Consider the following 54,746-nt stretch of genomic DNA (forward strand, 5'->3'; position numbering starts at 1 on the left):
CGCACGACGGCGGAGCTCAAGCGGGTAACGGGAAGGTCGTGCCATGACTCGATCCTTTCACGAAATCGAGTCTCCATTCGAGCCGGGGCGATTCAGTTCGACGTGGGCCTTCATGGCTTGGGCGATTGCATCGGTGAACCGGGCGATGACGTCGAGTTCGTGAGCATCGAACTGATCGAGGATCGCGGTGGTGGACTCGCCCAAGGGGCCGAAGAAGGACAGGGCGGTCCGCATGCCTTCCTCTTTGTAGCGCAGCCGTACCTTGCGGTGGTCGTCGGCGTCTTCGCGGCTTCGGCGTACATGACCGGAGGCTTCGAGACGGTCGATGAGGTAGCTCGTCCCTGCAGATGACAAGTGCAGGTGACCTTGCAGCTCGCCTGGCGTCAAGGGAGTGCCGGCACCCTCAGCCGACATGATCGCCACTAGCGCGAACAGGTCTACTGGGCGCAGCTGGTGCTGGGAAGCGAAGGCGTGCGTCAGGCGGGTTGAGTCCGTCCCATAGCGGCGCAGCGCGTCGATGATCCGCCATTGGCGCTGGTCGAGGGGGTCGTCAGTGGGATAGAAGCCGTCGGTTGTCACGGGCACAGGATAGGCGGCGTTATGCTCACAACATGAACCTCTCAGAAACTGAGCGATCTGGGTGGGTGGTGGCCCTCACCCGCTGGTCGATCGCCCACCGGTGGACGGTGATCGTGACCTGGCTGGCGCTGGCGCTCGCGGGGGCCGCCGCCGCGCAGGCGGGCAATCGGCTGTCGTTCGCCTTCGACCTGCCCGGGCAGCCTGCATACGAGACCAATCAGCGCATCACGGGCTCGTTCGGTTCGGGCGGCAGCAACCCGCCTCTGATAGTCGTCGCGCGCCTTCCCGACGGCGGCCTGTCCTCGCTGCGGGCGCAGGGCGAGTTGCGGGTCCTCGACGAGCGGGTGCGGCGTGCGGTGCCGGGGGCCAGGACGGCTTCGGCTCTCAGCGACCCCGCCAGCGCAGCGTCATACGTGTCCAAGGATGGCCGCACCACTTTTGCCATGGTCTATCCGGTCCCTGATTTCACCAGCGCCGACCCCTACACGAAGGCTCTTCCCGCCCTCGACGACGCGCTCTCGGCAACCCGGGTGGGCGGCGAACCGGTGCGCATCACCGGCGCCTCCGTGCTCGCGGCCGGCGGATCCAGCAGCGGCACCAGTGTGCTGGTGGAGACCATTGTGGCCGGGGTGGCAGCCCTCGTGGTCCTGGCGATCGTCTTCGGTTCCCTGCTCGCGTTGCTGCCGTTGCTCATCGCGGCAGTCGCCATCCCGACGACCTTCGTCGGCATCTACGCCCTGACCTACGCCACCACCATGTCCACTCTGGTGCAGAACATCGTGGCCCTGGTCGGCCTCGGCGTCGCGATCGACTACGCCCTGCTGGTGGTCACTCGCTGGCGCGAGGAACGCGCCGCCGGCCGCTCGAACCGCGACGCGGTCCTGACATCCGCGTCGACCGCGGGCAGCAGCGTCGTCTTCTCCGGGATCACCGTTACCGTCAGCCTCGCCGCCCTGGCTCTGACCAGTGTGCCGTTCCTGCGCAGCATCGGCCTGGCCGGCATGCTCATCCCTCTCATCAGCGTCGCCGTCTCCATCACCTTGCTCCCCGTCATCCTTGATGCGGCAGGCTCCCGCCTGGAATGGCCCCGCAAACGCCCTCCGGCCACGGTCAGCCGCATGTGGACCACCATCGCCGCCTGGGTGGTACGCCATCGCATCGCCGCCACCGCCGGGGCAACGGCCCTCATAGCAGCGTTGATCATTCCGGTGTTCTCCCTCCAGCTGGGCCAGCCGCAGGCCGCAGCCCAAGCCACTACAGCCTCCGCCGAGGCCCGAGCCGGCCTGCAGGCCCTCACCGACTCCGGCATCGGGGCGGGCGTACTGCGCCCCACCGAAGTCGTTCTGCCGGCGGGTCGGTCCTTCACCGCGCCCGACGGCATCACACTCGTCCAACCCGCGGCCTGGAACAGCGACGACATTCATGTCGCCGCAGCCTGGAGCAGCGCCGACGCGTCCACGGATGCGGGTGAGGACGCTCTGACCCAGCTGCAAGCCGCTGCCGACGTCACACCCGGCGCACAGATCGGCGGCTCCCCGGCACAGGACCGCGATTTCATCAACGCGCTCTACGGCAGCAATCTGTGGATCATCATCACCGTCATCGCGGTGGTGACCTTCCTGCTGCTCAGCCGCGTCCTGCACTCCATCTGGCTGCCCGTCAAGGCCCTGCTGCTGAACGCCATCTCGCTGGCCGCTGCATTCGGCGTCCTCACCTTGGTCTGGCAAGAGGGACACAGCTCGACACTGTTCTCCAACCCCGCCACCGGAGCGATCACCCTGTGGGTGCCGCTGGCCGTGTTCGCCCTGCTGTTCGGGCTGTCCATGGACTATGAAGTGTTCATCCTGACGCGCATCAACGAGGAATACGCCGCGGGCCATCCGACCGACACGGCAGTCGTCCGAGGCATCGGCCACACCGGACGCCTGGTGAGCTCCGGAGCCCTCATCCTCGTTTTCGCCTTCGTCGCCCTTGGCGGAGTTCCCCAGACCGACGTCAAGATCCTGTCCACCGGCCTTGCCGCGGGCATCATCCTCGACGCAACCATCGTCCGCGGTGTCCTCGCGCCGGCCCTCGTCTCCCTCTTCGGCCACCTCAACTGGTGGCTCCCCGAGCCTGTGCAGCGACTCCTGCGGATCGCCCCTATCCGCCCGCAGAACCCACATTCCTCCTCACCGTCCAAAGGGCAGCACACCCGCAAAAGCACTTCGCCCATCCAATGACCGTGAAGGGTGCCTCCTCTCCGGCGGAGGCACCCGCAGTGGGCCGAGGCGGGCACGCGTCGACGCCGTCGGCGAGGGCCTGCCGACCTGGTCGCGGGCTGCCGGAGCGGAACCCGCGTGGATAAGTCTCCGGGTGTGTGACGCGCTCGATCGCGCCGTGCGGCCGATGAGCTTTCCTGAGCTCCGCTCCGGATGGGTGGATCAGCGCAGTCCGGCGAAGAGATCGTTCTCGGGTACGGCCGCGCCGGTGGCGTCCTGGACACGTACGAAGGTCTCCATGCCCATCAACTCGCCGAACCTCTCCTTGCCCATCTTGAGGAAGAAGATGTTCTCGCCCTGACTGGCGTGCGCGGCCAGCGCGTCGAACTTCTGACCGCTGAACGCGGTGGTGTCCACCCACGTGGTGATCTCATCGTCGAGGAGGCCGATCTCGGCCATCGCGGCGGCCTCGGCAGGATCCGGCTCCGGCATGTCCGGATGAAACTCGCGCATGATCTCCCCGAACCGCTGCATCCCTGAGCGGGGCATCGTCGTCCAGTACACCTTCGGCGTCAGCTCGGTCATCTCCAGCGCCGCCATCGTGATGCGGTGGGCCTGGATGTGATCGGGGTGGCCGTAGAAGCCGTTCTCGTCGTAGGTGACGACCACATCAGGTCGGTAGTGCCGCATGAGTTCCGCGAGTCGGGCCGCGCCTTCCTGTACGGGGGTCTGCCAGAAGGACCCGGGGGCGTCGTTGCTCGGCCAGCCCATCATCCCGGAGTCGGCATAGTCCAGCATCTCCAGATCGCTGACCTTCAGGACGTCACGGCTCGCCTCGAGTTCTTGACGGCGCATCAGGGCGACCGCCGCCGGATCGTGCCCGGGATCGCCCGGCTTGACACCCCCCGGTCCGTCACCGCAACCGCCGTCGGTACACGTCACGAGAACCGTGCGGATGCCTTCCGCCGCGTACCGCGCGAGGACCCCTCCGGTTCCGGTGGCCTCGTCGTCGGGGTGGGCGTGTACTGCCATGAGCGTCAAGGGCCGGTCAGTCATGAAACAGTCCTCCTGCAGAAATACGTCTTGGTCCGGCTGCGCGGCGGGCGTACCGCTCCTGGGGCCCGGATCCTGGTGGGGCGGACGACCCTGTGGTCTCCGTGTTCCCCGCCCGTGCGGCGCCGGTCCCTCGGTTGATGCAACCGTGCCGGCCGGACCGGCTGTTCCCGGCGCGGCCGCTTGGCCTTCCAGGCGTCGGCGTTTCAACGCGAACGAGGTACAGGCGCGACCATTGTCCTGTCCCACTGCGTCTGGCGTGTGGTGGGCTGCTGACCTGCGCGGTTGCCAGGTTGTTTGAGAGCGCCAGTGGCCAGCGCTCTCAAACGACCTGGACTTCGCGGAAGTCTCGTTCGTGATAGATGGAGGGAGCGCCGTCAAAATCGCCAACGGTATCCGTCGCAGATCGCCGTCTCCGTGGTGCTGCGATGTGGAAAGCCCCGAACCCGCCCTCGCCGCCTCGGATCTGCACGTGGTGATGTGCTGTGCGATGTGCACCGTTACCTGTACGCGGTACTGAGCTGCACTGTTAAATTGGGGAGTCGAACCCCCGCGTTGCTCTTCACGCGCCAGGAGTGGGCTGGAAAACCGCCAGCCCTCGGTGTGTGCACGCCTCCGAAGCTGCTACCTGCTCCACATCATCCCAGCTTGCTGGACTACTCAGTCCAGCAAATCGACCTCCCAGTTCGTACGCTGGATCCGCACATCGACCTCGCGGATCTCCCGCGCGAGGGCATCCGCCTGACCGCGCAGTTCCGCGACCGGAAGCGCAGAAAGCATCATCAGCTCGGACCGGAGCTGCCGGCCGTATCCCCGCTCGCCCTTACCCGCCGCCGCGTCCGCCGCCGCGGTGACCACAGAGTGACGCAACCGCAGGACATCCCGGCGCGCGAGGGCATCGGTGAGCGTGCCGTCCGGACCCATCTCCACGGTGGCATTGGTCCGATTGATCCGCCGGATCAACGTTTCTAGAGCGTCCAGCACCTCACCGGCCTCAGCCAACAGCTGAGCTGCATCCTCGGCGGGCGTCTCCCCTTCCTGGTACCGCGCACTGCTGACGACACGCGCTCGCAGCTGTTCTACACGGCGCGTCGCCTCCGCACGTTCTGCCAGTGCCTCAGCAAGCTTCACTGTCTCCACCTCCCCCCATCAGCCCGCACGAGTATACGAGTGCGAACCGGCTCATACGGACCTGCATTTTGATCCGCCGCAGCCCTGACCAGCCACTGGAGTGAGAGCGGACAGCCACTCACAGCGCCACGAAAGGGAATCCGACAGCACGAACGAGAACGACTGGGAATCCCCAGTTTCAGCGCGACGGGACATGCATGTCTCAGCGCCACGTCGCGCTGCATACGCCGAGGCTGTGACCTGCGACTTCTCGCGGTGTCTCACGCTGCTTCATCTGCGGTTGTCTCGGCTCGCGGTGCATCCCCGCCAGGTTTGCTGAGGCCGCTCCGGACGGGCAGATCGCTGACCTGCGGTGTCTCACGGCCCGCTATCACCCGGGACGGCTGTGCGGTCGGCTGTGTGGGGGTGCCGTACGGCGGGAAATGCGGAGGTCGTTCTGCCGCCGGATGTTCGACCGCAACATCACGCTGCGCGGGGGCATCGCCCCGGTCCGCCACTGCATTCCCCAACTCCTGCCGGATGCGCTCTCCGGGGCCCTCGATCCGGGGCCCGTCTTCGACGGTGCCGTCCCCCTGGCCGAGGTGCCGGACGGTTATCGGGCGATGGACGACCGGTCGGCGCTGAAAGCGCGCATCACCGTCAGAGTGCGGGGGCCGGCGGCGCGGGTGTGGTTCCTCCCGTGCCGCGTGGCGCCCTCGTGATGTCAGGCGGCCCGCTTCACGTGGCGGACCAGCCACATCAGCAGGGCGTCCAGGTCGGCGGCGGCCGAGAGGACCCGGTCGACCGCCTCAGGGGTGTGCAGCCACTGCTCGCAGCCGAGGGGACGGGTGGCGATCAGCGAACGGTGGCGCAGCAGGTTCGTACGGGAATGGTCCGTCGGATAGCCGCGCGGGGGGCGTTTCATCACGTCCCCGGAGATGTCGTAGCCCTTCTTCCGCACGTCCTCGACGATGGCGGACAGTTCGCGGCCGCTCCCCTCGGAGGCCACGGCTTTGCGGAACATGTCCACCTGGCCGGGATCGGGGTACCACCAGGCGCCCTGGATCTGCAGGCCGTCCAGGGAGAACCGGAGACCGATCTCGATCTTGCGGCCGAGCCGGATCACCGCGCCCTGGTGCTGCCACCACCAGGAGTCGGTGCGGTAGTGCCAGACGGAGAAGTCCTCGTACCGGGGGTCGGTGTCCGCGACCTCGTTGAGCAGGGCGATCATCGGCTGCCGGACCAGGCGTTCGCGGTCCGCGCGGTAGCGCTCGCGGGTCGCGTGGGTCGGTTCGCCCTGGAGCTGCCACAACACGTCCATGGCCTGCTCCGGCCAGCCGGTGAACTGTCCGCGCATGCGCGCAGGTTAGCTCACCCACGATCCGCGCGCCCCGAGAGTGAGACGGGCAGGGAGGCCTAACCCCAGACAAGGTGGGAGGTGCTGCGGCGGGGCTCGCCGGCCAGTTCGATGTGCCGTGCGAGGTGGGCGAGTTCGTCGAGAAGCACGGAGAGTGCAGTCGATATGAAGCGGGCGGTGAGATTGTGCAGCCGAACTTGAGATCCCACAATAGCCTGGAGTCCGAGGGGGCAGGAGGTGTGTCATGCCCCGCCCTGTGTGGTCCGGAGCGATCAGCTTTGGCCTGGTCACTTCTCTGAACTATCGATTGGTACCCGCCGAATGAGCTGTCGAGCTCAGCCATGCCGGTCGGCACGGGCCTCACGACCTCAGCACATCTTCCCGATCTTCAATGCTCGCGCCCGCTCTCCAGCGTTCTCCGGTCGGATTCGCTCGGCCAGGCAGTGCCGGTGGGAGATGATGGTGTGGCTTCCTGGACCGTCGCTGCTGCGCGAATCCAGGACGAGAGCGTCTCCACCTGGGCTCAACGTGATCCGTTCACCACAGAAGTCGCAGCGCCAGGCCAGCGACTCCAGGTCTGCAGGTCGGATGGTGAGCCGCACTGATACCGGCGGATGCCAGCGGTGGATTTGCTCGATCACTGCATCGATCTGTGAACCGATGGGCGGAAAGAGCGCGAGTAGTTCGTCATGGCTGCTCGTGGTCCGGGAGAACTGCTGGATCATGTCGATAGAGGCCGACAGACCGGCGTTCTCGTAACCAACGATCTCAACGACCACACCCCATGGGTGATGGCTGAGGACCCTGGCCTGCACCTTCTGGCCAGGCATAAGCGCCAGACTCTCTGTCTCGAACCTTTCCATGAACCGCTTCCCCATCCTTTAGCCCAGCAGGGCGCGCCTGGTAGCGCTCATGCGCGCGTGTCGTCGATGTCGGAGATGATCACCGCGCTCAGGGCCCGCAAGGCGTCATCGTATTGGTGACGGTCGAACTGGAACGGACCGAATGCCACATAGTCGCGGGTCTTGCGGTGCGGTTGCTCGAAGGCGTCCCAGGTCACCCGGTCGGCTGTCACGGTGATGCGGGCCATGAGCGGCCAGCATCCCCACTCGCCACATTCACAACCGAGAACGGGTGTCTTCGGCCCCATGGCGTTGGTAGATCGTCCGAGGAAGTGGTCCTGCATCGGGCCGAATCGGAAGAACTGCGGGATAAGACCGCCGTAGGCGTCGCCTGCGGGCTGCATCCCGGCCGCGATCTCGAACCCGTCGATCAGCTCGGTGAGTGGTGCTCCGTCGATGCGGGGGGCAATCACGAGTGCGCCGTCGTCGCCACGGTGCTGGCAGTCGAACCGGATCTCATTGCTGGTCATCCGGTGATTGTCTCAGCGAAGCCGTTCTCTCCTCCCGGATAGGTTGAGCTGCGGCCATGCGTGGCATGCCGAGGTTGATCGCCGTGCCACCGGGAGTTCGTCGGTCCATTTGAGCGAGCTTGTCTTCGGCGCCAGCCAGGCTGACCCGGAGTCCTTCGACCTCGCCGAGCCAGCCTTCGCGCTCGGCCTCGGCGATGCGGGCAATGAGGTTGTCACGGATCTCCTCCAACCGGCCGCGCTGGGCCGGGTCCGGCCGGAGGAGCGAGCAACGAACACAAGCGTGTTCGTGGATGCAGGCGGTGCCATAGGCGCGGGCGCAAGTACCGACGGAGAGTTTGCGGCGTTCGAAGTGGCCGAGGAAGTCTTCCCATTCGGCGTCGGTGGGGGTGCGGTACTCCTCGGCGGGGCGCAGGGCTCGCCGGCGGGAAATGAACGCGCGGTGGGCCTCGATGGTCTCGGCGGGGTAGATGGCGTGGTAGCCCATGGTGGTGTTGATGTTGCCGTGGCCAGCGATGGCCTGGGCGATATGAGGTGGCAGGCCGGATCGGATGGCATCGGTAATGAACAGGCGGCGGAAGTCGTGCGGGGTGAAGTCCAGGGGGTGGCCGGTGGAGTCGGTGAGGCCGATGAATGCGAGGACCTCGACCAGCGCTTTGCGAATGAGCTCGCTGCTCAAGCGGGAGTTCTCACCGCCGCGGTCATACTGGAACAACAGAGGTGCCGGCGGGTTCCAGATGCGTTCCTCGTAGTCGTAGGCAGCCAGGAGAGGGATGGCGCCGGTTCGAGGGTCGCGGACGCGGCGGATGATCGCGGCCAGGACATCGGCCAGTTCGGGGCTGACGAGAAGGACGCGTTCCTGGTCCGTCTTGGACGGAGCGATCTGCAGCAGGGGGACAAGTTCGCCGGTGGTGGGCAGCCGATACTGGATCATGGCGTGGTGGTTGATCTCCAGCATCTCCTCGATGCGGGCGCCCGTATGGCGGAGGAACTCCACCGCCGCCCAGGCCCAGAATGCTCGGTGCTCGGCCAGGTCGAAGTAGAGAAGGACCCCGTCCTCACCGCGCGCGGCGGCGCCGGCCGCGTTCATGGTGCGGACGAACACCGCGTCATGAACGATGAAGGTGTCACCCGGCGGCACGGCGAGGAGAGCCTCCAGGCGGGCCAAGTGGTAGCGGTGGTGGTCGGCTGCGGCTTTGGCGAACGACTCCAGGGCCGGGAGCCGTTCTCGGGTCCGCTGATCCATGCGGGCTTTGACCCGCTTGACGCGCTTGCGGTCCGTGGTCTCGGCTTCCTTGATCGGGCACGGCGCCGCCCACGGCCCCCATCGGGCCGGCTCTTCCACCGCCCAGCGTGCAATGTCCAGGTAGAAGGCGCGCACGGCGATGAGCAGCAGGGCCCGGTCGGCGCGCTCGACGACCGTCTCCTCGACGGTGCCGTCCGGGCGTCTACGCCGCTGGACGCGGGTGCGAAAGCGCTCCTTCCAGGCGGTGGCGACCCCGGGCGCCAGGTCGAGGGAGTTGATGCCGGGGTGGTGGCGCTCCAGGTCCGACCAGAAGTTGCGGGTCAGGTTGCGGGCGAGGTTGTCCAGCGTGCTGTAGTCCAGACGGGGCCGGCGTTCCTCCAGGTAGTCGATCAGCAGCTCGCGGATCGGCTCGCAGGCCACGCCGTGGCGGTCGACGAGCTGCTCGCAGCTGAGCTGGCCGGTGACCCGGTGCAGAAATCGAAGCGTCACCGGAGCGTCGGACGGCAAGTTCCCCAGCTCCCGCAGCCACGAGTAGAAGAGCGTGCCACTGCCTCTGTCGAGGCCGGCCTTCCGCAACTCCGCCGCGTACTCGAAGGCATCTCCGGGAGTGATGTCCGCGAGACCTCCGCCCTTGGCGATCATGATCCGGGTCAGGGCCAGGCGGGCCCGGCCGCCTCCCACGGACGCCCAGCGCTTCGGATCAACGATCTCCTCAAGGCGTGAGAGACCCTCAGGATCACGTGTCCGTTCGACGAGCAGGCGCAGATGCACGGTGCGGTATCTGAACTGCCACGTCAGCGGCAGACGGAGCACATCGGCACCGGCCAGCATCAGCAGCCCCGACTGGGTGCTGTTCCACCGCACGTCCGCCACGGTGCTGATCCAGGTATGCCCCTCCTCGGCCCAACGCTCAGGGCCGACGGCCGCCGGGGACGCCTCCCATCTCTCCTGCCAGCTCTCACCGGGAAAGCCCGACAACCAGGTCAGGACCGCACGTGCCCCGCTCTTGCGCTGCCACCGGGTGTGCACCTTCTCCGCCCGGAACGGCGGGCGATCCAGGACGGCGAGTATCTCCTCGATGGGCAAGCACGTCGTTACCCAACGTGTCCCGGCGGATCGAGCCGGGAACTGGGCCTGGGCTTTTCGCATCACGCCGCCCGCGGCCTGCGGAGCGCGCGGCTGATCAGCCGGCCGGATGTGCGCGGCACCGGTCATGTCGTGAACGCGGGCCTTCACCGGGCGACTCCGAACAGGTCGTTGAGCGAATCGGCCCGGTACCCGGCCGCCGGCACTGCAGGGGCCTGGGCCAGCCGGGCCTGGCGCTCGTGGTGGGCACGGACCGCTTCGACGATCTCGTCCCGGCCGGCCGGGAGGTAGATCTGAGTGGTGCTCAGGTGTGCGTGGCCCAGGACCCACTGCACGTCGGTCAAGGCCAGGCCAGGATCACGAGCCATCCGATAGGCGGCCGTGTGCCGCAGGTCGTGCAGCGTCCAGTTCGCCCCGAGCAGCTCATTGGCCCGGTTCAGCATCGCCCGGGCCGCGTGGTAATTCAGCGGCCGAAATGGCCGCCGCAGTGTCCACCACAACGCCTCGTGCCCGCCCCGGGGTACCCCCGCCCGCCACGCCTCGTCCTGATACAGGAGCAGCCACACGAACGCATCCGGCGACGAGGGCAGTTGCTGGAACGCCGCGGTTCCTTTGCGGATTACCCCGAGCAGCTGCTCGCCGGGCAGCGGGTCGCGCTGCCGACTGGTCAGCAACTCGCTTGCCCTTGCCCCGTTCGAGACCCAGAAGGCCAGCAGAGCCCGGTCCCGGTTGTGGCGTAGCGCGGCGAACAGTTCGTTGAAGTTGCCGTCGGGAATCCGCCGCGGCAGGCGGTGGGGGACCGACGGCCGGTAGCGGCCTCCGGCCGACTGCCGGGCCGACCGGCCAGCTGCCGCTGGCAGCCGCCGGCGCTCCCGTGCTGCGGGGAACGGGTTGATGATCGGGCCGGTGCCCTCTTCCAGGTGGAAGGCGTAGAAGGACCGCAGCACGGTCTCGCAATGCGCCCGTGTCGACGTCGAGTACAACCGCCCAGGGCCGGCCCGTCCGGTCACCGCGTTAGGCACGCCCGCCGCTCCCCGAGTCGTCGGCGTGGGCGTCATCTCACCTGAAGCCCGGTGGCGCCAGTGGACCCGGGCGGGTTTCGGCGCGATCTGCATCCACCGAGCGAAGTCCCTCGCGTCCAGCCGCGTCGCCCGGTTCCAATCCACCCCCCACCCCGCCAGGAACCTCCACCACCGCAGCAGGTCCATCCCATACGAACGGATCGTCGTCCTCGGACGCGCGCACGCCTGGAGCTCCGCGAAGAACGCCGTCACGGGGGTGACGACTGCCCCCTCCGAGTCCAGCAGCATGTAAGGCCGCGCCGGGTCCGTCGTCTCCACCAGCGCACCGGTTTGCGGGGGAATGAAGCCCACCAGGTCTCGGGCAGAATCGCCTGTCTCAAGCATGGCCGGGAAGCTAGCAGACACCGCCCCTGACCTGCGAATATTCTCCTCTTAGTTCAGTCAACGGCACGATCCCGATCAAGGTGCTGCCTGCGACCGAGGACCGGTCGGTGCGGTTCCGGCAGGTGCATCTGGAGGACATGGGGGCGATCCGCTACAAGAAGGTGTGCGAGCTCGACGGCAAGGAGCTCAGCCAGGCCGAGATCGGCAAGGGCTACGAGCTGGCCGGCGGCGACACGATCGAGATCACCGATGAGGAGCTGGAGAGCATTCCGCTGCCGACGGCGAAGGCGATCGAGATCGAGGGGTTCGTGCCGGTGGAGTCGATCGATCCGATCCGGATCGCGGACGGGTACTACCTGGCCGCGGACGGCCCGGTCGCGGCGAAGCCGTACACCCTCTTGAGGAAGGCCCTGGAGCGGTCCGGCAAGGTCGCGGTGGCGAAGCTCGCCTTCCACGGCCGCGAGCGCCTCGGCCTGCTCCGCGTCGTCGACGACGCGATCCTGCTCCACACCATGAAGTGGCCGGACGAAATCCGTGACCCGTCCGAGCTCACCCCCAACGCCACCGACTTGGACGACCAGGAGATCGACGGGGCGCTGGCGCTCATGGACACGATGAGCACCGACGCCATGCCCGACCTGCACGACGAGTACCGCGAGAAGCTGGAGCAGGTCATCGCCGCCAAGGTGGAGGGCAAGGAGCCCGCGGCGCCGGAGGCGGAGGAGCAGCCGGCCGGGACGGTGGTCGACCTGATGGCCGCGCTGAACGCCAGCGTGCAGGAGGCGAAGGAGCGCCGCGGCGAGCCCGCGACCGTCCACGAGATGCCGAAGAAGAAGGCCACGGCAAAGAAGACGACGAAGCAGGCCGCGGCCAAGAAGGCGCCCGCGAAGAAGACGTCAGGCCGCAAGCCCCGCAGCGCATAAGTGCAGGATCCCCAGTTCCGAGTCCGGGCGGCAGAAGCGGCAGGCCTCGACTCCCTCGGCCAGTGCCCTGGCCGCCTGCTCCCGGGTGATCTGCCGGGTGCGGACCTGGCTGCCGCCCATGCGGCAGTCGCCGGCGTGCACGCCGATCGGGCTCTGGCCGTTGATGCTGATCTCCAGCGTCCACTCCGGCGGGGGCTGCTGCCGCTCCGCCCTGCTGCGGATCGCCTCCTGCTGTTCGAGGTGGGTGATCCGCTCGCGGACCCGGGCCAGCGTGAGAACGAGGAACGTCTCCAGCACGTGAAGCCGCGGCAGGTCGGGCGGCAGATCAGAAGGCTCGGACATGACGCTGGCCGGCTCAGCTACTCATGCGGCAGGAGCGCCAGCGGCGGCCGCCGCGTGAGATCGCCCCGTACTGCTCCAGCCGCCGCAGGTGATACGCCACGGACGACGGGCTGGACAGGCCAACGGCGCGGCCGATCTCCCGGATCGTCGGGGCCTCTCCGTGCTCGCTGATCCACTCCCGGATGCAGGCCAGGATCTGCTCCTGCCGCTGGCTCAGGTGATCCATCACGACGACGCCCTCACCCTGCTGTCAGCGCAGGCTCTGCGGTCGCCGGCACGGCGTCGGGGTGGTGCTTGAGGGCCATCCGGGCCTCGACCCGCGCCGGGCCCTCGATGGTGGCCCAGTACGGATGGGTCGACACCTCGATGGACAGCTCCCGCACCAGCTCGCGCCGACGGGCGTAGTCCACCTTCTGCTCGTCGGTGTAGCCGGGACTGTCCGCCCGCCCACCGGTCACGACCCCGGTATGCGGGTGCACCTCGCCGGGCCAGCCCTTGGCCGGCACGACCGACCAGGGCAAGGTGCGGCAGAACGCTTCGTACTCGGCCCGGGCCCGATGCAGGCGGAACTGGGCGTCGAGGAGATCCGGAGGAAAGGTATCGGCCACGACCAGAATGATACGCCTGTTCGAATTTATGGAAGAAGCGCGCCCGGTCGAAAGTCACCCGTGTGGGTGTCCTGTGACAGCGCACCTTGAGCGCGTGCCAACGAAGTCTGAGCGGCTCTGTTCGAACGCCTGCACGCTGGCTCTCTCCAGTTGCCGTTGGGGTGTGCTCAGCGCCTTCTGGAAGAGCGGGGAACGGCCCGCTATTCCAGGAGGAGCGCACCATGGCGCAACCGGTAAGCCGGCCAACGATCAGCGCTGAGCAGTTCAGCCGAGTGTGTGACGAGATTAGGAGGACGGCGGGACCCGGGAAGGACGCTCAGTCCATCCGGGACTGTGCTCTGGGCATCGTGCAGACCCTGGGCCTGGCGCTATCCACGGATGACCTGAGCAGGCTCCTCACCGAACTCATGGCCCCTAAGGTGGTCCCACCCCCAGGGAGCCCTCGGTACCTCACCCGCGAGGACATCCCGGACATGCCTGACGAACAGCCAGGAGAAGATGAAGGCCAGGTCAGGTAGACCGGGCCGTCACGCCTGATTACGTCCTCAGCGCCTCGGCGGGCGCCTGGTTCCCAACGCTCATTCTTCGATGGCAAGTGGTCAAGGTTCCCTACGTTGTCTGCGGGAGCGGGCGAGCGTGGTGGGGCCGCCGTTGCGCATGACCTCGCGCGTGATGGTCGAGGTCGGGCGGTCGAGGCGTCTGGCGATCTCCGCGTAGGCGAGGCCGTCGGCCAGTCCCAGCGCGATCTGCTGGCGTTCCTGCTGGGTGAGCCTGCCTTGCGGCATCGCGATCTTTTTCGTGCTTCCTTGGTGCCTCCAGGGTAGCGTTCATCCTCAATCTGTTGCAACGAGTGAAGATCCTTTGTTGCATTAAGCTCCATGGTCTTCGCAACGATTCTATGGCTCTGGCCTGCGTCAACTATGTTCTTTCGCAACAGACTTGTTGCCGGATCTGTGAATGCAACGTAGCTTTTCCAGCATCCGAAACAACGAGTCACAGGAGAGCATGATGCAGAAGTTCGACACCCCCGCCCCGGTCTCGGCCGTCCTCGACATCCCCGCGGGACGCGTGCAGTTCATCGCCGCCGACCGGGCCGACACCACGGTCGAGGTCCTGCCCGCGGACGCCTCGAAGAGCCGCGATGTGAAGGCGGCGGAGCAGACCACGGTCGAATACGGCGACGGAGTCCTGCGGATCGAGGCCTCGACCCCCAGCAACCAGCTTTTCGGCCCCTCCGGATCCGTGGAGGTGACCGTCCGGCTGCCCGCCGGCTCCCGCGTCGAGGCGAAGGCGGCCGGCGCCGAGCTCCGGGGCGTCGGACGGCTCGGCGACGTCGTCTTCGAAGGCGCGTACCGCCGGATCAAGATCGACGAGGCGGCGAGCGTCCGCCTCACTGCGATCGACGGCGATGTCGAGGTCGGCCGGCTGGGCGGCCCCGCGGAGATCAGCACCGCAAGGGGCGACATCCGGATCGCCGAGGCCGTGCGCGGCACGGTCGTGCTCCGCACCCAGTCCGGCGACATTTCCATCGCCGCCGCCGCCGGTGTCTCGGCCGCTCTGGACGCGGGCACCGACTACGGCCGCGTCAGCAACGCTCTCAAGAACGATGGCACCGCCGAACTCGACGTCCGCGCCACCACCTCCCACGGCGACATCGCCGCCCGCAGCCTGTGACCCGCAGCTTCCAAAGGAGCACCAGCATGACGAACCCGGCCATCGCGGCGAACGGGCTGCGCAAGTCCTACGGCGACAAGGTCGTGCTCGACGGCGTCGACGTGGCCGTCCCGGAAGGAACGGTCTTCTCCCTGCTCGGTCCGAACGGCGCCGGCAAGACCACCGCCGTGAAGATCCTCTCCACTCTCATCTCCCCAGACCCCGCCTCCGGCGGGATCCGTATCGGCGGACACGACCTGGCCACCGACCCCCAGGCGGTGCGCGCCGCGATCGGCGTCACCGGACAGTTCTCCGCCGTCGACAACCTGATCACCGGCGAGGAGAACATGCTCCTCATGGCGGACCTGCACCACCTCTCCCGCAGCGAGGGCCACCGCACCGCCGCCGAACTGCTGGAGCGGTTCGACCTCGTGGAGGCCGCATCGAGGCCCGCCTCCACCTACTCCGGCGGCATGAAGCGCCGCCTCGACATCGCCATGACCCTGGTCGGCAACCCGCGGATCATCTTCCTCGACGAGCCGACCACCGGCCTCGACCCGCGCTCCCGCCACAACATGTGGCAGATCATCCGCGAGCTCGTCACGGGCGGCGTCACCGTCTTCCTCACCACCCAGTACCTGGAGGAGGCCGACCAACTCGCGGACCGTATCGCCGTGCTCCACGACGGCAAGATCGCCGCCGAGGGCACCGCCGAGGAGCTCAAGCGGCTCATCCCCGGCGGACACGTCCGGCTCCGCTTCTCCGACCCGGCCGCGTACCAGTCCGCCGCCGTCGCCCTGCACGAGGCCATGCGGGACGACGAATCCCTCGCCCTGCAGATCCCCTCGGGCGGCAGCCAGCGCGAGCTGCGCTCCATCCTCGACCGGCTGGACTCGGCCGGCATCGAGGCCGACGAACTGACCGTGCACACCCCCGACCTCGACGACGTCTTCTTCGCCCTGACCAGCTCCAGCGTGCCCAACCAGCCCAACCAGTCCCAGGAGGCTGTCCGATGAGCGCCCTCTTTCTCGCCGTCCGCGACTCGAACACGATGCTGCGACGCAACCTCCTCCACGCGCGCCGCTACCCGTCCCTCACCCTGAACCTGCTGCTCACCCCGATCATGCTGCTGCTGCTCTTCGTCTACATCTTCGGCGACGTGATGAGCGCGGGCATCGCCGGCGGCGGCGCGGATCGCTCCGAGTACATCGCCTATATCGTCCCGGGCATCCTGATGATGACCATCGGCAGCACCGTGATCGGGGCCGCGGTGTCCGTCTCCACCGATATGGCCGAAGGCCTCATCGCCCGCTTCCGCACGATGGCGATCTACCGCGGCTCTGTGATCATCGGGCACGTCATCGGCAGCGTGATGCAGGTGCTCGCCAGCCTGATCCTCGTCGGCGCCGTCGCCGTGGCCATCGGCTTCCGCTCCACCAACGCCACCGCCCTGGAGTGGCTGGCGGCGTTCGGACTGCTCGCGCTGTTCGCCCTGGCCCTCACCTGGATCGCGGTCGGTATGGGCATGGCCAGCCCGAACGCCGAGGCGGCCAGCAACATGGCAATGCCCCTGATCCTCCTCCCGCTCATCTCCAGCGCCTTCATCCCGGCCGACACGATGCCAGGCTGGTTCCAGCCGATCGCCCAGTACCAGCCGTTCACGCCCGCAATCGAGACCCTGCGCGGCCTGCTGCTCGGCACCGAGATCGGCAACAACTGGTGGATCGCGATCGTCTGGTGCGTCGGCCTGTCCGCGCTCGGCTACCGCTGGTCGATGGCGTTGTTCAACCGCGACCCGAAGTAACCGCCATGACAACGCGGGCTGCCTCCCGCAACTCGTCCCACCCGAGGGCGGCGTACCCCGACACCGCGTCGGCGTACGCCGCCCCGTCCGCGTCATCGGCCGCCCGCCGGGCCCGGGCCGCAGACATCGACAGCCGGACCCCCAGCACCCGAGCCGTTCGACCAGCACGAGAACCGCACTGCGCAATGGTCGCCGCCGGCAAGGCCCACCACGGCGAGCCGTGCAGGCCGGCGCCGTACGCCGAGAGCGGGCCGGAAGGGGCGCCCGGCCGAGCCAACAGTGCCCGCACCCGACGCCGCACCTTTCCGAACCAGAACAACTGCGACCCTCGGGCCCCGGCAAAACCCTCAGACACCAGCCAAGGCCACGCCCCCACACCGCAGAGCTACTGGGATGGCAAACAGGCACTGAACTCGACTCTTTCGGGGATCTTGTACCTGTCGATGTCAGCCGCTGACGGCCCGCCAGGACTTCAGCCGGGGGATGACGCGCCCGCGGCAGAGCCCCGTACCGAACCACGCCGATCGCCGCGCCGGGGGACGCGCTTGGCGGCGCCGGCGAAGGCGAACCCCTGGTCACTGTGACCGTGGGTGGCGTCAGGTGTTTGAGCGATGCCACAGCAATCTGTCCGGATCGCCCTGTACCTGTCGTACTGCACCGAGAACGCGGTCGACTGGACCGTCCCAGCCTGGCCCAGCTCATGGCGATGATGCGGTGGTTGGTCGATGAGCCGCTGCCGCTGAAGGGTCGCCGCCCGGCTGTTGAGCCGCGCTTTCGCGACAAGGGCACGGCGAACAAGATCATGGACACGGTCGGTGAGTTCCTGACGTGGTGTGCGCTTCAGGGGTGGGTGCCGCCGAGTGTGGTGAGCCAGCTCGTGCAGCCGAAGTTCCTGCACTACCGCCCGGATTCGATCCGGGCGAGGACGGCCAGCACCGCAGGATCCAGGCGAAGCGGATCAAGTACCGGGTCGCGGTGCCGGGTTACGAGTGGCTGTCCGACGACCAGATCGACCAGGTCCCGACTGCACGACGCCCGCCCGTGACCGGTTCCAGGCGTCCCCGCTGGCGGTCACCGGCATGCGCATCGGCGAGGGCCTGGGGCTGCGGCGGGGTGCACATGTGGGCGGTGTGCTGGTACTGCCGGGCCGTCTTGGGGTTCAGGCTTGATGGGGAAGCGGCGGAGTTCAGGGGCAGGCCCACGCTTCGGTGTCGAGGCTGTGGGCGCCATCCCGGCCGCGCGCGATCCCGCAGGGGACTGCGCCGGTGGTGAGTGGTTTGCCGCAGGCGAAGCCTGTTGCCTGACATCAGTAGCTGACATCAACGGACGCGTACAACCGCGTACGGTGGCACGCTCGTACTCGGTGGACGAGCCAACAGATCCCAGCAAACATGGGGTTGGTGCTGCACGCGGCTACGGATCAGACGGCACGCGGCCACGGCGAGGAGATCGCCCTGAGTGGCGCGCTGCGGGCGGTGGCCCGTGTGCGCCGGCAGTCATCGGTCGACACAGGCGTGCCTCGACCGCCAAGGCGCGCTGCGTCGTGCGCCGTGACGGTCGGGGTTACGCTGCGCCCACGTTCCGACTCTGCCGCACTCCGGGGGCCGTGAGGAGCAGCGCCCGGAGGTCACTTGGAGAGGTGGACGGTCAGCTTGTTGTGCCCCTCGGCGACATTGGTGCCGTCCATATAGCCGCGGGCCTCGCGGTAGGCGCCGGTACCGCCGGTGATCGCGAGCGTGAACTTGGTGGGGTTGATGTGCGCGAAGCCCTGCAGGGTGATGTCACCCCTGGTCAGCCGGAGGGTGGACTCGCACTGCTGCAGTTGCTTCTTGAGGCTGACGACGGTGCAGACGAAGCCGCCGGTGCCCACCGATTGACCGTTCTGGGAGAGCTTCGAAAAGCCCACGGTCTCGTCGCCGCGACTGAGTCCTGGGGCACCCACGTCGATGGAGGAGAATTCCTTTACGAAGTCATCCAGTTTGATGACCTTCTCGGCGCCACCCCGCGGGCTGGGGTCGCGGTCCGGGGAGGCAGCCTGCGCGAGCGGTGCGCATGCGAGGACTGCGGCGAGCGCGGTGACCGCGACCGGCCCCATTGCCTTGAAACGACGCATCGTGCGTCTCCTTCGAGCTCGATGGACTGACAAGCGGCAATTCCGCGCCACTTATCAATCCATTCATGGCTCAATCGGAAGCCCGCTACATCAGGCGCGCATTGGCTGTGCAGAAAGACGACCCGATCGGACGCGCGGCCGATCCGCATCGGATCCCGACATCAGACGTGTGGCGTTCGGGACGAAGAGGTCGTGGACCAACAGTCGCGCGAACTGTCGTCGAGCTGCAGTCCCCGGCTGTCTGAGCGGCTGGCGTGGTCATTGGGGCTCCGGGCGGTGGTTGGGCCACTGGGTGAACCCGATGTGGAAGTAGTGCGGGCCGTCGTGGCCCGGGGCGGAGCGTGCAGCGCATCTGGGTGCCGGGCTTCTTGATCCAGCAGTAGCAGGGGATCACTGCCCGGCCGGGCGTGGTGTACGGCGTTCGCGGGCTCACGACACGGCCTTGCCAGCATGCTCGGCTGCCGCGATGAGCCCGCGCGGGTCACGGCAGGGTGTGCACGCGAACAGTGGGTACGGCGCACCGAAAGCGCGTTCGATCGTCGCAATCGTCTGAGCCGACGCAGAGGGACCGTCGTGCCAGTGGCACCAGCCCTGAGTTCGAGTTGGTCTCTGCGCAGGTGAGGATCACCCAGCCCTCTGAGATCGGATTGTATCTCAAAGCCTTCGAAGAACTGCGGAGTATCGCGGTGTATGGGGCTCAGGCCCGCGCACTCATCACGAGAGCCCTCGAGGCGTTGCACTGACCTGCGCAGACGGACGATCAAACCGGGTACGAGTCCTGATGGCCGGCAATCGGGCCAGGCACCGCAGGTACGTCGGAACGGAACCGCCGTCCCAAGCGGTCAACCCACGTGTACCCGCGTCTGGTTGGCCGAGGCCGGAGGAGGCCCGTGACCGGCTTCGCCGCGGCGGCCCGGGCCGGCCGGCGCTGGCTCGCCGCGCAGCATCCACCCCTACGTGGTGAGCGAGGTCGGGTAGATCCGTGCGGCGGACTCGCGATGCCCGCGCCGGTGAGGTACCGCTCGACCGCCGCTTTGTACGGCGGCGGGGCGGACTGCGTCGCCGACACCGCCTGCGCCCTGGCATCTCACGCGGCCCTCATCGATCACGACGCGGACGCTCCTGAGCTTCGCGGTTCGGAGTGATTACGGCGGCGCGGGCACGAGGCCGCCATGTATGGGTTCGCCTCTGCCGCCTCGCTGGAGTGGCCTGGCAGTAGGTCCGCTACTGCCAACGCCAACTCGCCTCAGATCGGCCCACGCATCAAGCAGAAGAGTCAGAATAGACCCATGGCCAACTCAACTCCGCCTGAAAAAAGTCTAGTTGGACTGACGGGAGATGCCTGGATCACCTTCACCGCACCCTTTTACGCGGAAGGGAACCCGCTGGAGCCGAGGGAAGCCTGCGCCCTTCCGCCTGGTGACGACCTCGACGGAACCGGTCTTCTCCTGCGAAGACCGGTGTCGTTGAGCCCATTGCTCCAGGGCTCGCTCACCTACGGGGAGCCGACGGTGGACCTGCTCACCACTTTCGTCGGCAGCGACGAGTGGCACGGCGAACTCCAGCGCCGCCTCAAAGACCTCCTGGCCGCCCGAACCGGCCAGTCGCTGCTGGACATGGTCGATGTCATCGGCATGGTCTTCCCCGACGGCTACAGCTCGATCGCCGTCACGCTGCGCCTGCCCGAGGGCTGGGATGCGCGCTACCGGGAGTCGACACACGCCGGTCTCGGCCGGGCCGGACGCGAGCTCCTGGCAGCCGAGTTGAGGTCCTTGCTGCTGCCTCCCGTGGGGCGGCTGCTGCGCCGCTGCGGCGCCGGCGAGACGGCGGCCATCCCGTACTTCAACCTCACCTACGTGGGCAGCACCGACCACCCGGATCCCGGCAGGGCCTGCCTCAGCGACGACCTGCGGCCGCTGGTCTACCCCGACTCGCCGATGCCGCTCGCCTCCAAATCGCCCTGGCGCGACGAGTTCCTCTTCGCGGGCTACGCGTACAACCTGCTGGCGACGCCGGATCCGAAGGCCGCCGCCGAGAAGTTCAGGCTACTGCTCCTCATCCTCGACGTGTCCTACATCCGGCTGGCCCGCACTGCCGCCGCGGCTGACGACGCGCTGCGCCGTGGACAACGCGCCGACGCGCGTTGGCTCTCGGAGCTGGAGCACCGGCTGCGATCCGAGTACCAGGCGCTGGTCACACCGACATTCAGCTACGACCACCATGCGCTGAGGACGCGCGACGCGGTCCTGCAAGCCTGGGCGGCGGGCAACCTGCAGAGCCGGGCCGCGGACCTTCTCTCGACGGTCCGGCAGACGGTTGACTTACGGTTGGCCGAGGACCAGGCGCGCCGGATCCGCAAGGTGAACCTTGTGGTGGCGATCCTGACTGTCCTTTCAGGGGTGGCGACCGCCGAAGCAGCGATCTCGCTCTACGACCACTTCTTTGGATGAGTCGGATGACAATGAAGGAGCAGTGATGACAGAGACCGATGCGGTGGTCTGGGTAGCCGACGGCCTGGCCGCCGAGGGACTTGACTACGGCGAGCGGCTCGTGGAGCGGCTGACCGGGCAGGGCCTGCGCGTCGAGCGGCGCGACCTGACCACCGCCACCGCTGATGACATACCCGGCGGGCGCCTGCACGTCCTGTCCGGCGGTTCGACCTCAGTGAACGACGCCTCCGGATGGATGCCCCGGGGGATGGCGGTCACCCGTCTCCTCGTCGAGGCCGCTCAGCGCGGGGAACACGCGGTGATCGGCGTATGCCTCGGATCCCAGATGATCGCCGAAGCGCTCTGGCCCGGGCAGGGGTCCGTGCGCGCCGCCGGCAGGATCGAGGTGGGCCTCACCGAGGTCCGCTGGCGGGAGGACGAGCGGACCGACGACGGCGAACAGTTCGTCGTCCCGGTCTTCCACTACGAGGAACTCGACCCCGGGCCGCTCCTGGAAGGCAACGCCCACGTGGTCGCGGACAACGGCCACTCACCTGTCCAGGGCTACCGTTACGGCCCCCGGATCTGGGGAGTCCAGTTCCATCCCGAGTTCGGACCCGCCGATGTCCGCCGGATCGTCCTGCACCACCGCCGCACCATCGAGACCTACCATGGCGACGTCCGGGACGCCCTGAACTCCGTGGACCGCTACGCGTCCTCGTGGAACCTCGCCCCGTTCACCCGTCTCGTGCAACACGCCCTCCAGCAAGCCTGACAGCGGGGCCGACAGGCCTCAGCGCGTCGGCGCGTAGTCGACGCGCAGGGCGGCGGCACGTCCTCAGCGCGGCTCCGGCGGTCGCTGCCTCGGCACCGTTCGGCCGGGTCGGCCCCGGACTCCTACCTCGGACACCCGGGCGCAACTAACCGGCGAGTAGGACCGTTGGAGCCCACCATTTGCCGACGTTGAACCTCTACACGGGTTACCGACGATGCCGACCTGCGCGAACGCGCGGGCGTGGCTGAGTGTCGACAGACTCTCATCTCTTTCCGGCACCTGCCCCTTGTGGCTCGTGACAGCGTTCCTTACCTCGCAGGCGACCACGCTTCTGACCAGCGGGGACACGGCCACTTTGCGCCAGGTGTCCGAGCTGGAGTCGCCATGGCCGCACATCCCTATCGACCGAGACGGCCGAGTGAGCGGTCCCTGGACGTCCTGGACCCCGGATAACCTCACGCGTCCAGCCTGTACAACGTGCCGATGCCGTACAGCCAGTTCTTCGACGGCGGCCAGGCCTTCCACTCGGTGGGCATCAGCGTGTTGGCGCCGTCCGGGTCGCACGGGTGCGTGAACATGACCAAGGGCGCCGCCTCCACGTGCTGGAACCTGCTGCGCACGGAGACGACGTCTTCGTCTGCGGCCGCAAGCCGGGCACCTGAGACGCCTGGAGCGTCACGCGCCTCACACCGTGATGACGACCTTGCCGCGTGCGTTGCCCTCCTGGAGATACCGGATCGCCTCGGGGGCCTCGCTCAGCGGGTACGTCGCGCCGATGACCGGCGCCACCTTGCCGGCCTCGATGAGTTCCCGCAGGGTCTGAAGGTCCTCGTGGCGCTCCACCGAGACCAGCCCGCGCAGCGTGTGGCGCACGAACGGTGACAGCATCACCGCCCGCAGGACGCGGTCCGTGCCGCCGAACCACCGTCCGCCGCCCTCACCTCCGACGATGACCAGGGTTCCCCGCGGGGCGAGGGCACGCCGGAGCCGGGACAGCGGGCGGTTGCCTGCGGTGTCGACGACGAGGTCGTAGTGGCGTGTCCCGTCGGTGACGTCCTCGCGGGTGTAGTCGATGACGTCGTCCGCGCCGATCGAGCGGACCAGGTCCGTCTTCGTCGTGCTGCAGACGCCGGTGACCTCCGCTCCGAACGCTTTGGCCAGTTGCACCGCGAAGGTGCCCACCCCGCCTGCCGCGCCGATGATCAGGACCTTCTGTCCCGGCTGCAGCCGTCCCGCGTCGCGCAGGGCCTGGAGCGCGGTGAGCGCGGACATCGGAACGGCCGCCGCCTGTTCGAGGGTGAGGTTCGCGGGCTTCGGTACGAACCTGTCCTCCGGGGCGCTCGCGTACTCGGCGAAGGAGCCCTCGCAGATGCCGAACACCTCGTCGCCCGGCCGGAACTGGGTGACCCCGGCGCCGACGGCCTCGACGCGCCCGGCGACCTCCCTGCCCCGGACGCGGACCTTGGGGGCGCGCAGCCCGTAGCCCATGAGGCGGAGGAGATAGGGCAGGCCGGTCATCAGGTGCCAGACTCCCGCGTCGACGGCGGCCGCGTGCACCCGTACGAGCACGTCGCCCTCGCCGGGCGACGGCTTGTCGATGTCCCTGAGCTCCAGCACGTCGGACGAGCCGTAGGTGTCGTGCACGATGGCCTTCATGGTGCCTCTCCTTCGCTGCGTCCGTTTCCTTCGGCTTCTTCGGCTCCTTGGGCCTTTTCGGTCCCCTCGGCCCCTTGGCGTCCTTCGCCGTCCGGGTACTGGAACACCTCCTCGAGCGGGACTTTGAACACGTGGGCGATCTGGAAGGCCATTTCGAGCGAGGGGGAGTAGCGGCCCTTCTCGATGGCGATGACGGTTTGGCGGGTCACGCCGATCCGGTCCGCCAGCTCCGCCTGGGTCATCTCTCCGTGCGTGAAGCGGAGGGACCGGATCGTGTTCGTGACGCGGGTCGGCTTTACCACGGCTGGAAGCCCCACCTGTAGGCGGCGATCTTCGCCACCGAACCGAGGACCGCGGACAGGACGAACGCCAGATAGATCGCGTTGGCGATCCAGAAGTGGTCCAGCTCGGCCATCGACATGACGAGGGCCGCCACACCCCCGACGACGACGAACGACTGGCCCGTGTACTCGCCGAACCGGGTGATCTCCCTGTCGCGCTGGTCCTTCCTCCTGTCGTCCTTGGGCGAGGCGATCGCGATCACGACCTCGAGCGCGATCGCCGCCGCGACCGCGGCGCCGACGGTCCACAGCAGCGTCGGTACGTACGACACGTCGGCGAGCGGGGTGTGCTCCGCCCGGCCGAGAACGATGGCGAGGTAGGCCGTGTACGCGAGGACCGCGACCACACCCATGACCCATGCACGTTTCTCTTCGAAGGTCACGTCAACTCTCCCCCCTGTAAAACAAACTTGACACCGAGAAGGTAAAGCTAGGCATACATGAAGTCAAGAATTCTGTACATCGCCGGGTCATGACAGCGGCCTCTGCGATAACCGCTGTACCCACGCCGTCCGTTCGCTCCAGGGCTGCCTGTACGAAGCAATCGAGCTCGCCCTCGCCGAGGACTCGTCCTTCGATGACCTGGCCGCCGAATCCCACCTGTCGCCGGAGTACCTGAAGGAAGCACACGAACGGTTCGCCCCGGCACGGTGGCCCGGCCCGGACCCGACAAGAACGGGCGCGAACCCTGGCGCGTCCTCGACTGACCACCGGCCGCAAGGTGGATGCGCGCCCTGCTGCTTCCGGCCGTACCGTCACCCGTGGCGCGCCCGCTTCGACAGGGCCGGCGGCCCCGCGTTCCAGTCGCACGCACACGGGGCCGCCCCACCACCCCGCACAGGGTGACGTTGGCCTCGGTAAGGAGTACGTCCCGGTGGCATGGGCGCTGTCTGGGATCTGCTGAACTTTGTCGGAGCCTGCGCGGTCAGGACTCCGTGCGGTGCTGGTCTCCGCCCCGGGATCGGAAGGTGGCCCCGGCGTCTTCGAGCAGGCGGTGCACGCCGCCGTAGGAACGGCCCGTCTCCTGCGCCAGCGCCCTGATGGACTTCCCGGCGTCGTACTTCGACTTCAGTTCGGCGGCGAGCTTGTCGCGGTCCGGGCCGGGCGCGAGCCGGCGGGCCGGAATCTTCCTGGTCATGTGCTGATTCCTCCCCTGAAAGACGGCGGTTGCTGCCATGATCGCGTGAGGTGGTGGCGGCGGCCACCGGCTCGGCGGAAGGATCGGACGAGAAGATGGGGCGGCTGGTGACGATCACGGATCCGGCCCAGTGGGAGGACCTGTTCACCCGCACCGTCGACGAGCGGCCGGTGCAGTTCGTACGGCCCGCGGACACCGACCGGCCGACCTGGGCGACGTACGAGGGCAGCCGGTATCTGGGGACGCTGAGCGCGGAGCTGGACGGCGGCCGGCTCCGGTGGCGGGTGCAGAGCAGTCATGAAGCCCACCACGAACTCGACGACGCCGTGCGTGCTCTGCGCCGCCCGGTGTCGTGGCCGCGCGAGCGCACGCAGGTCGGCCACTGGGCCCGCCGCATGCTCGCCGACGAGAGCCTGACCGCCGTCGACGTGGAAACGACGGGACTGGAGAACGCGTTCGCGGTGCAGATCGCCGCGGTGAGGCGCGACGGCAGCGTGGTGTTCAACGAGTACGTGCAGCCGCTCGCCGACATCGAGCCGGCCGCCGTCGCCGTGCACGGCATCGCCCCCGAGCGGGTCGCGTCGGCCGCCACCTTCAGTCAGCTGCTGCCTGCCCTGACCGACGTTCTGCACGGCCGGACCGTAGTCGCGTACAACATGGACTTCGACCGCGGCGTTTTCGAACGCGAGCTCGTCCGCCACCACGGCGACGACACGGTGGCCAAGCAATGGTTGAGCCACTGCCAGTGGCAGGACACGATGGTGCCGTACGCGGTGTGGCGGGGACTGTGGTCGGTCAAGCGCGGCGCCTACCGCAACCAGCCGCTCGGCGGCCCGCACGACGCCGTCGCCGATTGCCGACTTCTCCTTGCGAAACTCGAACAGATGGCCCAAGCCATACCCGCTGACCAGGCTCCGGTGTCCCATCTCTGAGCCAGTCCCCGTATCCCTGCGGTGACGCCTTGTGGGCGTGACAACTGGCGGGGTGGCGACCAGGCGCCGCTCCGGCTCTCAAGGCCTGAGCGACACCCCGGGCAGAACACGCTGCATCAAGCAGGACAGGGGTAATGTCGCCCGAGGCGTGCCCCGTCGCATGATGCTTGTCAGCGCCCGCGGCGAGGACACCCTGGCTGGACCGAACTCCCGCGGTGACAGCCGGAGCAGTGGGATATGGGGTAATTGGCAGCCCGACGGTTTCTGGTTCCGTTAGTTCAGGTTCGAGTCCTGGTATCCCAGCCAAGCACGGAATGCCAAGGGCCCAGGGTTCAGCACGGGTGAGGTTTCACGACCTGGATCCGGATGACGGTGCGGCGCCGACCCTGCCGGCCATCTGCACGTCGGCGTCATCGTGGCGCCATGCGCTGAGCACTCACGCTCAGCCCGGCGGCCTCGCGCCGCCGGGCCGGGACGCGACCTGACCATCCACCACCGGCGTCATGGGGCCGGCAAACCCCGTGGGCTACTTCCCCGACGCCCCAGGTGCTTGATCTTGATCCAGTCGGAGGTGCGGCGGTCGGGCAGGTAGGGGCTGGTGAGGCGTTTGGCGACGACGCCGTCGAAGCCCTCGCTGGCGATCTGTTCCATGGCCTGGGCGGCGAGTGCGGGCCAGGCCGCGGGCACCGTGATGCCAGGACCAGTCAGGACGAGGTCGTCGAGGAGGTCGCGGCGGGCGGTGTAAGGAAGCTGCACGGTCGGTTCGCCGAGGCAGAGGATGTCGTAGAGCATCAGCCGGACGGGCAGGTCTTCGAGGGCGCGGGCCGCCTCGGGGTGGTGCAGGCTCATCCGTTGCTGCAACCGCTCCACCGACGGCCGCCCCACGCCGTCGAGGGTGATGATCTCCCCGTCGAGGACCGCCTGTGGTCCGGGCAGCAGGCCGGACAGCGCCTTGAGTTCGGGGTACTGGGCGGTGACGTCCATCCCGGCCTGGGACAGAAGCCGCAGGCTTCCGTCCTCGGGAGGGGGCGTGACCCAGATACGCGTCAAAGGGGCAATGGGTTCGACGCCGGATACGACGCCCCGCGCATGGCCCATCTCCTTGACGGCCTGCCCGTAGAGGTCCTCGGCCGGCTCCGCTCGGACCGGGTGATGCGCAAGCCCGTCCCGGTGCCGTGGATCTCTCCGCCGCAGGGCGGCCGGCCCCCGAAGCACGGCAAGGAGTTCCGCTTCGCCAAGCCCGAGTCCTGGGGCGAGCCGGACGCGACAACCACGCAGGTCACTGACCGCTACGGCACGCGCAGACGATGGCCTGGGACCGCATCCACCCCCGACTCACCACCCGCTCTGCCTGGATCGACCACGACGGCGAACTCCCCGTCATCGAGGGCACTCTGATGTACTCCTCGAGGTCGCGGCGCTCACCGGGAAGGCGCTCGCCGATGCCCACAAAGCGCAGCTCAGAGGGCTAGGCCTGCGTTGAGTCCGGCTCGCGGGCGGCCAGGAGCACCATGCCAGGGCTCAGGTCCTCGGGAGAGCACCGCGCGTAGTGAGCCTCGGCCCCGGTCGCAGAGAAAACGATCCGCTCATGCCCAGAGAGACTGAAGCTTCCCCGTGACCGTTCACTCGGCCCAGGGATCAAGCCCCGTGTCGAGAACGGCACGCAGTCGCGAACGGAGTTCGGCAGCTTCGGTGGCTCCGAAGTTCTCTTCGAACCGGGCCTGCGCGGACTTCCACAGAGGCAGGGCCTTCGCCAGTCGTGCACGGCCGCTCTCGGTGATCTCAATGTTCCGCGTACGGCGGTCGCCTGCTGATGTGGCCACAGTCACCAAGCCTTCACGTTCCAGCGGCTTGAGGTTGCTGGCCAGTGTTGTGCGGTCCATGCCGATCTTGGTGGCCAGTTTCGTGATGCTCGTCTGACCGTTGACTGCCAGCTTCTGGAGGATGGTGAACTGGGTGGCTCGCAGGTTGGCCGGAGCGAGGATTTTGTCGTAGCTCGCGGTGAGATACCGGGCAGCTTTGCGTATAGCGGTACAGTTGCACATGCCTTCGAGGCTGGCGAGGGTGTCCATCAATCCTCCGGAAAGTGTGTGCCCTCGACAATAGGCGCAGCTGCGCGCTATAGCGAGGGCGGCAGGCGCTGGATGGGGCTAACCCGAGTGCGTGGTTCCTTCCGGCAGCAGGCGTACTTCTGCGGCCGCCGGGAGGACCATGATGGGGCCGTGAGTCGGGCGGTCGTTGTCAAGCAAGGCTTGGCTCGACACCGAATACCCTTGGCGCCCAGGACCGATTTCGGCCGGCCGACGCTTTTGCCCGCCGCCTCGTACAGCGATGCTTCCAGGGCTCAGGGCTCAGGGCTCAGGGCTCAGGGCTCAGGGCTCAGGGCGTTAGAACAAATACGTGCGGAACCAGTTGAGTGCCGCGGTGCTCGCTGTGTCGAACCTGGACGTGTAGGGATCGAAATGTCCTCCGGGAATGAGTATGAGCTTCTTGGGTTCCAGTGCGCGCTCGTAGGCGGCCAGGGCGAGATCGGTGACGGTGGTCGTGTCGTTCGCCGCGACCAGCATCAGTAGGGGTGTCGGTGAGATGCGGGTAACCCATGCCCCGGGTTCGTACATGCGGGCGGCACGGGTCGAGCGGATGGTGACGGTGTTCTCCCAGACGCCGATGGGGAGGGGCTGGGTGTAGAACTCCAGGGCGTCCTGCGTCCGGTAGGAGGCTGGCACTGCCGGGTCGTCACTGACGATTGCCTGCGTGCGGGGAGGGGCACCGCGGAACTGGGCGCGCTCGTCCTTGATGAAGGAATCCTCGAGCTGCGCCACGGCCTCGGGCGGAATGCGGCGCAGCCCCTGCTCGTATCCGCTGATCGTGGGTACCTGTGCGACGATGCAGCGCAGACGTCTGTCGGTGGCACCGAGCACCAGGGCGTGTCCGCCCGCGTAGCTGGTTCCCCACAGGCCGATACGCTCGGGGTCGACTTCGGGGCGCTGCTCCAGGTAGGAGATGGCGCGGCGCCAGTCGGCGATCTGCCGCCAGGGGTCGATGTCCTGGCGTGGAGTGCCGTCGCTGGCTCCGAAGGTGCGATGGTCATGCACGAGCACGACGAAGCCGTTGTCGGCGAATACGCGGGCGAAGCGCTCGAGTCGGTGTTCTTTGACCGCGGCGTATCCGTGGGCCATGGTGATCGCCGGGTGCGGCCCTGGCCCGTCCGGGGTGAACAGCCATCCGCGCAGCCAGATCCCTCCCTCTGCGGGGAACTTGATTTCCTCACGCGTTGTCATGTGAATGTCTCCTGTGGGGTGGGGGCTATCAGCCGCGGTCGGTTGGAAGTCGACAGGGAGCGGCCGGCGTTCACCGCAGATCGCACGGTGTGCTCGTATGGACGCGCGCGGAGGATGTATCCGTTTCCTCGGCGGGGGAGTCTCCGGTGGTTCGGCAATCGGCCGGCGTCGCCGACTGCCGAACACAACGGATGCGCAGTTAACGGTCCGGGGTGACGCTCTCCGGGCGGTTGAGTATGTGCGCGACGACCAGGGCTGCAGTACGGGCAGGCGCCTCGACCGGAGGGAAATGGCCTGCGGCTGCCACCACGGCTTGGCGGACGTCGATGAACTGGGGAGCGATCTGCTCGGCCGCAAGGCCGGCGCTCAGTACGGGGTCGAACTCGCCGCTGAGAATCAGGACGGGGTTGACGTAACCGTCGATCTCGGCGGATACGTCCTCTGCCGACCACGCTCGCAGGTACGCCTCGAGGGTAGCCGCCGAGGCAGTGTCCGTACCGATCGCAGCAAGGTGTCTTCCGAACTGCGGGCCGAGGCGGCCGGCGGTCAACGTGGTCACCACGTCTGCCATCACGTCTGGCTCGTGCGCCGCGGAGGTGAAGTGCTTCTCGCTGGCGGCGTCGAGGGGGAACCCCCGGCTGGGCACCGCGCTGATGAGGGAGAGGGTGCGAATCCTGGCGCGGGCCTGGTGGCTTCCCGACAGCAGTTGCGCCGCCTTTCCGCCCATGGAGTGTCCCACCAGGTGGAAGCTGTCCCACTGCAGTTCGTCGGCAACGGCGAGCAGATCCTGGGCCATCTCCTGGGTGGTGAGCCGTCCCGAGATTGCTGCGGAGGATCCGTAGCCCCGGAAATCCGGGAATACCCATGTCATCTCTTCCTCGTCGAGGTAGGGATGCATGGGGGCGAACGTCGCGCCGGACGCCGGCCACGCGTGCGCGCAGAGCACATGGACCGGTCCATGACCAACGGTCTGATAAGAAAGCGTCATTCAAGTTCCTCGGGCTAGTGGACTCGAGCGGTTGGTAACGCTCGACTTGCAGCGGCGCACATGGGCAACGGGCGCGATGGTGCAGCAATGATGGGCGTTACAGTTCAGCCGGTTCAGGCAGCTGACGGGTGGGTGATGAGTCGCCGATGGCTGCTCGCACACCAGGAAGTGGCCTCAACTGCCCGGCGCGCACGCGGCAGCATGATGGTGACCCGCCGTCTCACCAGCGGGGCGCGCCCTCGGCGAGCTGAAGCTCGCCCCTGCCGAAGGAGAAGTTCTCGTTCGGTACTGGAATGAGCGCGACGAAGATGTCGTCCGGCGACACGCCCAGCGCCTCGACCACCAGCTCGTTGATGGCTGTGGTCACCTTGCGCCGGTCCTCGAGCGGCCGGTGCGCTCCGATCAGTACGGTGATGATCATGGCGTCAGCGCTGCGCTGCATATCCATGAAGGTCGGATGCAAGAAGAGTTCATCGGCGCCGTGTTCGCTGATCATGATGAAGCGGTCGCCCTCGGGGATGCCGAGCCCCTGGACCAGTGACTGGTTGAGTGCGTCGGCGAGAGCGCGCTTCTGATCCCGCGAAAAGCGGTTGGCGGGGATGTGTGCATTGAAGACAGGCATGGCATTCCTCTCGTCGCAGCGGCAAGGCAAGGCGCGCTGGTCCGCCGCAAGGATGGAAACGAGTAGATGCTCGGATCGTCGAACGAGTATATGCTCGCATCATCCCGGCCATCAACCCCTGCCGATGACGGCGGACCGGCGTCGCCCCGGAGTGAGCCGACGCCATGCCAAACGCCGCCCGCGCGAGGTCGGCAGATCTTCCCCTGGGGCGGACGCGCCCACCCGGTTCCCGCATGCGGCGCCGACGCCATCCCGGACAGGCCGGCCGGCCGGGGGCGAGGCCGCCCTCCCGGCGACCGGGAACGCGACGCGGCAGCAACGGCACTCGGCAACCGCATCCTGCGGGGCGAACGCGGCCCCATCCTCCACGCCCAGTTCCAGTCCGGGGCACACCCAAATCCCTACCGCTGCAGCTTCTGCCAGGGTGTCTTGCGGGCGGCGGACGCCACCCTTCGCCCGACATGCATGGGCGCCCTCGCGTGACGGGCAATGCCTGCGCGGCTGCGATGCGGGCGCGGCCAGGCTCCGGAGTCGGCCGGACTGGGACCCCTTGACAGTCGCGAGCATATGCTCCTAACTAATGGCACCCTTGTCCCCGACTCCCGGAGCCACTGATGCACAACGACTCGATCGTCGCGGCAGTCACCACCGCCTTCACCGGATACGAACACAACGACCGTGGGCCGCTCATCGCGTTGCTCTCGGACGACTTCACCTTTGAGATGTCCGACTCGCTGCCCTACGGCGGAAAGTACGTGGGCGCAGCCGAGTTCGTCGCCTACTGGAAGGAAGTCGGCAAGGAGTGGGAGTACTTCCGGTACGACGCCCACCAGGTCATCGACGCCGGCGACACCATCGTCGTCCCGGTGAGGACCGACGCTCTCTCCACGCGCGGCATCCGGATGCAGAACGAGCATCTCTTCCTGTTCAAGGTGTCGCACGGGAAGATCGTGTCCGGACGTCTCTACGCGGACACCGCCCGGGGGCGTGACGTGATCGAGGGCCGCGAACCGCGTCGCTACCCGCGTCCCACCCTGTCCTGATCGACCGACAACCCGCTCGATCCACCGCCACACCTGACGGGACATCCGGCAAGCCGGGCGCGCACGCCTCTGACCTCCGCAGCGGATCGGATGCCGCAAGCTGGTGCAGCAGATGCCAGGCCCCTCGTGGACACCGCAGCAGGGGGACCGGCGTTCCTCAACAGCGCGGTGCCTACGCGGCCGCGGGGGCCAGTGCTGCCCGGCCGGTCACCGCGGTTGGCACCGTCGCTGTTCTCGATGGGCTCTGGTCAAGTCCGGCGGTCAGCGGTTTCGGTGCGCACCCCCTCTGCAGAGCTGATGCGGGTAGCCGCGGAGGAGACCTGCCCGTCCTGCACTGCGTGCCGCATGCAAACGGCGCCCATGCTCGAGACTCAGCCCTCGGACGCACCCCGGCTGGTCGACCTGCGGCCACACGGCACTGCGTTGTGCTCTCTCGGCAATCGCTCGCAGCGGCCGACGAGCCCAACACCAGGCACATATGACACACCCTCAGGCATGCACTGACGCCGTCGCGTCGACAGACGACACGGCGCCGGCAGCCGAGCGCTTCCGACCGGTCCACCAGCAGCAACGGACCACATCGCCGCCGACGAGCCCCGTCCATCTCGCCAAGTGGCGCCGTTTCGCCCGGACGCGGACCGGAACGACCAAAACCACCCACAGCCCAGAACGAGCCAGAGGAACGCAATGAATGACACCGACCGCTCTGCGAAACGGCCCGCCTCGCTCACCAAGATCATTGTGGTGAGCAGTGCCGGATCAGCCATCGAGTGGTACGACTTCTTCATCTACGGCACTGCTGCGGCGCTCATCTTCAACAAGCTCTTCTTCCCGCAGGCCGACCCGCTGGTGGGAACGCTGCTGGCCTTCACGACGTTTGCCGTCGGCTTCGTCGCCCGGCCCCTGGGCGGCGCTGTGTTCGGCCACCTCGGGGACAAGGTCGGCCGCAAGCCGGCCCTGGTCGCCGCGTTGCTCCTGATGGGCGGCTCGACGACCCTGATCGGCCTGTTGCCGACGTACGGCTCCATAGGCGTCACGGCGCCGATCCTGCTAGTGGTCCTACGTTTCCTCCAAGGCATCGCCGTCGGCGGCCAGTGGGGCGGAGCCGTGCTGATCGCCACAGAGAACGCACCGGAGCACAGGCGCGGACTCTACGGCAGCTTCGCTCAACTGGGCGTGCCGATAGGCCTCATGCTCTCCAGTCTGGTGTTCCTCACGAGCACCTCATGGCTCGGTGAAGAAGCATTTGCTGCGTGGGGCTGGCGGGTGCCGTTCCTGGGCAGCATCCTGCTGGTCCTGATCGCCTTCTACGCGCACTTCCAACTCGAGGACACGGCCAGCAGCAAGGAGGCCGGACACGAGGGTGGTGCCTCCCGCTCACCCGTGTTCGAGGTGCTGCGCAACCACGCCAAAGTCGTCGCGCTCACCGCCGGCGCCGTGTTCAGCGCCGGTGCCGGCTTCTACCTGTTCGCCACCTACATGCTGTCGTACGGGACCACGGTCCTGGGACTGCCCAAGAGCACCATGCTGACCGCAGTCCTCCTGGGCGCTGCCGTCCAGGTTCCGGCGCTGATGGGCTTCGGCGCACTGTCCGACCGGATCGGCCGTCGAAAGGTGTTCCTCTCCGGCGCAATCGGCATGGGCCTGTGGGTATTTCCGGCCTTCCTGCTGGTCGACACGGCGCAGCCGGTCTTCGTCACCATCGCTCTGGTCGTCGGCCAGTTGTTGTTCGCGACCATGTACGGGCCACAGGCGGCCTTCCTGGCAGAGCTGTTCTCGGCACACGTGCGCTACTCGGGCGCCTCTCTCGGATACCAGCTCGGCCTCATGCTCGGCGGCGCCCTCACGCCCATCATGGCAACGTGGCTCTACGCGGAGTACCAGTCCTTCGTACCGGTTGCCGCACTCCTGGTGGCAGCGGCCCTGATCTCCTGCAGCTGCGTCCTCGTGCTCAGCGAGACCCACCACGGCAACCGTAACCGCACGCCTGCCCAGCCGACCAGGCAGAACAGCGGCCTCTCCGTTTCCTGACTCCGCCTCATACGCTGCTGTGCTGCCCAGGACCTGATCGATTCTGGGCAGCATGCCCCCAATGAGGCAAACACTCACCCTGGAGGCCACACGCCGCGCAGAATCCGACCGCCAAGCGTCAGCGGCAGCCGCCGATGCGGAGTGAACTTCCCCCAAGGCCGGGTAGTTAGCGTTTTCGCAGGTCACGCAAGGAGCGTTGACAGGGCCTCTGCGCGACGCAACGGAGCTCGTTGGTACAGGCAGTCGTCCAAGACAGCTTGTCCCGGAGGAGCTCCGTTGCCCGGTCATTGTGTCCTGCCGCCGTCACTGGCGAACATCACCCGTTCGGTGACTGTGGCCGCAGGGCGGTTCGCGCCCGGCCATCTGGGAGAACTGACACCGATCATGCCGTTCGAGTTGGTCGATGCGGTCTTGTCGGAGACTCGGACCGTCCAGCGCAGGCTGCGCGATCTGCCCTCACGGGTCGGCGTCTACTTCCTGTTGGCAATGTGTCTGTTCCCCGAGATCGGCTACCGGCTGGTGTGGGACAAACTGGCGGTCGGCCTGTCGGGGATGCCGGTTGTCGCCCGAGCACGAAGGCGCTGCGTGATCTGCGCCGCAGACTCGGCAGCGCGCCGGTACGGGTGTTGTTCGAGGTGCTGGCCGGGTTGTTGGCCCGCCCGACCACGCCGGGGGTGCGGTTCGGCCCGTATCGGACGGTGTCGTTCGACGGCTGCAGCTCGATCAAGGTGCCTGACAGCCAGCGCAACCGGGGCTGGCTGGGGCGGTGCCCGCACGGCGGGTATCCCCAAATCGAGCTGATGACGCTGGTCGAGACCGGCACCCGGTCCGTGATCGCGGCGGTCTTCGGCCCCACCCGGGAGGGCGAGACCTCCTACCCCACCAGGCTGTTGCACCATCTGGGCCCCGGGATGCTGGTGCTGTGGGACCGGGGTTTCGACAGCAACGGCTTCCTCACCGCCGTGCACGCTACCGGCGCACAGGTCCTGGGCCGCATCCGCCAGCGCCGCCGCCCACCGGTCCTCAAGCCGCTTGCCGACTCCTCCTACCTCTCGGTCATCGGCGGCGTCCCGGTGCGCATCATCGAGGCCCAGGTGAGCATCACCTGCACCGATGGTGCCACCTTCGAGGGCTCCTACCGCCTGGTGACCACGCTCCTGGACGCCCGCCGCTACCCCGCCGACCGCCTCGTGCACCTGTATCACGAGCGCTGGGAGCACGAGAGCGCCTACTACGCCTTGCGCCACACCATCCTGCACGGACGCGTCCTGCGCTCGCACGACCCGGTCGGCGTCGAGCAGGAGATGTGGGCCCTGCTCACCCTCTACCAGCTCCTGCGCCGCACCATGGTCCAGGCGGCGGAGTCCCAGCCGGGCACCGATCCCGACCGCTGCGGCTTCACCATTGCCCTCCAAGCTGCCCGCGACCTGCTGGTATGCGCGGAGGGAGTCTTCGAGCAGGGCATCGGAGAGATCGGCCGGCGCGCCCTGTCGGCGCTGTCGCCCGCACGGCGGGCCCGCGTCAGCACCCGCAAGGTGAAGTCCCCCACCTCCCGTTACGCGGAACGGAAAATGGACGGCCGCCCTGACAGCAGCAAGGCCGTGACCTCGACGACGATCACTCTCCTACCGCCGCCGGTGCCGGAGCCCGCACTGCCCACGACCACGGTCCCCCAGTACGTCGGCCCCGGCCAGACCAGCAACCGCATGACACGCGTCCTGACCATCCTGCAGGCAGAACCCGAACGGCTCTGGCGCTCACGGGAGATCGCCGAACTCCTCGGCGACGTCACCCTCGTTGCCACCTACCGACAACTCGCGCGCTGGACCGAGAAAGGAATGATCAAGAGGGTCCGCACGGGACGCTACGCGGCAATCACACAGGAAACGGCACCCCTTGCGTGACCTGCGAAAACGCCAACTACCCGGCCTTGGGGGAACTTCAACTACGTACAGCAGGTTGCGGTCGGTGACGGCCGCCGACCCCGCGGCAAGAGTATGGAACAGGCGCAAGATGAGGCTGGAGTGCCGCCCGGCGTGTGGATAGGCCGGGCGCTGCCCGCGGTCGGCCTAACTGCGGGCACCAGGGTGACAGAACAGCAGATGCGGCATCTGTTCGGGGAAGGCCGGCACCCGGACGCGAACCGCATCGTCGCCGCCCGGCTGGCCGCTGGGGACCGTCCCGCCGAGGCCCAGCGCGCGGCCAAGCTCGGGTACAGAATCCAGCGCTGGTCGGGCGGCGACCTCGTCTTCCGCCCGCCGGGCAGCGTGCAGGCCCTGTGGGCCCTGGCCGCCAGCCCCGTCCGACAGGCCATCGAGGCCGCGCACAGCCGCGTCATCGGCGAGGTCCTGGCCGTAGCCGAGACGGAGCACCTGTGGGTCCGCGTCGGACGCGACAGCACCGTCCAGCCCGCCCGCCCGGGCGTGATCGCGGCCCGCTTCCGCCACTACCAGGACCGCGACGGCGGGCCACTCCTCCACGACCACGTGGTGCTCTCCGTCAAAGTCATTCGCGCCGATGGCCAGTGGGGAACGCTCCACACCCGCCCATTCCTCGAGTACGCCGTCGCGCTGTCCGAGCTCTATAACCAGCGGCTCATGGAAGAGCTCTGCACCGCGCTCGATCTCGCAACGGTGCCGCACTACCCGACCGCCGGCCAGCGGCCGGTGATGGAACTCGCCGGAATCCCCGAGCAGCTCATCGACTTGTTCGCCACCCGCAATGCCGCCACGATGCGGCAGCTGGCCGCCGACGAGGACACCTACCGGAGCCGCACGGGCCGCCGGCCCACGGTGAAGGTCCGCCATCGCATGATGGCCCGCGCCTCCCACACCACCCGCCCAGCAAAACCGGCCACCAAGCCCCTGCCCGTGCTGCGCGCCCGCTGGCGCGACCTGGCGGTCGCCCGCTACGGCCAGGCGCTCATCGACGGCCTCCTCGACGCGGCCCGGGCAGCCGCCCGCGTCATCCGGCAGGCAGTCCGCACGACCGTCGACATCGCCGCGGCCGCCCTGGAAATCACCGCGATCGTCGCCGTCCATCACGGCGGAACCTTCCGCCACCGCCACCTGCTCGCCGAAGCCCGCCGCTACCTCGCCCGCACCCTGCGCGGCCACCCCGCCCCACCACTCACCGACACGACCATCACCTCGACCGCCATCCGCAACCACTGCCTCCCCACCAACGACCAGCCCGACCCCGACCAGCCCCTCGCCCTCGCACACCGCGCCTTCACCCCGGCTTGGCTCCCCGACCCGACCAGCCGCCCAACCACGCCCACCGCACACCGACTCCATGACCGCGCCCGAGCCGAAGCCTTTCTGCGCACCGTCCGCGCCCGCACCGCCACCCATCTCCCACAGACCGCGCCGCCTGCTCAGCTGTCAAGGTCGCGACGGCCCGACATGCGCGCGAGTGAGCAGCAAGTAGCCGCCAGCCATAGGAAGCAGGACCCCGGTCACATGCGGTGAAACAGGTTCGTTGCGGCGGAAATGCTGCTGAGTAGCAGTTCGCGCCCGTCCGGTGCGAGGGCGTGTCACGTGACAGCAAGGTGTTTAGATGACGTCGATGCCTGGTCCCAGGGCGGTCCGACCGCTGGCGACGCTGGCGATGGTACTGCTGGCGAGGCCGCCGACAGACAGGTTGACGTGCGAGTCGGTCCTGTCGGGTGCTCGAAGTCATGGCTCATCAAGTCGCCCTCAATGAGCAGCACTTGACACCGAGTCACAGTGTCATTCAAGATCACCTGCTGGCAGTCGGGTGGGAACCGCACCACCGAGGCGCCGCATGACGCTCCCTCAAAAGGTGGAGCGATAGGGAGGGGAAGCTTTGATGCGTTCTCGCATGAAATCTGCACTTGCTACTGCCACGCTGGCAGCTGCGTTGGTCGGCGTGACCGCTCCGAGCGCCGCCGCATGGGATACCGTCAAGCAGTTTTCCTTCACGGATGAAGGCGTCGGGGCCACGACCGGCTTCTGGAACGCGAAGCAGGGAAACCAGCAGGCCACGCAGGATGCATGCGCCACGAGCAACGGCGCACAGGGCCGTGTTGGCTATGACTTCAACATCCAGGTGACGTTGGAGCCGGACAAGTGGATTGCCTGGCGCGACTGGTCCTGCGATAACTCGACGTACTGGAAGCAGTTCGCCTACAGCAACACCCCGGGCGGCCGTTACTACATGGAGATCGAGTCCGCGCCCGCCTTCATCCACTCTGCGGGCCGTATCAACTACGACGGCTGACCCAGAAGCATGAATGTCCTTTCCTGTCACGAAGTGACCAAACGATACCGAAGGCACTCCGTGCTGGAGGGGATCAATCTGACCGTGGAGGCCGGCGAGACCGTCGGCCTCCTCGGTCTCAATGGCGCGGGAAAGACCACCCTCATGCGTCTCATGACGGGCCTGGTCTCCGCAGATTCGGGAGATATCCGGCTGTTCGGCGAACCGTTGCCGATGCGGCCTCGACAACTGGCACGCGTAGGCGCGGCCCTGGACGCCCCGGCCTTCTATCGCTGGACGACCGGCCGGGCCATGCTGCGGATCCTGCTCGACACCTCCGGGCTTCAGGATCGCGGCCGGATCGCGAGGTGCCTCGATCGCGTGGGGCTTTCGGGGGCGGCCGATCGCAGGATCGGTGCGTACTCTCAGGGCATGCGGCAGCGTCTTGCGATCGCCGCCGCTCTGCTCAAGCAGCCGGATCTGCTGATCCTCGACGAGCCGACCAACGGTCTGGACCCGGAAGGGCTTCGGATGGTCCGCAGGGTTGTCGCCGAAGAGGCATCTCGGGGTGCGGCCGTTCTCGTCTCCAGTCACCAGCTCGACGAAATCCAGCGCGTCTGCGATCGCGTCATCATGCTTTCCCGCGGACGAGTCGCAGCTGCGGGAACGCTCGCGTCACTCGGCTACAACCCGCAGGACGGACCGGAAGCATTCGAGAACTGGTTCTTCCGGCTGGTCGGAGAGGGCGCCGATCGGTGATGTCACTCATACGAGCCGAGTTGCGGCGCCTGCTCCGTCATCCGCTCGCTCTTGTCCTTGCCGTGCTTTTCGCCATGGGCTCGCTCTATTGCGCCTGGGTCAGCCAGGACTCGGCGTCGTGGAATATTGAACAGGTCGAGCTCAATCTCGGGCACATCGACGAGATCTGCACCTCCAACAACACGGCGGAGCAGAAGGCCCGATGTGAGGCGGATCTGCCCCATCAGGTGGCCGGACTGGAACGCCGCAAGGAGGAGTTCCTGGAGAATGGTGCCCGCGCGGCCTTCGCCCAGCACCCCGTGGGCGCCCTCCTGTGGACTGCCAAACTCCTTACCTCGATCCCTGGCCTCACTCTGCTCGTGCTTCTCGCTGCGTTCTCGGTCGCTGGCGAGTGGAGCCGCGGCAGCATCGTGCAGCTCCTTCTCCAGGAAGGCCGCCTCGTCCGCCTACTGGCGGCCAAGGTCTGCGCCTTGTGGGCGTGGATGATGCTGCTCCTCGCGCTCTCGGCGGGAGCGACGGCCGGGTTCGGCATCCTCTACAGCTCGGACGCCTATCCCCTGCCCTCTCCGGGCTCAGCTGGTTCCGTCCTGGCAGACACAGCCACCGGCGTGGCTGGAGCGTCTCTTGTCCTGGCGGGTGGGGCCGCTTTCGCAGTAGCGCTCGCGTCCATGGTCCGACTCCCACTCCGTACGTTCCTCAGCGGGCTCCTCGTCCTCGCCATCGTCGTGCGTACCTCCTCCGTGACCGGCATCGGGGCGTGGCTCCCCGGTGCCGCACTAGCTGACCTGGTCGGCTTCGGCGGCATGGACAGCGTGTGGGACCACTTCTGGGTCTCCACAGCCCCGTCCCCGGCACCCGCTCTGCTGCGCGCCCTGCCGACCGTCGCCGGGATCGGCCTGATGTGGTGGTGGCTGCACCGTCGGTCCCTCACTCGGGACCGCATCTGATGCGCGCCGACCGTCGTCGTAGACGGCAGATGGGCAAAGCCTGGGCGGGTGAGCTGCGTGCCCTCTGGAACGCCCCTGTGTGGGCAGTGGTGTCCGGGGTCGGCCTCGTCTCGTTCCTCACCGTGTCCCGGATCTGGCTCGCCGGTGCGGAGTACGGCGTCGTGGACAGCTCTGTGGCTTCGCTGACACAGCCGGCCGCAGCGCTGCGCGCCTCGGCGTGGCAGATCTCGACCCTTCTCGGGCTGCTCCTCACCGGAGTGCTGGTGGCGACGACACTTGGCCAGGCCCTGGAGGGTGGCACATGGAGCATGCTCCGGCTGCATGAGCACCGAGTGAGCAGGCTTCTGTTCCGGAAAGCCGGTGCCGTGCTCCTGGCACTGCTGACCGCACAACTGATGACAGCGGTCCTCCTGTGCATGGGCGTAATCCTGCTTTCCCGGATATTCCCCATCCAGTCACGCGTGGGAGCGCACGGGAACCGCGTGCCGTCTCCCACATCAGCGGATGTAGTCACCTGGGGAGAAGCAGCAGCAGCCGTCGCCTCAACGATGCTGGTGCAGATCCTTTTCGTAGCGATGACGGCCTGCGCTGCGGCTTTGCTGCGCAGTGTGATCGGGACGCTGGCCCTCGGCCTGGGTCCGATTTTGGTGACGTCTCCGTTGGTGCTGCTGCCCGTAGCGCCGTTGCTCCCTCAGCGGTGGGTCGCCGACCTGCTGGGCCTCCCCTCGGAAGCCCAGTTCCAGCTCTACTTCTGGAACCAGGCGCCGCCCGACCCCGACCCTGCCATTGGCGGCCTGGCTCTGGCGGCGTCCGCTGTCCTGCTGATGGCAGCGGCGTGGCACCTGCTGCGTTCCGAACGCTCCCTCAAACCCGTCGATTAGGGTCGAACACGACGGCTTGCGTTGGCGGGGTGGGGTGGGTGGTGGAGGCGGCCGGGGTACTGCGCGGGGAGCTGGTGCGGCCGGGCGGTTTTCATTGCTGTCGTGGCTTCGTTCACTTCAACCGACAGCGTTTGTTCATGGGTTCCGGCGGCGTTCAGTGATCACCGGCACTCTGGATGTTCACGGGAAATAGCGGCAGCGTCTTGGTCGTGCCGCTCGTCGACCTGCTTCGCAGATCGACGTGATCATTCAGCGAAAAAGGAGCCGTGCTGTCTGCGGCAGAGGTGGCAACATGCGGTGTCATGGCAGATGACAGCACCAGTGCGTTTCAGGCGGGCCAGACGGGGCTTATCGTCCGGATCCCGGAGGCAGAGCCGTCCGTCCGCGGGTGGCGTGAACGGCTCGACCCCTCGGCCCAGGCCGGGGTTCCAGCCCACGTCACCGTGCTCTTCCCGTTCCTCGATGAGAGCCGAATAGATGCGCTCGTCTACTCCGCTCTCGCGGACGTTCTGGGCGGCCACCAGGCCTTTGACTTGCGGTTCGAGCGGTGTGGACGTCTCCCGGAAGTGCTGTATCTCGTCCCCGAGCCTGACACGCAGTTGCGGCAGCTCACCGCGGCGATCGCTGATCGTTGGCCTGAGGCTCCGCCGTATGGCGGCCGGTTTGCCGAGATCGTGCCGCACCTGACCACCGCTCAAGGTCAGGAAGACGCCGCCCTGGAGGAGATCGAGGCCGACCTCGCAGGCACGCTCCCGTTCACGTCTCACGTCGCGTCGGTTGAACTCATAGTGCACGACGGCGTGAAGTGGCAAGAACGAGCGTCGTTCGCACTCGGAGAATGCACCAGGTCATGAGGCTTGGGCTGGTCCGCTGCCCATCGGCTTCGGCGGTGAGATGCCCCGGGTCAGAGAGCACACGCTCCAGCAAGGCGACCGGGTGCTGTGCTATGCCGACGGCATCATTGAGGAATACGTGAGCGACGGGGAGCCCCCAGACCTCGACGGCGACGAGTGGGACCACCTCACCGACGCGATCGACCTCTACACCCGCGCCCGCATCGAACGCCGCCTGGAGCAGATGCGTGAGCGCACCGTCGCCACCCGCGAAGCCCTCCTGCCGCCGACCTCGCCGCTGCTCCAGCAGCCCCAGCCCGGCAGCAACAACCCCGGCAACCGGCCACCCACCCCGAGATAACGACCCCCGTCCCCACCACAGTCGTCAAATGCATGTGCGAATGCCGCCTGGAGCCTCTACAGTCCTCGCGATCAAGGGGAGGGGAAAGTTCCATGCAGGCGAAGCGTGAAAGACAGCTGGCAGTGGCTGTGTCGGCCGGGCTGCTGGTGTTGTCCATGACCGGCTGCGGTCAGGCAGGACAGGTGGAGGTGCCCGGCGCCGCCGCCTACGCGGGCATCGAGGAGCTGCCCGAAAAGCTGAGCGAGAACGGCACCACGATCATCGTGGGAGACCCGAAGGCGCCGATGACCGTGCACCTCTACGAGGATCCGCGCTGCCCCGTGGTCGAAGAGTTCGAGGCCTACGGCGGCGCCTCGGTGCTTCGTGAACTGACCGAGCTGGGCAGGGTGAAGACCGAGTACACCTTCGCGTCCTTCCGCGATGACCGCATGGGAGGCGGCGGGTCGAAGCGGGCGGTCAACGCCCTGCGCGCGGCACTGGAGGCCGGGAAGTTCGCCGAGTACCACGACGTGCTCTTCCAGCATCAGCCTGAAGCTGAGGTCGACGGTTACACCACCGAGTACCTCCTCGAGCTGGCCGGCAAGGTCGACGGCCTGCGCAGCCCGGCCTTCGACACGGCCGTCAAGACGATGAAGTACCGCGCGTTTGTCACCCAGTCCGAGGAGACGTACGAGAACGCCGACGGGCCCGATCCCCTCGGCCCGGGTACACCCACGGCCGTCATCAACGGCAGGCAAGTACCCGAAACCCTTTACTGGGTTCTCTTCGACAGGCAGGAGTTCACCCGCCTTCTGGTCGAGATCGAGCACGATCCCGGGCAGTGGCAGATCGGCCTCTGACGAGCCAGACGGACACCCCCGATGCGCCCGGGCGCTCCCCACACCGCACGGCACCTCGCCCCGAAGGCCAGGGGGATCGGCCCCGGGCGCACATTCGGCGAACTCGCCCGCCACCCTGTCCCTGGGCTGGGGCGATGGCTCGCTCGTGGACTCGACTGCATGCCCATCTCGGTGTCCCGCCCGGCCCCGTCACCTTCGCCATGGTGGCCAAGGCCGTCGCCAACCGGCTGGGGGCCTGGGCTGGAAGGAGGCTCTCCCGCGGCCACGTGCGCGGCGAGTTGTGCCGCCAGCGACTTTAGGAAGCCCGGGTTCACGACGGATGCGCCACACGCGCGCAAGAAGCCACAGCCAGGCGCCGCGCCCGCCGGATGGGACGTCACCGCATCCGGCCGGCTCACCGCCTGCGACCGCACGGCACCGCGCACCCATATGTGCTGACCCAGTGCACCAGGGGTAGTTCATAGTGGTCGGACACTTCCCCGAATTCACGATCGGACGGCCTGTGACGACCGCGTACAGCGAACCCACCACCGAGCGCATCCCCGGACGGTCCTGGACCGTCCGCCTGACCGGCCACAGCGACCGCACCGCCACCGTCGCCTGCAGCACAGCGGCGTGCCGCATGCCGGCCCGCTCCAAGGACATCGCGGCCATGCGCGCGTTCGCCGCACGGCACGCCGCCGCTCACGCCAAGGCGGCCACCATCCGTCCCACCGCCTCCTGCCACTGCCGCGCCCAGCAGTGCGCCGCCCACCCCGGAGCCAGGGTCTACTGCACCGGCGCCGTGGTGCTCATCATGCGCCACGACCCGACCGTCGCCCGGGTGTGGAGCGTCGAGGAAGTCTGCGAGACCTGCGCGCCCCACATCCCCCACGCCAAGGTCCTCGCCCGCGCCGCCCGCACGGCTCGCCCCCGTCCAGCCGCAGCCGCCCAGGAAGCCCCGACGGTTCCGGAGCCGCGCTCCGTCGTACCGGGCGGGTTCTCCTCCGCGGGCGCCCCGGGCGACGGCGAACCCCAGCGCCGCCGCCCCCATACCCAGACCCGCCGCCCGCGCCGCCCGCAGGGCAGCCAGAGCCGCTGAGCTTGCTACTGGCCCCGGGGCTGATGCCGTCTGCCGGCTTGCCGGGGGCCGGGTCCTGGCGCTGCTTGACCTTCCTGCTGCGTATCGACGCCCCGACGCCGGGCGGGCAGGGCTGCTGGCATCAGGTCATGCCGGGTCCTGGTGGCGAATTTTGGGGCCTGGCGCTTCCGGAAGTGCGAGAGCGGGGGAGCCGTGAAATGCGGGATCGTCGGCGGCTGGTTCGAGTGTTGGGATTTCGCCTCGGCTTTCGCTGTCGTCGTGGATGGGGAAATCCTCGAGGAGGCCAGGCGGAATGCGGCTGGGGCCGTCCTGGAGCATTTCCCGCACTGCGCCGTGGGCGACGGGGGTGAGAGGTCCGAAACTCTCTGGGGCGGGCACGACGGGGCCTGTGTCGTTGCGGCGTTCGCGGGCGGCCTGAGCGCCCAGGCCATCGAGGACGTGTCGTTCGAGCTGATCGCGTGAGCGCGGCCGCCCCTGCCGACCGACCCGTCGCACCCGAAGTCCCGGGCCCCGACAGGGGCCCCGGCCGCGTCGCCCCTGCTGCTCCCGCCAAGGAGCAGCCCTCGAGCCGGCCAACAGCCGGCCCCGTGCGCGTGTTGCTCCGTGGTTTCTGGGCTGCGTTCCTGATGGAAGGGTTTCTGGCGGCGCGTTCGCGTTGCCCATCGTCGACCGCCTCACCTTCTACGGGGCGATCATCGAGACCGGCACCCAGTGAGCGGGCTACAGCGCACGCAGGGTGCCGGTGCTGCCATACGGTCGCGTGCCTCGGCAGGGGCTTGGCCTCTGCCCGCCTCGCTGCTCCCGGCAGGGAGCAGCCGTCAGCCGGCCGAGGCCGTTCCACCGGCGGCAGGGGTGGAGCGCGGTGCCGAACCGGCTCCTGGGGTTTCTGACGCTATGTCTTGGGCACTAGCTCCGGCTTCAGCATCAGTTCGCGCAGCTGCTCACGATCCAGCGGCGGCGTCTTCAGCAGGGGTCCCAGCTCGTTCTCCCCTTGGAATCCGGTGCTGTCCCGTACCGCCAGGACCTGGCCGTCCGGGAGTGTCAGCCGGCCCACGAGCTCCGGCCCCCAGGTCCGGTTGCCCGTGAGGGGGCTCATGCTCGGGGAGACGCGGCTGGGGCCCGCCGTGGCGCCTTCCCGCCAGATGGTGAGCACGCGCCCGTCCGGCAACTGCTCACGCACGCAGTCGTTGTGGCCGTTCTCCGGCCGGCAGAGGTCCTGCGTCATTGCCTTGCCGCCGGTCGTGGCGTCGATGTACTCGCGGGTCATGATCTTGATGTGCAGGTAGCCGACGCCTCCCTCGCGGCGCACCGCGTACTGGACGTCCAGCGGCTCCTCGGCGTGCCTGGTGTCCGCGCCCTTGATCATCACCGCCCAGGAGACCTGCTCGATCTCCCCCACTCCCGCAGGCAGCAGCTTCTCCAGCTTCTGCGCCTGCTCGTTGCCGCCCGTGAGTTCGGCCGGCGCGGCCACCGACGTCCTGCCGGGCTCCTGTCCCGCCATGCCGGGAATGGCCACCACTCCCGCCGCGACGACGGCGAGCGCCGCACCGCTCATCGCGGCCCGGCGCCGCCACCGGATGTGGGATGCCTTCGTGTAGACCGCGTCCGTGGTGAAGGTGGGCCGCCCCGCCTCGTCCGCGGCGCGTCCCAGCAGCGCCCGCACCTCTGTCCCGTTCATGTTCATACCAGCTCCTCCCGCATCTCGGCGCGCAGCGCCGCCAACCCCCGAGCCGTATGGCTCTTGACCGTGTTCACACGCATGCCGAGCAACTCCGCCGTGGCCTCGACGCTCAGGTCCTCCCAGTAGCGCAGCACCAGCACGGCGCGCTGTTTGGGAGTGAGGCGGGCAAGGGCCGCACGGACCATCAGGCCGGTGTCCGAGTCGGCCGACGGTGAGGCCCTCTCCGGCAGCTCGCCGCAAGCGTGTTCGCGCCGCCAGAAACGGCGCCGGGCAGCGATGAAGGTGTTGACCAGGGTTTTGCGTGCGTACGCCTCGAGATTGTCGAGGCGACCCAGACGCCTGCCGCCGAGCACCACCTTCACCAGGGTTGTCTGCACCAGATCCTCGGCCTCGTCACGGTCACCGCAGAGCAGATAGGCACTGCGGAAGAGCGCCGTACGCCGGCCCTCGACGAAGGCGCGCAGCGCGTCATCGCCCGTCACCATCCCGCCCCCCTTCCCCGGCCCGCCCGGCGCGGACCGTCCCACCACTCCAATGCGATGGCACCGCCGGAAGGTTGCAGGTGCCGAGGGAATTTGACGGCGAGCAGAGTGCCGCGGCTGCATCGTGCTCGCCGGCAGTGTGCATGTGAAATCCGCGCCTGCGGCATGAGAGCTCCCGCAAGCCGCGGACGGGCTCGGGGCCCTGGACAGCGTTGAAGCCCGCTGCTTGCGCTGTTGGGCTTCTCGCGACAGCGGCTGGTCCCTTCCGACCGCTGATGCCGCCCGTACGGCGCGCGCCGCAGTCCGAGGCGGAGCAGGACGCCGACGAGGACGCCGAGGGCCGGGACGAGGTCACGGTCACCGTCTTGCTGACGGTCACCGAACAGGTCACGTACGAATTCGAGGCCGAGCTGAAGCTGCCGGCCCGCACCGTCGACGACCCGGAGGCGCTGCGCGACTACCTCGACCTCAACGAGGAAGTCTGGCTCGACCACCTCGATCCCACCGGCGCAAGCGGCTGCCTCAGCGTCAACGAGCGCAGCCTGGACGAGGCGTCCGTCGTCCTCGCCGTCTGACCCTTCCGCCGGCCGACCGGCTACGTGGTCGGCCGGCGCTGCCCTGCCCTCGCGCACCGCAGCCCGTTGGAGTCGCGGGCGGTCGTGGGTCGGGCACGGCTTCGGCAGAAGGTCTCCGATCGGCCGCCTCGCTCGATTCCCCACCGGCTCTGGGACGAGCTGTTCGATCGCATGGGCTACGAGCGCGACCGCGCCCTGCTGGAGTTTTACGTCTCCAGCGGCGCCCGCGCGGTCGAGCTGCTCGGGGTCGGGGTGAACGACATCGACTGGTCCGGCCAGCGGATCTACGTGATCTCCAAGGGCACCCGGCAGAGGGAAGCGGTGCCGGCCTCGCCGCAGGCGTTCGTCCGGCTGGCCCGCTACCTCGACGAAGCGGGAACGCAGTCGATGCCTGGAAGCAACGAGCTGTCATCGAAGGATGACGCTCACTCCCCGTTCCTCGAAGATCTCCAGGAGCAGGTCGAACAGCGCAACGTCGCGATCTCCGGCGGCCCGCTCTACCCACCGTGCCCTGGTCTCGGTCGAGGACTCCCAGTGCAAGGTGAATGGAGTGGTGGCGCCCCAGCCGCCGCTCAGACAGTCGTCCAGAGCATTGAGGTTCCAGCCGAAGTATCCGCCGGGCCCGTTGATGGCCTCACCCATCGCGCAGTAGAAGGTGTCCCTGTCGGCGATGTGCTGGCCGTCCAGGGTGAACACCTGGCCTGCAGGAGCGTCGGGCTTCCCTTGACGTTGGTGCTCCCGGGACCACAGCGCCACCGACAGCCACGCATGTCTGTCCTCGGGGGCAAGTTCGTGCCACATGCCGGTGCGGTTCAGGTGCCCCGTGCGGATCAGGTCCCACGCCTGTTCCGCCCCAGCCAGGGCGTTCTCGCACCACAGCGTCACCGTGAGGTCGACGAGGCCAGCGCCGCGGCCGGAGGGCTTGACGTCGACGACGGTTACCTCGTTGACGAAGTAGGACCCCATGGTGGCACCGTCGCCGTCGAGGAGCTCGAACCAGGCGTTCCCCGCCACAGCACGACGGCCGCCGATGTGATCGATGACCTTCAGTAGGCCACCCTGCGGGAGGCAACCTGCGAGGTGCACCCGGCGTGCTCCCTGCTCATCCGGCAGCGGAGTGAACAACCCCTCAGCCTCGTGAGCAAAGCCCCAGAAGTCGCTGCCGTCCTCGTCCGAGGTCAGCGCGTACTTCTGCCCTTCGCCGCCCCACCCTGATGTTCGCATCGCACCCCCAAAGAGAGCGCTGATCTTACCGACGCCTGGGGATCTGCCCGGCGGCGGCCGCCGCCACCACCCTGACCCCAGCCCATCCATCTCGGAGGCCCTTTGACGAGTCACATACCCGCCTTCACCCATGAGAGTGAAGTGCAGAGAAGCACCTCAACGCTGAAGCGGGGCAAGGCCAACGTGCACCTCACCGCGATCGTCGCGGCCCTCGGCCTTGACCGCAAGGCGCTCGTCATCAACTGCCTCGGCATCCGAGCCGCCGAGTCTCCCGCGCGCAGCAAGAAGTTGCCGCTGTCCATCGACACCCGCACCAGCAACGGCAAGCGGCTCGTCCTGACCACCCGATTTTCGCCCTGTCCGACAGCAAGATCTGGGAGGAGATCGCCGCCGAGGGCCTCGAGTACCACCGGGCCTACGACGCCCTGATGCCGCGCCTGAGCTGGGTGTTCTGCGTGCTTGCCGGACTCAGCGTGCTGGTGCGCGCCGTCCGGCTGTGCTGGGCGCTCGGCCTGCCGCTGCCGGTGAAGTACACCGACCTGGAAGCCCGGATCGGCCACTGCTTCAAGGAGCAGTACAGCCTCGCCGACCCCGGCCGAACGTCCCGGGCTCCGTCAGGGGCCCGGCCCCGTGACCCCGCTGCCCCCGTCAGGGGGCCAGCCCCAGCCGGCCAACGGCCGCACGCTCACGGCCCTGGCAGGCACCGTCGACCGCTTCGCACGGCGCGTGCACCGGGACAGGCCTGCCTTCGGGATGGCCACCCGCCCGCACGTTGAGCAGCTGTACGAGCGCCTCGTGGCCGACGACGGCCCGCAGATCGTGGTCTGTGAGGGCGGAGCCGGCCTGGGTAAGTCGACGGTCGTCGCCGACGTTTTGACCCGGCTGAGTGAGCAGGTACGGCCCGCGGCCGCGGGCCGTATGGATGGTGCCGACGCGAGCGTGCAGACGGCCAAGGACCTGGGCACCAAGATGACCCTGCCGGACTCACCGGCAGTGCTGCTGGCTGGAGCCGCAGACGGAGACTCGGCGCTGTTGGTGATTGACCAACTGGACGCTTTCAGCACCTACAACGGCAGGATGTCGGACGCCTACGAGGCCGTGGAGGACGTGCTGGCGCAGTTGTCCGTCGCTCTGAACGTCAAGATGCTTCTGGTGGTGTCGATTCCGTAGGAAGGACAGCTTCCTACGGAATCGTCAGCCATTCGGTGTACCAGGCGTGAAAGCCGGGGCTGACCGGTACGAAGCCGCCCCAGTCCGGATCGATCTGCCAGATTTCTCCGGCGCGCGGGCCGCTCACGACGAGTCGGATGTACATGCCGCAGCCCAGCTCGGCGAGTATGAGCGTGCCCACGGTCAGATCGGTCGGTGTCCTCATCGGGCCGGGCAGGGGTTCGGCGAGCGGGAACGGTTCGCGGAGCCGACCGGGCAGCCGGTCGTCCTCCCACTCACCGTCTGCTGCCCACTCCTCGGCGGCCTCCGAGCGGGCAGTGGTCAACGGCATCAGCCCGTGGCCGGGTCCGGCGGGACCGTTGCCCACCTGTGCGACGAACGACCGGTACTCCTGCGGCAGAGCGATGCCGTGGGACTCCTCGAACGCCCCGATCTGCGTCTCCTCCAGCCGAGGCGCCAGCACGTACTGATGCGTCTGCGCCCCGAACCGCCGCCGCTGCGGGTCTCGTGCGCTCATCTGGCGTACCTGTGCGCGGACGCGTTCCCCGTCCCAGTTGTCCATCCAGCGACCGTAACAACGACATCCGCCATCCCGGCCCGCGACCGACACCACTGGTTTCTTGCCTACTTGACACCCGGGCGTCGTCATAGCGCAGGACAGCCGGTCAGAGGCTGTCCGGGGCGGTCTGGGGGATCGTCACCGACCTCGCCCAGCCCATGCCCAACTCCGCGAGCGCGGCGAGCTGGTCGGCATCCAGCCGGCCCCGCCTCGATTTGGTGTTCGAGATCCATACGCCCAGCTTCACAGTCACCGGCTCTGTCTCGCAGTCGACTGCGATCTCCTCAGCGTGCCCCCTTGGCACGGGCCGGTCGCCTTCTCGTTCCACCCATTGCGTGAGGGCGGCCAGTCCGCGTTGGAATGCTTGCTGTGCCTTGCCCGTCCCTTTTGTCGCACGTCCGGCTGCCGGGGCGGGGGCCGGGGCCTCAGCGGGTTGCACGTCCAGCTTCGACAGCCGCTTCTGTTGCTCGGGGAGGAGCTGCGCCCAGGTGCCTGGCTGTTTCTGCCGCTCCAGCCACTTGCCGAGGTCGTCGCCTTCGAACAGTACTCCGGGTGCGATGTCGGGTAGGTGGCCGTGGGGTTCGTCGGCGGCGAGGTCGGCGAGGACGCGGTAGTGGCGTTGCCAGTCGAGCGGCCAGGGGCAGTTCCAGTCCTCGTCGATGGCTGTCAGCTGTGTGGCGCGGGCTGCGGCGCGTTCGGGGTTTTTGCCGAGGCCATCTTTGCGGCGGAGGTTGGCCATGTGCTGCCCGACAGGCATGAGCTCGCCTACGGCGTCGCCCCATGCGGCGTCCTGGCGTGGGGCGAGGTGTCCGTGTGCGTGCCGGTAGGAGCGGAGCACGGCGAGTTTTGTTTCCCAGGCTTCTTCGCCGGGTTCCCACACCATCCCGGCGTCGGGTTCGTCGAGGAGTTTCTTCCGGTGCTCCCCGAGCTCCCCGGTCCGCAGCGCCTTGCGCTGCTCGTGGACCCACCGGCCCAGGGGGAACGCCTTGGTGACGCCCAGCTCGGTCTCGGTGTCGTACGGAACGGCGTGCAGGCCGGTGATGCCGTTCTCTTCGCGCCAGCGGCGCAGGGCCTGGTAGCCCTCGAGCCACACCAGGCTTTCCGGCCGGTAGACCCGCGTGCGCAGGAATGCGGCGATGGTGGCGGGGTCGCGTGGGCTGGAGAAGTGCAGCAGGGCCGACTCCACTGCGGCCGGCGTGCCGCCCTGCTCCTGGTCCTTGCCGTCGCCCTCGTCGGCCCCGACGATCCGGCCGTCCTCGTCACGGATGAGGTGGTGGTGGACCTTTTCCCCGGGCTGCCGGGTGAGGGCGCGGGAGGCGAGTTGCTCGACGAGTCGTTCATCGTGACTGCGCAGGCCCTGGAGCACGGCCACAAGGGGGCGGAAGCTGGCGGAGGCGACCATGTCGTCCGGGTCCTCGCCCGCCTCCAGGAAGACCGGCACGATGATGCGGGCCACCTTCGTCGTGCCGTTTGGGCTCGGGCGCAGGGCGCGGCCGATGTTCTGCACGATCTCCACTTGCGAGCCACGGGTGTCCGCGAAGCACACGGCCTCCACGCCCCGCTCGCCGACGATGTCCACGCCCTCGCCGAGCACGCGAACGCTTGCGAGGAAGGCGCGGTGCACCCGCCGTCCCGCCGCGTCGATCCCGTCGGCGAACTGCCGCAGGACCTCGCGCCGCTCGCTGACGAGGTGGTCGCCGCACAGCCACGCCGCCCACACGCGGTCCGGCGGTACGTGGCGGCCGGGCTCGAGCTCGTAGAGCTCGGCGCCGATCGACGACGCGGGGAGATCCTCCGCGTTCGCGAGCGCGTCCAGAGACGGCTCGTCGGCATACAGCTCGGCCGCCGTCTCGAGGATCTTCTCCGCGAACGCGGCGGCCTCCTCCACCCGCTGGTGGAACGTCATGACGGTACGCAGGCCGCGGGCGGCCGCATGCTCCAGGAGCGCGGTCTGCAGCAGCGCGAGCCGCCGGCCCCGCAGCGCCTCCTCGGACAGCCCGAGCACCGGGTCGGGGTCCCGGATTTCCAGGACGTCGATCTCGAACCCGGCGAGCACGCCCCGCTCGACCGCCTCCGCGAGCCCGAGCTCGAAGATCCACGCGCCGTAGGTTCCGTCCGGGTCGCTGGTCATCGTCGCGAGCTCCAGCTCCTGGCCGTCCTTGCCCCGCACGGGCCGGGGCGCGGCCAGGATCCGCGGGGTGGCGGTCAGGTACAGCCGGAAGCCCGCTCGGATCCGCTGGTTGTCGTGGATCGCGGCCCACGGCCGGCCGAGATCTCCAGCTGTGCCGTGCGCCTCGTCCACGACAGCCAGGTCGAACGGCTCCATGCTCTGCCCATAAAGCCGCTCCCCGCCCGCCAGAGCGGCCTCCAGCGGCCCCCGCACCCTCCCGACACCCATCGCATCCATCGGGTCTTCCCGGTCCACCAGGGAGGCGTACGTGGCCAGCACGACGACCGGCCCGTGCCCGGCCCACAGGGCGAGCTGGATGGGATTCGTCGTGGTCCTCACACCGAGCCGCTCCAGGACCGCGTCCTCGCCCAGCGAGCACACCGCGACCATCGGCACGGTGTGGCCGACCCTGCGCCAGGCCTGGGCGGTCTGCACGAGCAGGTCGAGCGTGGGAACCATGACGAGGATCCTGCCGCCGGGGAACAGGTCTCGCGCCGCCACCGCGGCGGTGATCGTCTTCCCCGACCCGGTCGCGGACACCACCGTGGCCCGCGCCCCCTCCACAGGCACAGAAGATCTTGCAGGAAATCCCACCCATCTCCTGATACAGGTATTCGCTTCTACCTGATGTTCTCGGAGGCTAATCACGTGGATTCCCTTTTCTCCTTCTTGCTGGCCGGGAACGGGCTCTTCCACCAGGCCCTTCCACGGGACGGGGAGTCTGCGGGCACAGCCGGGACGGGGTACCGGGCGATGCCCCCGCCCGCAGGCAGCTCGTCCTCGAAGTCGCAGGCCGCCACCGCCTTGCAGCCCACGCTCCACAGGCATTCCAGCACCGTCGTGACGGCAGCCACCACGGCGCCGGGCTGCGCCCCTGTGGGTGCTTCGCACTCCAGCACCGTGGGCCATTCGAGGAAGTCGAAGCGATGGGTCTTCCTGCCCGTGACGTAGTCGTTGTGGGCACCGACCACCCGCACCGGCCCGACCACCAGGCCCGAGCCCTCGCCACCAGAGCCGAGCAAGTCCCTGACCTGAGCCATGACCGTTGAACTGTCCGCGGCGTCGACGTACACCGAGCAGTCCTCGTACGAGACCCCAGACCTCACCGAATCCATCCCAGCCCTCCTATCCCGCTCGTCTCCAGAACGTGCTCCACACGCCCACCCCGTTCCGAATCGAATCCGAGCCCCGCGCGCTCACCAGCCCCGTTCGGACGGGCCGATGACATCGTGTCCGATCAGCCGCGCGAGATGCTGCGCCCGCTCTCCCTCGTCAGGCCGGACGTGGACGTACACCGTGTGGCCCGAGACCGGTTCATGGTTGGCGTCGATGTTGAAACAGGCCTGCACCCCGGTGCGCGCATGCTCAGGACCCAGGCTGAGTTCCGGTACTGCCGGCCAGCTGAGCGCAAACCAGGCGATCTGCCCCCATGTAGCCGCTCGCAGTACCTCCGGAGCCCTCTCGAGCAGGTCACCCGCCCAAGGCTCCACGACCGAAAGCGTCACAGGCAGCAGGCCAGCCAGCACACCGGCATCCTCAGGAAGATCAACCCCACGGAAATGCTCACCCGACCCCGAGTACCAGCCCCGCCGGAACACCTCACGCGCCTTCAGCACATCCTCCACGCGGACCAGTCCAGCATCCAGGTCGACGGTCGCCCCCTCCGCCAGCTCCCCGCACTCGACCAGAGAAGCGGCCACGGCGATCACCTCCGCCACATCACGGCTCCGGTAGACCGGGTACGCCCTCGCATTACCCACAGCGCCCATTCCTTGGTCAGCCCGAGACGGGCAGCGATCCGGCTCTCGACAGATGTGCCATTATTTTCCCAATCCTACATACTGCATCACAACTGCTTTCGAGACCTATGACGACCCCCTGCAGGCGTGTGATGATCACTGAAGGGGTACAACGCCGCGATGCCCTAGGACCCGGGGCACCGGGACTTCACGGGAACGTCGAGGAGAGTCGACAGCAGTGGGGCCATGGGATGTCAGAAGAGACCAGGACCGCGAGAAGTGGTCCTGCACCCCACTGGTGAGCGTGGGGCCACTGGAGTTCGGAATGCGCTCCGACGAGGTGGCCGCGGCACTCGGCCGGCCCGTATCCGAGCCGGAGATCAGGCGCCTCCACCCACCCAGTGAGGAGTCTTTCTCCGAGCCGAATGTGACGCTCTACTATACGAGCGCAGGCCACCTGGCGGCCGTGGCAGTCGATGCGTTGGAAGGCCCACAGGTCACTCTGGACGGAACACGGCTCGTAGGGCAGACACCCTCCGAGACAGAAGACTGGATCCTCAGGTACACGCAAGAGCGCAACCAGCAGCTGAGATACGCACACGACGGCAATCCGGTATCGGGAGACCTCGGGCTGTTCATCCGCGCCCAGAGAGCCGGCGACATCGTCCTCACCCGCCCCATCTTCCTTTTCAGCGGTTGGACGAGAGACATGTGGGACTGCATTCCCTCCAGAGAATGGATGACGTCCTGCTGACACCCAGACCGACACGGGGGCGGGGGAGCGCAGCGGACCCGCCCCACGCCCCTGACTGGCCATCACTCAAGGCCGCCTCACAGGCCCCTGACTCCTAGCCAGCTGCCCGCGCTAGCGGGCTCCAGGACCTGGAGGCGAAGCCGAAAGGCCCCAGGGGCGGGGGAGCGCAGCGGACCCGCCCCCAACGGACCGCAACGCGGGCAGCATTGGCCCTGAAGCGAAGCGGAAGGGCCGGCCTCGGCAAAGCCGAAGCGCGGTGAGCGAAGCGAACCGCAACTCCCCGGCGAAGCCGGGGAGTTCGCAACCCGCGAAGCGGGTTGCGAACCACCTTGCGAAGCAAGGCGGTTCGGGATGACCTAGCGGGGCCGGGTCCGCAAACCAGCG

54 protein-coding genes, 1 tRNA gene and 6 pseudogenes are annotated in these 54,746 nt (G+C 68.1%); 32 read left to right on the top strand and 29 right to left on the bottom strand.

Going from position 1 to position 54,746, the window contains the following annotated elements; all coding sequences use genetic code 11:
• Positions 1–57: 57 nt before the first annotated feature.
• Complete coding sequence (locus ABT078_RS32630; protein ID WP_351234188.1) at positions 58–579, bottom strand: MarR family winged helix-turn-helix transcriptional regulator; 522 nt, start codon at positions 577–579, stop codon at positions 58–60.
• Between the two features lie 32 nt (positions 580–611).
• Here ABT078_RS32630 and ABT078_RS32635 point away from each other — a divergent pair, with 32 nt between their 5' ends.
• Positions 612–2,801, top strand: coding sequence for an MMPL family transporter (locus tag ABT078_RS32635; RefSeq protein ID WP_351234190.1), 2,190 nt, complete (start codon positions 612–614; stop codon positions 2,799–2,801).
• Between the two features lie 201 nt (positions 2,802–3,002).
• Here ABT078_RS32635 and ABT078_RS32640 read toward each other — a convergent pair whose 3' ends face one another.
• Together ABT078_RS32640 and ABT078_RS32645 are read right to left on the bottom strand one after the other, a co-directional pair.
• Positions 3,003–3,836, bottom strand: a complete 834-nt coding sequence (locus ABT078_RS32640) for a PIG-L family deacetylase (RefSeq protein WP_351234192.1) — start codon at positions 3,834–3,836, stop codon at positions 3,003–3,005.
• A gap of 657 nt (positions 3,837–4,493) precedes the next feature.
• On the bottom strand, positions 4,494–4,964 hold the full coding sequence (locus tag ABT078_RS32645) for a DIP1984 family protein (protein WP_351234194.1): 471 nt from the start codon (positions 4,962–4,964) through the stop codon (positions 4,494–4,496).
• 446 nt (positions 4,965–5,410) lie between these two features.
• Between ABT078_RS32645 and ABT078_RS32650 the strand changes: the two genes are divergently transcribed.
• The gene (locus tag ABT078_RS32650) at positions 5,411–5,665 is read left to right on the top strand and encodes a hypothetical protein (protein WP_502981420.1); all 255 of its coding nucleotides are present in this window, start codon (positions 5,411–5,413) and stop codon (positions 5,663–5,665) included.
• A 2-nt stretch (positions 5,666–5,667) separates the two neighbouring features.
• Here the strand turns inward: ABT078_RS32650 and ABT078_RS32655 are convergent, their stop codons facing one another.
• The 5 genes from ABT078_RS32655 to ABT078_RS32675 form a co-directional block, all read right to left on the bottom strand.
• The gene (locus ABT078_RS32655) at positions 5,668–6,300 is read right to left on the bottom strand and encodes a DUF2461 family protein (RefSeq protein ID WP_351234197.1); all 633 of its coding nucleotides are present in this window, start codon (positions 6,298–6,300) and stop codon (positions 5,668–5,670) included.
• A gap of 368 nt (positions 6,301–6,668) precedes the next feature.
• Positions 6,669–7,163: a hypothetical protein gene (locus ABT078_RS32660; RefSeq protein ID WP_351234199.1), complete on the bottom strand. Its 495-nt coding sequence runs from the start codon at positions 7,161–7,163 to the stop codon at positions 6,669–6,671.
• A 47-nt stretch (positions 7,164–7,210) separates the two neighbouring features.
• Positions 7,211–7,672 (bottom strand): hypothetical protein, encoded by a 462-nt coding sequence (locus ABT078_RS32665; protein ID WP_351234201.1) that lies wholly within the window; start codon positions 7,670–7,672, stop codon positions 7,211–7,213.
• Positions 7,659–10,001 carry a site-specific integrase gene (locus ABT078_RS32670; RefSeq protein WP_351234203.1) on the bottom strand — a complete coding sequence of 781 codons (2,343 nt, stop codon included), beginning with the start codon at positions 9,999–10,001 and terminating at the stop codon, positions 7,659–7,661. Before ABT078_RS32670 ends, ABT078_RS32665 begins: the two co-directional genes overlap by 14 nt.
• Positions 10,002–10,147: 146 nt before the next feature.
• Positions 10,148–11,407, bottom strand: a complete 1,260-nt coding sequence (locus ABT078_RS32675; protein WP_351234205.1) for a tyrosine-type recombinase/integrase — start codon at positions 11,405–11,407, stop codon at positions 10,148–10,150.
• Between the two features lie 80 nt (positions 11,408–11,487).
• Here ABT078_RS32675 and ku point away from each other — a divergent pair, with 80 nt between their 5' ends.
• A complete protein-coding gene (gene ku, locus ABT078_RS32680; protein ID WP_502981421.1) occupies positions 11,488–12,330 on the top strand; it encodes a non-homologous end joining protein Ku in 843 nt (280 codons plus the stop codon).
• Here the strand turns inward: ku and ABT078_RS32685 are convergent.
• The 4 genes and pseudogenes from ABT078_RS32685 to ABT078_RS32700 form a co-directional block, all read right to left on the bottom strand.
• A complete protein-coding gene (locus ABT078_RS32685; RefSeq protein WP_351234207.1) occupies positions 12,304–12,672 on the bottom strand; it encodes a DUF6233 domain-containing protein in 369 nt (122 codons plus the stop codon). The genes ku and ABT078_RS32685 overlap by 27 nt on opposite strands.
• Positions 12,673–12,685: 13 nt before the next feature.
• The gene (locus ABT078_RS32690) at positions 12,686–12,898 is read right to left on the bottom strand and encodes a LexA family protein (RefSeq protein WP_351234209.1); all 213 of its coding nucleotides are present in this window, start codon (positions 12,896–12,898) and stop codon (positions 12,686–12,688) included.
• Positions 12,899–12,911: 13 nt separating this feature from the next.
• A complete protein-coding gene (locus tag ABT078_RS32695; RefSeq protein ID WP_351234211.1) occupies positions 12,912–13,280 on the bottom strand; it encodes a DUF8825 domain-containing protein in 369 nt (122 codons plus the stop codon).
• A 608-nt stretch (positions 13,281–13,888) separates the two neighbouring features.
• A pseudogene (locus ABT078_RS32700) lies at positions 13,889–14,065 on the bottom strand (helix-turn-helix domain-containing protein); the annotation flags it as partial.
• A gap of 223 nt (positions 14,066–14,288) precedes the next feature.
• On the opposite strand from ABT078_RS32700, the gene ABT078_RS32705 reads away from it, so the two are divergent.
• From ABT078_RS32705 to ABT078_RS32715, 3 genes are read left to right on the top strand one after another with little or no spacing between them, the layout of a single operon-like run.
• Positions 14,289–14,954 (top strand): DUF4097 family beta strand repeat-containing protein, encoded by a 666-nt coding sequence (locus ABT078_RS32705; protein WP_351234291.1) that lies wholly within the window; start codon positions 14,289–14,291, stop codon positions 14,952–14,954.
• Between the two features lie 26 nt (positions 14,955–14,980).
• Positions 14,981–15,949 carry an ATP-binding cassette domain-containing protein gene (locus tag ABT078_RS32710; RefSeq protein WP_351234213.1) on the top strand — a complete coding sequence of 323 codons (969 nt, stop codon included), beginning with the start codon at positions 14,981–14,983 and terminating at the stop codon, positions 15,947–15,949.
• Entirely contained in the window at positions 15,946–16,737 is a 792-nt protein-coding gene (locus ABT078_RS32715) for an ABC transporter permease (protein ID WP_351234215.1), read from the top strand. The genes ABT078_RS32710 and ABT078_RS32715 overlap by 4 nt, the downstream gene beginning before the upstream one ends.
• A gap of 1,627 nt (positions 16,738–18,364) precedes the next feature.
• Here the strand turns inward: ABT078_RS32715 and ABT078_RS32720 are convergent.
• Positions 18,365–18,850 carry an allene oxide cyclase barrel-like domain-containing protein gene (locus ABT078_RS32720; RefSeq protein WP_351234217.1) on the bottom strand — a complete coding sequence of 162 codons (486 nt, stop codon included), beginning with the start codon at positions 18,848–18,850 and terminating at the stop codon, positions 18,365–18,367.
• 599 nt (positions 18,851–19,449) lie between these two features.
• Here ABT078_RS32720 and ABT078_RS32725 point away from each other — a divergent pair.
• The 4 genes and pseudogenes from ABT078_RS32725 to ABT078_RS32740 all read left to right on the top strand — a co-directional run.
• A pseudogene (locus tag ABT078_RS32725) lies at positions 19,450–19,593 on the top strand (transcriptional regulator); the annotation flags it as partial.
• Positions 19,594–20,316: 723 nt separating this feature from the next.
• The gene (locus tag ABT078_RS32730) at positions 20,317–21,300 is read left to right on the top strand and encodes a hypothetical protein (RefSeq protein ID WP_351234219.1); all 984 of its coding nucleotides are present in this window, start codon (positions 20,317–20,319) and stop codon (positions 21,298–21,300) included.
• Between the two features lie 25 nt (positions 21,301–21,325).
• The gene (locus tag ABT078_RS32735) at positions 21,326–22,054 is read left to right on the top strand and encodes a type 1 glutamine amidotransferase (protein ID WP_351234221.1); all 729 of its coding nucleotides are present in this window, start codon (positions 21,326–21,328) and stop codon (positions 22,052–22,054) included.
• A gap of 456 nt (positions 22,055–22,510) precedes the next feature.
• Positions 22,511–22,716, top strand: a pseudogene (locus ABT078_RS32740) (L,D-transpeptidase); the annotation flags it as partial.
• Positions 22,717–22,738: 22 nt separating this feature from the next.
• Here the strand turns inward: ABT078_RS32740 and ABT078_RS32745 are convergent.
• The 4 genes from ABT078_RS32745 to ABT078_RS32760 all read right to left on the bottom strand — a co-directional run bounded on the left by ABT078_RS32745 (position 22,739) and on the right by ABT078_RS32760 (position 25,189).
• Positions 22,739–23,710 carry an NAD(P)-dependent alcohol dehydrogenase gene (locus ABT078_RS32745; RefSeq protein WP_351234223.1) on the bottom strand — a complete coding sequence of 324 codons (972 nt, stop codon included), beginning with the start codon at positions 23,708–23,710 and terminating at the stop codon, positions 22,739–22,741.
• The gene (locus tag ABT078_RS32750) at positions 23,707–24,027 is read right to left on the bottom strand and encodes a helix-turn-helix transcriptional regulator (protein ID WP_351234225.1); all 321 of its coding nucleotides are present in this window, start codon (positions 24,025–24,027) and stop codon (positions 23,707–23,709) included. The genes ABT078_RS32745 and ABT078_RS32750 overlap by 4 nt, the downstream gene beginning before the upstream one ends.
• On the bottom strand, positions 24,006–24,434 hold the full coding sequence (locus tag ABT078_RS32755) for a hypothetical protein (RefSeq protein ID WP_351234227.1): 429 nt from the start codon (positions 24,432–24,434) through the stop codon (positions 24,006–24,008). Before ABT078_RS32755 ends, ABT078_RS32750 begins: the two co-directional genes overlap by 22 nt.
• Positions 24,435–24,976: 542 nt before the next feature.
• Positions 24,977–25,189, bottom strand: a complete 213-nt coding sequence (locus ABT078_RS32760; protein WP_351234229.1) for a helix-turn-helix domain-containing protein — start codon at positions 25,187–25,189, stop codon at positions 24,977–24,979.
• Between the two features lie 50 nt (positions 25,190–25,239).
• Between ABT078_RS32760 and ABT078_RS32765 the strand changes: the two genes are divergently transcribed.
• Together ABT078_RS32765 and ABT078_RS32770 are read left to right on the top strand one after the other, a co-directional pair.
• Positions 25,240–26,121 (top strand): 3'-5' exonuclease, encoded by an 882-nt coding sequence (locus ABT078_RS32765; RefSeq protein WP_351234231.1) that lies wholly within the window; start codon positions 25,240–25,242, stop codon positions 26,119–26,121.
• Between the two features lie 231 nt (positions 26,122–26,352).
• Positions 26,353–26,427: transfer RNA gene (locus tag ABT078_RS32770), tRNA-Gln, on the top strand.
• 195 nt (positions 26,428–26,622) lie between these two features.
• Here the strand turns inward: ABT078_RS32770 and ABT078_RS32775 are convergent.
• The gene (locus ABT078_RS32775; protein WP_351234233.1) at positions 26,623–27,171 is read right to left on the bottom strand and encodes an ATP-dependent DNA ligase; all 549 of its coding nucleotides are present in this window, start codon (positions 27,169–27,171) and stop codon (positions 26,623–26,625) included.
• A gap of 12 nt (positions 27,172–27,183) precedes the next feature.
• On the opposite strand from ABT078_RS32775, the pseudogene ABT078_RS32780 reads away from it, so the two are divergent.
• Positions 27,184–27,569 (top strand): annotated as a pseudogene (locus tag ABT078_RS32780) (transposase); the annotation flags it as partial.
• A gap of 174 nt (positions 27,570–27,743) precedes the next feature.
• Here ABT078_RS32780 and ABT078_RS32785 read toward each other — a convergent pair.
• The 4 genes from ABT078_RS32785 to ABT078_RS32800 form a co-directional block, all read right to left on the bottom strand.
• Complete coding sequence (locus ABT078_RS32785; RefSeq protein WP_351234235.1) at positions 27,744–28,193, bottom strand: MarR family winged helix-turn-helix transcriptional regulator; 450 nt, start codon at positions 28,191–28,193, stop codon at positions 27,744–27,746.
• A gap of 315 nt (positions 28,194–28,508) precedes the next feature.
• The gene (locus ABT078_RS32790) at positions 28,509–29,402 is read right to left on the bottom strand and encodes an alpha/beta hydrolase (RefSeq protein ID WP_351234237.1); all 894 of its coding nucleotides are present in this window, start codon (positions 29,400–29,402) and stop codon (positions 28,509–28,511) included.
• 199 nt (positions 29,403–29,601) lie between these two features.
• Entirely contained in the window at positions 29,602–30,390 is a 789-nt protein-coding gene (locus ABT078_RS32795) for an alpha/beta fold hydrolase (protein WP_351234239.1), read from the bottom strand.
• Positions 30,391–30,610: 220 nt separating this feature from the next.
• Entirely contained in the window at positions 30,611–31,012 is a 402-nt protein-coding gene (locus tag ABT078_RS32800; RefSeq protein ID WP_351234241.1) for a tautomerase family protein, read from the bottom strand.
• Positions 31,013–31,626: 614 nt separating this feature from the next.
• Between ABT078_RS32800 and ABT078_RS32805 the strand changes: the two genes are divergently transcribed.
• The 14 genes and pseudogenes from ABT078_RS32805 to ABT078_RS32870 all read left to right on the top strand — a co-directional run bounded on the left by ABT078_RS32805 (position 31,627) and on the right by ABT078_RS32870 (position 44,470).
• The gene (locus ABT078_RS32805) at positions 31,627–32,055 is read left to right on the top strand and encodes a nuclear transport factor 2 family protein (protein ID WP_351234243.1); all 429 of its coding nucleotides are present in this window, start codon (positions 31,627–31,629) and stop codon (positions 32,053–32,055) included.
• A gap of 687 nt (positions 32,056–32,742) precedes the next feature.
• Positions 32,743–34,086 carry an MFS transporter gene (locus ABT078_RS32810; RefSeq protein ID WP_351234245.1) on the top strand — a complete coding sequence of 448 codons (1,344 nt, stop codon included), beginning with the start codon at positions 32,743–32,745 and terminating at the stop codon, positions 34,084–34,086.
• 384 nt (positions 34,087–34,470) lie between these two features.
• Positions 34,471–34,590, top strand: a pseudogene (locus ABT078_RS32815) (transposase domain-containing protein); the annotation flags it as partial.
• 119 nt (positions 34,591–34,709) lie between these two features.
• Entirely contained in the window at positions 34,710–35,990 is a 1,281-nt protein-coding gene (locus ABT078_RS32820; RefSeq protein ID WP_351234247.1) for a transposase, read from the top strand.
• A 93-nt stretch (positions 35,991–36,083) separates the two neighbouring features.
• Positions 36,084–37,556, top strand: a complete 1,473-nt coding sequence (gene mobF / locus ABT078_RS32825) for a MobF family relaxase (RefSeq protein ID WP_351234249.1) — start codon at positions 36,084–36,086, stop codon at positions 37,554–37,556.
• A gap of 373 nt (positions 37,557–37,929) precedes the next feature.
• Positions 37,930–38,328, top strand: a complete 399-nt coding sequence (locus ABT078_RS32830; RefSeq protein ID WP_351234251.1) for a hypothetical protein — start codon at positions 37,930–37,932, stop codon at positions 38,326–38,328.
• Between the two features lie 60 nt (positions 38,329–38,388).
• A complete protein-coding gene (locus ABT078_RS32835) occupies positions 38,389–39,066 on the top strand; it encodes an ABC transporter ATP-binding protein (RefSeq protein ID WP_351234254.1) in 678 nt (225 codons plus the stop codon).
• The gene (locus ABT078_RS32840) at positions 39,066–40,013 is read left to right on the top strand and encodes an ABC transporter permease (RefSeq protein ID WP_351234256.1); all 948 of its coding nucleotides are present in this window, start codon (positions 39,066–39,068) and stop codon (positions 40,011–40,013) included. The genes ABT078_RS32835 and ABT078_RS32840 overlap by 1 nt, the downstream gene beginning before the upstream one ends.
• A 29-nt stretch (positions 40,014–40,042) precedes the next feature.
• Entirely contained in the window at positions 40,043–40,894 is an 852-nt protein-coding gene (locus tag ABT078_RS32845) for a hypothetical protein (RefSeq protein WP_351234258.1), read from the top strand.
• A gap of 302 nt (positions 40,895–41,196) precedes the next feature.
• A complete protein-coding gene (locus ABT078_RS32850; RefSeq protein ID WP_351234260.1) occupies positions 41,197–41,748 on the top strand; it encodes a 2'-5' RNA ligase family protein in 552 nt (183 codons plus the stop codon).
• 40 nt (positions 41,749–41,788) lie between these two features.
• Positions 41,789–42,088 carry a hypothetical protein gene (locus tag ABT078_RS32855; protein WP_351234262.1) on the top strand — a complete coding sequence of 100 codons (300 nt, stop codon included), beginning with the start codon at positions 41,789–41,791 and terminating at the stop codon, positions 42,086–42,088.
• A gap of 122 nt (positions 42,089–42,210) precedes the next feature.
• The gene (locus tag ABT078_RS32860; RefSeq protein WP_502981423.1) at positions 42,211–42,927 is read left to right on the top strand and encodes a thioredoxin domain-containing protein; all 717 of its coding nucleotides are present in this window, start codon (positions 42,211–42,213) and stop codon (positions 42,925–42,927) included.
• Between the two features lie 502 nt (positions 42,928–43,429).
• Complete coding sequence (locus tag ABT078_RS32865) at positions 43,430–44,008, top strand: hypothetical protein (RefSeq protein WP_351234264.1); 579 nt, start codon at positions 43,430–43,432, stop codon at positions 44,006–44,008.
• A gap of 258 nt (positions 44,009–44,266) precedes the next feature.
• Complete coding sequence (locus ABT078_RS32870) at positions 44,267–44,470, top strand: hypothetical protein (protein ID WP_351234266.1); 204 nt, start codon at positions 44,267–44,269, stop codon at positions 44,468–44,470.
• A gap of 430 nt (positions 44,471–44,900) precedes the next feature.
• Here ABT078_RS32870 and ABT078_RS32875 read toward each other — a convergent pair whose 3' ends face one another.
• Positions 44,901–45,686, bottom strand: coding sequence for a hypothetical protein (locus ABT078_RS32875; RefSeq protein ID WP_351234268.1), 786 nt, complete (start codon positions 45,684–45,686; stop codon positions 44,901–44,903).
• Positions 45,687–45,688: 2 nt separating this feature from the next.
• Positions 45,689–46,174, bottom strand: a complete 486-nt coding sequence (locus tag ABT078_RS32880) for a SigE family RNA polymerase sigma factor (protein ID WP_351234270.1) — start codon at positions 46,172–46,174, stop codon at positions 45,689–45,691.
• Positions 46,175–46,446: 272 nt separating this feature from the next.
• Between ABT078_RS32880 and ABT078_RS32885 the strand changes: the two genes are divergently transcribed.
• Both ABT078_RS32885 and ABT078_RS32890 read left to right on the top strand, forming a co-directional pair.
• Positions 46,447–46,746 carry a hypothetical protein gene (locus ABT078_RS32885; RefSeq protein ID WP_351234272.1) on the top strand — a complete coding sequence of 100 codons (300 nt, stop codon included), beginning with the start codon at positions 46,447–46,449 and terminating at the stop codon, positions 46,744–46,746.
• Positions 46,747–46,917: 171 nt separating this feature from the next.
• Positions 46,918–47,109, top strand: a pseudogene (locus ABT078_RS32890) (tyrosine-type recombinase/integrase); the annotation flags it as partial.
• A gap of 45 nt (positions 47,110–47,154) precedes the next feature.
• Here the strand turns inward: ABT078_RS32890 and ABT078_RS32895 are convergent.
• Positions 47,155–47,970, bottom strand: coding sequence for a barstar family protein (locus tag ABT078_RS32895; RefSeq protein WP_351234274.1), 816 nt, complete (start codon positions 47,968–47,970; stop codon positions 47,155–47,157).
• A 141-nt stretch (positions 47,971–48,111) separates the two neighbouring features.
• On the opposite strand from ABT078_RS32895, the gene ABT078_RS32900 reads away from it, so the two are divergent.
• Both ABT078_RS32900 and ABT078_RS32905 read left to right on the top strand, forming a co-directional pair.
• Positions 48,112–48,399 (top strand): hypothetical protein, encoded by a 288-nt coding sequence (locus ABT078_RS32900; protein ID WP_351234276.1) that lies wholly within the window; start codon positions 48,112–48,114, stop codon positions 48,397–48,399.
• 201 nt (positions 48,400–48,600) lie between these two features.
• The gene (locus ABT078_RS32905; RefSeq protein WP_351234277.1) at positions 48,601–49,140 is read left to right on the top strand and encodes a hypothetical protein; all 540 of its coding nucleotides are present in this window, start codon (positions 48,601–48,603) and stop codon (positions 49,138–49,140) included.
• 13 nt (positions 49,141–49,153) lie between these two features.
• On the opposite strand, the gene ABT078_RS32910 is transcribed toward ABT078_RS32905, so the two are convergent.
• The 4 genes from ABT078_RS32910 to ABT078_RS32925 all read right to left on the bottom strand — a co-directional run bounded on the left by ABT078_RS32910 (position 49,154) and on the right by ABT078_RS32925 (position 53,587).
• Positions 49,154–49,702 (bottom strand): SMI1/KNR4 family protein, encoded by a 549-nt coding sequence (locus tag ABT078_RS32910; protein WP_351234279.1) that lies wholly within the window; start codon positions 49,700–49,702, stop codon positions 49,154–49,156.
• Between the two features lie 103 nt (positions 49,703–49,805).
• Entirely contained in the window at positions 49,806–52,517 is a 2,712-nt protein-coding gene (locus ABT078_RS32915) for a DEAD/DEAH box helicase (protein WP_351234281.1), read from the bottom strand.
• On the bottom strand, positions 52,514–52,984 hold the full coding sequence (locus tag ABT078_RS32920; protein ID WP_351234283.1) for a hypothetical protein: 471 nt from the start codon (positions 52,982–52,984) through the stop codon (positions 52,514–52,516). Before ABT078_RS32920 ends, ABT078_RS32915 begins: the two co-directional genes overlap by 4 nt.
• A gap of 81 nt (positions 52,985–53,065) precedes the next feature.
• A complete protein-coding gene (locus ABT078_RS32925) occupies positions 53,066–53,587 on the bottom strand; it encodes a hypothetical protein (RefSeq protein WP_351234285.1) in 522 nt (173 codons plus the stop codon).
• 346 nt (positions 53,588–53,933) lie between these two features.
• Between ABT078_RS32925 and ABT078_RS32930 the strand changes: the two genes are divergently transcribed.
• Positions 53,934–54,362 (top strand): hypothetical protein, encoded by a 429-nt coding sequence (locus ABT078_RS32930; RefSeq protein ID WP_351234287.1) that lies wholly within the window; start codon positions 53,934–53,936, stop codon positions 54,360–54,362.
• Positions 54,363–54,746 lie beyond the last annotated feature (384 nt).

Source organism: Streptomyces sp. NPDC002133 (genome assembly GCF_040296405.1).
In the GTDB taxonomy this organism is placed as follows: Bacteria; Actinomycetota; Actinomycetes; order Streptomycetales; family Streptomycetaceae; genus Streptomyces.

Excerpts from the sequence above, each read along its gene's own strand:
- ABT078_RS32665 (WP_351234201.1), bottom strand. The coding sequence starts at position 7,672 with ATGACCAGCAATGAGATCCGGTTCGACTGCCAGCACCGTGGCGACGAC.
- ABT078_RS32880 (WP_351234270.1), bottom strand. The coding sequence starts at position 46,174 with ATGGTGACGGGCGATGACGCGCTGCGCGCCTTCGTCGAGGGCCGGCGT.
- ABT078_RS32720 (WP_351234217.1), bottom strand. The coding sequence starts at position 18,850 with ATGCGTCGTTTCAAGGCAATGGGGCCGGTCGCGGTCACCGCGCTCGCC.
- ABT078_RS32685 (WP_351234207.1), bottom strand. The coding sequence starts at position 12,672 with ATGTCCGAGCCTTCTGATCTGCCGCCCGACCTGCCGCGGCTTCACGTG.
- ABT078_RS32635 (WP_351234190.1), top strand. The coding sequence starts at position 612 with ATGAACCTCTCAGAAACTGAGCGATCTGGGTGGGTGGTGGCCCTCACC.
- ABT078_RS32855 (WP_351234262.1), top strand. The coding sequence starts at position 41,789 with ATGCCCCGGGTCAGAGAGCACACGCTCCAGCAAGGCGACCGGGTGCTG.
- ABT078_RS32790 (WP_351234237.1), bottom strand. The coding sequence starts at position 29,402 with ATGACAACGCGTGAGGAAATCAAGTTCCCCGCAGAGGGAGGGATCTGG.
- ABT078_RS32675 (WP_351234205.1), bottom strand. The coding sequence starts at position 11,407 with ATGCTTGAGACAGGCGATTCTGCCCGAGACCTGGTGGGCTTCATTCCC.
- ABT078_RS32655 (WP_351234197.1), bottom strand. The coding sequence starts at position 6,300 with ATGCGCGGACAGTTCACCGGCTGGCCGGAGCAGGCCATGGACGTGTTG.
- ABT078_RS32830 (WP_351234251.1), top strand. The coding sequence starts at position 37,930 with ATGAAATCTGCACTTGCTACTGCCACGCTGGCAGCTGCGTTGGTCGGC.
- ABT078_RS32885 (WP_351234272.1), top strand. The coding sequence starts at position 46,447 with ATGCCGCCCGTACGGCGCGCGCCGCAGTCCGAGGCGGAGCAGGACGCC.
- ABT078_RS32875 (WP_351234268.1), bottom strand. The coding sequence starts at position 45,686 with ATGAACGGGACAGAGGTGCGGGCGCTGCTGGGACGCGCCGCGGACGAG.
- ABT078_RS32785 (WP_351234235.1), bottom strand. The coding sequence starts at position 28,193 with ATGGACACCCTCGCCAGCCTCGAAGGCATGTGCAACTGTACCGCTATA.
- ABT078_RS32760 (WP_351234229.1), bottom strand. The coding sequence starts at position 25,189 with ATGACCAGGAAGATTCCGGCCCGCCGGCTCGCGCCCGGCCCGGACCGC.
- ABT078_RS32640 (WP_351234192.1), bottom strand. The coding sequence starts at position 3,836 with ATGACTGACCGGCCCTTGACGCTCATGGCAGTACACGCCCACCCCGAC.
- ABT078_RS32735 (WP_351234221.1), top strand. The coding sequence starts at position 21,326 with ATGACAGAGACCGATGCGGTGGTCTGGGTAGCCGACGGCCTGGCCGCC.
- ABT078_RS32850 (WP_351234260.1), top strand. The coding sequence starts at position 41,197 with ATGGCAGATGACAGCACCAGTGCGTTTCAGGCGGGCCAGACGGGGCTT.
- ABT078_RS32920 (WP_351234283.1), bottom strand. The coding sequence starts at position 52,984 with ATGGATTCGGTGAGGTCTGGGGTCTCGTACGAGGACTGCTCGGTGTAC.
- ABT078_RS32930 (WP_351234287.1), top strand. The coding sequence starts at position 53,934 with ATGCGCTCCGACGAGGTGGCCGCGGCACTCGGCCGGCCCGTATCCGAG.
- ABT078_RS32745 (WP_351234223.1), bottom strand. The coding sequence starts at position 23,710 with ATGAAGGCCATCGTGCACGACACCTACGGCTCGTCCGACGTGCTGGAG.
- ABT078_RS32845 (WP_351234258.1), top strand. The coding sequence starts at position 40,043 with ATGGGCAAAGCCTGGGCGGGTGAGCTGCGTGCCCTCTGGAACGCCCCT.
- ABT078_RS32795 (WP_351234239.1), bottom strand. The coding sequence starts at position 30,390 with ATGACGCTTTCTTATCAGACCGTTGGTCATGGACCGGTCCATGTGCTC.
- ABT078_RS32895 (WP_351234274.1), bottom strand. The coding sequence starts at position 47,970 with ATGCGAACATCAGGGTGGGGCGGCGAAGGGCAGAAGTACGCGCTGACC.
- ABT078_RS32805 (WP_351234243.1), top strand. The coding sequence starts at position 31,627 with ATGCACAACGACTCGATCGTCGCGGCAGTCACCACCGCCTTCACCGGA.
- ABT078_RS32715 (WP_351234215.1), top strand. The coding sequence starts at position 15,946 with ATGAGCGCCCTCTTTCTCGCCGTCCGCGACTCGAACACGATGCTGCGA.
- ABT078_RS32660 (WP_351234199.1), bottom strand. The coding sequence starts at position 7,163 with ATGGAAAGGTTCGAGACAGAGAGTCTGGCGCTTATGCCTGGCCAGAAG.
- ABT078_RS32840 (WP_351234256.1), top strand. The coding sequence starts at position 39,066 with ATGTCACTCATACGAGCCGAGTTGCGGCGCCTGCTCCGTCATCCGCTC.
- ABT078_RS32710 (WP_351234213.1), top strand. The coding sequence starts at position 14,981 with ATGACGAACCCGGCCATCGCGGCGAACGGGCTGCGCAAGTCCTACGGC.
- ABT078_RS32705 (WP_351234291.1), top strand. The coding sequence starts at position 14,289 with ATGCAGAAGTTCGACACCCCCGCCCCGGTCTCGGCCGTCCTCGACATC.
- ABT078_RS32910 (WP_351234279.1), bottom strand. The coding sequence starts at position 49,702 with ATGGACAACTGGGACGGGGAACGCGTCCGCGCACAGGTACGCCAGATG.
- ABT078_RS32650 (WP_502981420.1), top strand. The coding sequence starts at position 5,411 with ATGTTCGACCGCAACATCACGCTGCGCGGGGGCATCGCCCCGGTCCGC.
- mobF (WP_351234249.1), top strand. The coding sequence starts at position 36,084 with ATGGAACAGGCGCAAGATGAGGCTGGAGTGCCGCCCGGCGTGTGGATA.
- ABT078_RS32800 (WP_351234241.1), bottom strand. The coding sequence starts at position 31,012 with ATGCCTGTCTTCAATGCACACATCCCCGCCAACCGCTTTTCGCGGGAT.
- ABT078_RS32810 (WP_351234245.1), top strand. The coding sequence starts at position 32,743 with ATGAATGACACCGACCGCTCTGCGAAACGGCCCGCCTCGCTCACCAAG.
- ABT078_RS32690 (WP_351234209.1), bottom strand. The coding sequence starts at position 12,898 with ATGGATCACCTGAGCCAGCGGCAGGAGCAGATCCTGGCCTGCATCCGG.